The 44,372-nt window shown below is 65.3% G+C and carries 35 protein-coding genes, 1 tRNA gene and 1 pseudogene; 21 read left to right on the top strand and 16 right to left on the bottom strand.

From position 1 onward, the window contains the following. Positions 1-863, top strand: a pseudogene (locus RT662_RS05040) (hypothetical protein); the annotation flags it as partial. Between the two features lie 219 nt (positions 864-1,082). Here RT662_RS05040 and RT662_RS05035 read toward each other — a convergent pair. Further along, positions 1,083-1,158, bottom strand: a tRNA-Thr gene (locus RT662_RS05035). A 135-nt stretch (positions 1,159-1,293) separates the two neighbouring features. Between RT662_RS05035 and RT662_RS05030 the strand changes: the two genes are divergently transcribed. The 6 genes from RT662_RS05030 (at position 1,294) to RT662_RS05005 (ending at position 10,113) form a co-directional block, all read left to right on the top strand. Next, a complete protein-coding gene (locus RT662_RS05030; RefSeq protein WP_313669615.1) occupies positions 1,294-1,962 on the top strand; it encodes a hypothetical protein in 669 nt (222 codons plus the stop codon). Positions 1,963-2,036: 74 nt separating this feature from the next. Continuing rightward, a complete protein-coding gene (locus tag RT662_RS05025; protein ID WP_313669614.1) occupies positions 2,037-6,791 on the top strand; it encodes an NAD-glutamate dehydrogenase in 4,755 nt (1,584 codons plus the stop codon). Positions 6,792-6,889: 98 nt separating this feature from the next. Beyond that, positions 6,890-7,177: an Asp-tRNA(Asn)/Glu-tRNA(Gln) amidotransferase subunit GatC gene (gene gatC / locus RT662_RS05020; RefSeq protein WP_313669613.1), complete on the top strand. Its 288-nt coding sequence runs from the start codon at positions 6,890-6,892 to the stop codon at positions 7,175-7,177. Then, entirely contained in the window at positions 7,174-8,628 is a 1,455-nt protein-coding gene (gene gatA / locus RT662_RS05015; protein WP_313669612.1) for an Asp-tRNA(Asn)/Glu-tRNA(Gln) amidotransferase subunit GatA, read from the top strand. The genes gatC and gatA overlap by 4 nt, the downstream gene beginning before the upstream one ends. A gap of 10 nt (positions 8,629-8,638) precedes the next feature. After that, the gene (locus tag RT662_RS05010) at positions 8,639-9,034 is read left to right on the top strand and encodes a GtrA family protein (protein ID WP_313669611.1); all 396 of its coding nucleotides are present in this window, start codon (positions 8,639-8,641) and stop codon (positions 9,032-9,034) included. A gap of 29 nt (positions 9,035-9,063) precedes the next feature. Continuing rightward, positions 9,064-10,113, top strand: a complete 1,050-nt coding sequence (locus RT662_RS05005) for a glycosyltransferase family 2 protein (RefSeq protein WP_313669610.1) — start codon at positions 9,064-9,066, stop codon at positions 10,111-10,113. Here RT662_RS05005 and RT662_RS05000 read toward each other — a convergent pair. Both RT662_RS05000 and RT662_RS04995 read right to left on the bottom strand, forming a co-directional pair. Then, entirely contained in the window at positions 10,028-10,762 is a 735-nt protein-coding gene (locus RT662_RS05000) for a class I SAM-dependent methyltransferase (RefSeq protein ID WP_313669609.1), read from the bottom strand. The genes RT662_RS05005 and RT662_RS05000 overlap by 86 nt on opposite strands. A 5-nt stretch (positions 10,763-10,767) precedes the next feature. After that, entirely contained in the window at positions 10,768-12,294 is a 1,527-nt protein-coding gene (locus RT662_RS04995; RefSeq protein WP_313669608.1) for a hypothetical protein, read from the bottom strand. A gap of 291 nt (positions 12,295-12,585) precedes the next feature. Here RT662_RS04995 and gatB point away from each other — a divergent pair, with 291 nt between their 5' ends. The 3 genes from gatB to RT662_RS04980 all read left to right on the top strand — a co-directional run bounded on the left by gatB (position 12,586) and on the right by RT662_RS04980 (position 15,879). Next, a complete protein-coding gene (gene gatB, locus RT662_RS04990) occupies positions 12,586-14,094 on the top strand; it encodes an Asp-tRNA(Asn)/Glu-tRNA(Gln) amidotransferase subunit GatB (RefSeq protein ID WP_313669607.1) in 1,509 nt (502 codons plus the stop codon). A gap of 93 nt (positions 14,095-14,187) precedes the next feature. Continuing rightward, on the top strand, positions 14,188-15,144 hold the full coding sequence (locus RT662_RS04985; RefSeq protein WP_313669606.1) for a nuclease-related domain-containing protein: 957 nt from the start codon (positions 14,188-14,190) through the stop codon (positions 15,142-15,144). Between the two features lie 222 nt (positions 15,145-15,366). Beyond that, the gene (locus RT662_RS04980; protein WP_313669605.1) at positions 15,367-15,879 is read left to right on the top strand and encodes a cell wall hydrolase; all 513 of its coding nucleotides are present in this window, start codon (positions 15,367-15,369) and stop codon (positions 15,877-15,879) included. Here the strand turns inward: RT662_RS04980 and RT662_RS04975 are convergent. The 5 genes from RT662_RS04975 to RT662_RS04955 are packed head-to-tail and all read right to left on the bottom strand — an operon-like array spanning position 15,870 to position 21,177. Beyond that, complete coding sequence (locus RT662_RS04975) at positions 15,870-16,187, bottom strand: hypothetical protein (RefSeq protein ID WP_313669604.1); 318 nt, start codon at positions 16,185-16,187, stop codon at positions 15,870-15,872. The two genes, RT662_RS04980 and RT662_RS04975, sit on opposite strands and share 10 nt — an antisense overlap. A 9-nt stretch (positions 16,188-16,196) precedes the next feature. Continuing rightward, entirely contained in the window at positions 16,197-17,609 is a 1,413-nt protein-coding gene (locus RT662_RS04970; RefSeq protein ID WP_313669603.1) for an MBOAT family O-acyltransferase, read from the bottom strand. 1 nt (position 17,610) lies between these two features. Then, positions 17,611-18,930 (bottom strand): SGNH/GDSL hydrolase family protein, encoded by a 1,320-nt coding sequence (locus RT662_RS04965; RefSeq protein ID WP_313669602.1) that lies wholly within the window; start codon positions 18,928-18,930, stop codon positions 17,611-17,613. Next, a complete protein-coding gene (locus tag RT662_RS04960) occupies positions 18,930-20,057 on the bottom strand; it encodes a GDSL-type esterase/lipase family protein (RefSeq protein ID WP_313669601.1) in 1,128 nt (375 codons plus the stop codon). The genes RT662_RS04965 and RT662_RS04960 overlap by 1 nt, the downstream gene beginning before the upstream one ends. Before the next feature lie 46 nt (positions 20,058-20,103). Further along, positions 20,104-21,177 carry an AI-2E family transporter gene (locus RT662_RS04955; RefSeq protein WP_313669600.1) on the bottom strand — a complete coding sequence of 358 codons (1,074 nt, stop codon included), beginning with the start codon at positions 21,175-21,177 and terminating at the stop codon, positions 20,104-20,106. A 296-nt stretch (positions 21,178-21,473) separates the two neighbouring features. Between RT662_RS04955 and RT662_RS04950 the strand changes: the two genes are divergently transcribed. From RT662_RS04950 to RT662_RS04940, 3 genes are all read left to right on the top strand, one after another. Further along, positions 21,474-21,914, top strand: coding sequence for a host attachment family protein (locus RT662_RS04950; protein WP_313669599.1), 441 nt, complete (start codon positions 21,474-21,476; stop codon positions 21,912-21,914). Between the two features lie 45 nt (positions 21,915-21,959). After that, entirely contained in the window at positions 21,960-22,280 is a 321-nt protein-coding gene (locus RT662_RS04945) for an HPF/RaiA family ribosome-associated protein (RefSeq protein ID WP_313669598.1), read from the top strand. Between the two features lie 93 nt (positions 22,281-22,373). Next, entirely contained in the window at positions 22,374-22,622 is a 249-nt protein-coding gene (locus RT662_RS04940; RefSeq protein ID WP_313669597.1) for a hypothetical protein, read from the top strand. Between the two features lie 202 nt (positions 22,623-22,824). Here RT662_RS04940 and RT662_RS04935 read toward each other — a convergent pair whose 3' ends face one another. Then, complete coding sequence (locus RT662_RS04935) at positions 22,825-25,365, bottom strand: DUF2309 domain-containing protein (RefSeq protein WP_313669596.1); 2,541 nt, start codon at positions 25,363-25,365, stop codon at positions 22,825-22,827. 29 nt (positions 25,366-25,394) lie between these two features. Continuing rightward, a complete protein-coding gene (locus RT662_RS04930) occupies positions 25,395-26,978 on the bottom strand; it encodes an NADH-quinone oxidoreductase subunit L (protein ID WP_313669595.1) in 1,584 nt (527 codons plus the stop codon). A gap of 71 nt (positions 26,979-27,049) precedes the next feature. On the opposite strand from RT662_RS04930, the gene RT662_RS04925 reads away from it, so the two are divergent. Then, positions 27,050-27,958, top strand: coding sequence for a LysR family transcriptional regulator (locus RT662_RS04925; RefSeq protein ID WP_313669594.1), 909 nt, complete (start codon positions 27,050-27,052; stop codon positions 27,956-27,958). Here RT662_RS04925 and ccmI read toward each other — a convergent pair. From ccmI to RT662_RS04905, 4 genes are all read right to left on the bottom strand, one after another. Then, on the bottom strand, positions 27,955-29,244 hold the full coding sequence (gene ccmI / locus RT662_RS04920) for a c-type cytochrome biogenesis protein CcmI (protein WP_313669593.1): 1,290 nt from the start codon (positions 29,242-29,244) through the stop codon (positions 27,955-27,957). The two genes, RT662_RS04925 and ccmI, sit on opposite strands and share 4 nt — an antisense overlap. Beyond that, positions 29,216-29,617, bottom strand: coding sequence for a cytochrome c-type biogenesis protein (locus RT662_RS04915; RefSeq protein ID WP_313669592.1), 402 nt, complete (start codon positions 29,615-29,617; stop codon positions 29,216-29,218). Before RT662_RS04915 ends, ccmI begins: the two co-directional genes overlap by 29 nt. Before the next feature lie 116 nt (positions 29,618-29,733). Beyond that, positions 29,734-30,267: a DsbE family thiol:disulfide interchange protein gene (locus RT662_RS04910; RefSeq protein ID WP_313669591.1), complete on the bottom strand. Its 534-nt coding sequence runs from the start codon at positions 30,265-30,267 to the stop codon at positions 29,734-29,736. A gap of 9 nt (positions 30,268-30,276) precedes the next feature. Beyond that, positions 30,277-32,262: a heme lyase CcmF/NrfE family subunit gene (locus RT662_RS04905; RefSeq protein WP_313669590.1), complete on the bottom strand. Its 1,986-nt coding sequence runs from the start codon at positions 32,260-32,262 to the stop codon at positions 30,277-30,279. A 175-nt stretch (positions 32,263-32,437) separates the two neighbouring features. Between RT662_RS04905 and RT662_RS04900 the strand changes: the two genes are divergently transcribed. From RT662_RS04900 to RT662_RS04885, 4 genes are all read left to right on the top strand, one after another. Next, the gene (locus RT662_RS04900) at positions 32,438-34,969 is read left to right on the top strand and encodes a cyclic nucleotide-binding domain-containing protein (RefSeq protein ID WP_313669589.1); all 2,532 of its coding nucleotides are present in this window, start codon (positions 32,438-32,440) and stop codon (positions 34,967-34,969) included. Next, positions 34,969-35,889: a hypothetical protein gene (locus tag RT662_RS04895; protein WP_409530139.1), complete on the top strand. Its 921-nt coding sequence runs from the start codon at positions 34,969-34,971 to the stop codon at positions 35,887-35,889. The genes RT662_RS04900 and RT662_RS04895 overlap by 1 nt, the downstream gene beginning before the upstream one ends. A gap of 13 nt (positions 35,890-35,902) precedes the next feature. Further along, positions 35,903-37,822, top strand: a complete 1,920-nt coding sequence (locus tag RT662_RS04890) for a cytochrome c3 family protein (RefSeq protein ID WP_313669588.1) — start codon at positions 35,903-35,905, stop codon at positions 37,820-37,822. 124 nt (positions 37,823-37,946) lie between these two features. Further along, positions 37,947-38,804 (top strand): phosphodiesterase, encoded by an 858-nt coding sequence (locus RT662_RS04885; protein WP_313669587.1) that lies wholly within the window; start codon positions 37,947-37,949, stop codon positions 38,802-38,804. A gap of 183 nt (positions 38,805-38,987) precedes the next feature. On the opposite strand, the gene dnaN is transcribed toward RT662_RS04885, so the two are convergent. After that, positions 38,988-40,109 carry a DNA polymerase III subunit beta gene (gene dnaN / locus RT662_RS04880; RefSeq protein WP_303783480.1) on the bottom strand — a complete coding sequence of 374 codons (1,122 nt, stop codon included), beginning with the start codon at positions 40,107-40,109 and terminating at the stop codon, positions 38,988-38,990. 100 nt (positions 40,110-40,209) lie between these two features. Between dnaN and RT662_RS04875 the strand changes: the two genes are divergently transcribed. After that, a complete protein-coding gene (locus RT662_RS04875) occupies positions 40,210-40,836 on the top strand; it encodes a histidine phosphatase family protein (protein ID WP_313669586.1) in 627 nt (208 codons plus the stop codon). A gap of 105 nt (positions 40,837-40,941) precedes the next feature. Here RT662_RS04875 and RT662_RS04870 read toward each other — a convergent pair whose 3' ends face one another. Next, on the bottom strand, positions 40,942-41,343 hold the full coding sequence (locus RT662_RS04870) for a hypothetical protein (protein WP_313669585.1): 402 nt from the start codon (positions 41,341-41,343) through the stop codon (positions 40,942-40,944). 218 nt (positions 41,344-41,561) lie between these two features. On the opposite strand from RT662_RS04870, the gene RT662_RS04865 reads away from it, so the two are divergent. Together RT662_RS04865 and RT662_RS04860 are read left to right on the top strand one after the other, a co-directional pair. Then, positions 41,562-42,428, top strand: a complete 867-nt coding sequence (locus tag RT662_RS04865; RefSeq protein ID WP_313669584.1) for a hypothetical protein — start codon at positions 41,562-41,564, stop codon at positions 42,426-42,428. 736 nt (positions 42,429-43,164) lie between these two features. After that, entirely contained in the window at positions 43,165-44,346 is a 1,182-nt protein-coding gene (locus RT662_RS04860; RefSeq protein WP_313669583.1) for an acetyl-CoA C-acyltransferase, read from the top strand. Positions 44,347-44,372 lie beyond the last annotated feature (26 nt).

Raw genomic sequence — 44,372 nt, 5'->3', positions numbered from 1 at the left:
AGGTCTATCCAGGAGAACACGCTGCGCTTATTGACTTGGCATTGTGGCAGCAGGCCCAGTCCATCTTGGAAGGAAACCGGGTCGAGCGGCGGCTCGGCAGCAAGGGCAAAGCCCCCAGCCTGCTCACCAGCATGTTGAGCGACGACCTAGGTCGCCCGATGATGCCGACGTTCACCATTAGGGAGGCACGGCGCTACCGCTATTATGTCACCCGGGATGCAGCGCAAGGGATGCGCGGGGTCGGCGGACGGCTGCGGATGCCGGCTGGTGCGATCGAGGCGCTGGTGACGAGCCAGATCGCGGACTGGCTGGAGGCCGTGACGCCGACCGAGGACATGGATCCATTGGTCGCTGAGCTGACGGTGTCCAGGGCTCATCAGCATGCAGGCATGCTGCGCCACGATAGTCAGCGCGAGCAGCGTATTGTGCTTCTGGAGCTGCAAGCCCGGGTCCGGGTGCATCCAGAACACGTGACGATCACGTTCAAGCCTGCATATTTTCCACAACCGGTCCTGCTGGATGTTCCGGCTAAGCTGGTGGACCGCGGGTCAGACCTGCGACTGGCGATTGGGCCGGACGGTAAGGATGTCCATGCTGCAGTTGACCCTGCCTTGCTCAAGCTGGTGGCGCTTGCCACAGCCGCGCGCCAACATCTGGTCACCGGTAAGCCAGACAGTCTGGTCGACACCTACAGCAAGCAGCATCTGAACCGGCTGGCACGGCTGGGCTACCTGGCACCCGACATCATCACTGCGATCGTGGAAGGCCGTCAGCCGCCCTCGCTCAGCGGTCGCAAGCTGCTGCGCTGTGCGAACCTGCCGAGGGATTGGGCCGAGCAGCGCAGACTACTGGGGTTCGTTTGAGCCCATCGCGGGTGCCAAGCCTGCATCAAATCTGCATCGCATCTGAGGACAGGAAAACCGGGGGTCAGAGAAATCTGGCTCCCGTTGCCGTTCTGCGGGCGGCCAAATGCGTCTCTAGGCCTGGCGTGGGAACACCAGGCTCCACAAGTCGCTGAAAAGCGCGACAATATCCCACTAAGTCCCGATAAATCCCGCAGAATCCCGGGTCGGGGGAGTGGGTGGTGCCGCTTACGTGACTCGAACACGTGACCCCCGCATTACGAATGCGGTGCTCTACCGGCTGAGCTAAAGCGGCATCTCGGTGAGGCGGGCGATCTATCAGCGGGCGGGTGGACTGGCAAGAGGTAAGGCGGCAGGAGACCGGTCGCCTTGGACACGGCAGTAGGGCGCGCGGGCTGAAACCTGGTTCAAAGCGGCCGTTATCCGGGCCATGAGCACTGCAAATCCCGGCCAGATCATCCCGCTGCGTGCCTTGGGCGTGCATGATACTGGTGCTGATCAATCGACCGGGGAACGGCCGGGACCGCTGCGCGAAGATCAGGTGCCACGCAGTGTCGTGGTGGAGCGGCGCCTCACCAACCGGGCGCTGGCGGCCTGGCAAGGCGCGCCCGACAACGGCATCGCGCCGGCGCTGGCGCCCTTCTTCGATCACAGCATCATCGTGCGCGATCCTGCTGGCCGCGCCATCATCGAAGGCGTGGGCGGACCGGTCACCGCGCGCTTTGGCCTGGTCGCCGGGCTGGCGCTGCTGCGCGATCCCGGCCTTTCCGAAGAACTGGTGGCAGCCTGCGAACTGGTGGCGTTGCAGCCGATGCCAATCCCGTTCGAAGCCAGCGTGAACGATCCGATGGGTGCCCAAATGCTGGTGCGCGGCCTGGCGCTGCCGCTGCCTGAAGCCGGCGACCCGGCGGCGCTGGTGCAGATCGTGCTGAGCTGGCGCGAAGTGTTGTCAAAGAGCGCCGCGCGCCGCCTGCGCGCCGAACTGGCCAGCGCCTTTGCCGAGGTGAGGCGGCTGCCGTCCGTGGCGGATCCCTTTCCACGGCGGCCCCGGTGCGGCGCGGCCCTCGATGTGTTCAATCGCACAAAGATTACAGAGTGAGCTTCGAATCACACTTTTCTTTCGCGGCAGTGCGGCGCATAAGCTGCGGCAAAAATGTCGCGGGAGCGATCGACGTGTCTGATACGACCAAGCCCGGCACTGCTGCGGCCATTGCAAATACCTCATTGGCACAGGCGCTAGCGGGGTGCCTGTTTGCCCGCGCCTTGCCCGGCGAGATCGAAGGGTTGGACGAGGCGGCACGCGCAGCCGTGGCCGGTTTCATGGCTGATGCCGCCGCGCAGCGCGCGCCCGATCAGCCGGTGATCCACATCGATCCGCTGGCCGACGATGGCGCCCGTCGCCTACGCCTGGCCATCATCGGCGAGGATCGGCCCTTTCTGGTCGATTCCACCGCTGCCGCCGTCACTGCCGCCGGGGTGGACATCCACCGCCTGCTGCACCCGATCATCGATGTGCGCCGCGATGCCGATGGCACGCTGCTGGAGGTGATCGGTCTCGGCAAGAATGGCGCGCCCCTGCCCGGCCATGCCCGCGAATCCATGATCTACATGGAGATCGAGCAGGTTGGCCCCAAGACGCGCGCTGCGCTGGAAGCCAGCCTGGCCCAGGTGCTGGCCGATGTGCGCGCCGCCGTGATTGATTGGCAGGCGATGCTGGCCCTGCTGCGGGAGCGCATCCGCGCATTGTCTGACAATCCGCCGCCGCTGGCCCCGCACCGCACCGCCGAAGCCATGGCCTTCCTCGAATGGCTGGCGGCCGACAATTTCACGCTGCTGGGCGCCCGCCATTACCGGCTTGAAGGCGATCTGGATGATCCGGCGATGGAGGTGACCAGCGACGGCGGCCTTGGTCTGCTTGCCGATCCGGACTATCCGGTGTGGAGCGGCACACGCGGCCCGGCCGATACGCCGCGCGCCTTCAAGGCCCTGCTGGCCAGCCCGGAACCCTTGCTGATCACCCGCGCCGGTGCCGTGGTGAGCGTGCATCGCCGGGTGAACGGCGATCTGGTTGCAGTAAAGGGCTTTGACCGCCAGGGACGGGTGATATCGGAAACGCGCTTCCTGGGGCTCTACACGTCCGCAGCCCTCAGCACTTCGCCGCGCCAGGTGCCGTTGCTCCGCCGAAAGGTGGGCGAGATCATCGACGCACTGGGCTTTGGCGAGAGCGGCCACAGCGCCAAGGCGCTGGTGCATGTGCTGGAAAGCTTTCCGCGCATGGAATTGTTCGAGGCCAGCCCCGAACAATTGAAGACGATGGCGCTGGGGCTGCTCTCGCTGCTCGACCGGCCGCGGCCCAAGCTGTTTGCCCGGCCCGATCCCTTCGGTCGCTTCGTGTCTGCGCTCGTCTATGTGCCGCGCGATGTTTACACCAGCCGCCTGCGCGAAGCCGCCGGGCAGATGCTGGCCCAGGAGTTGAAGGGCAGCATCGCGCGTTACGAGGTGGAGCTGCGCGAAGAGGGCCTGGCCCGCGTGCATTATGTGGTGGACGTGGCCGACGCCGCCAGCTTCACCGCCGATCAGGCCGCCGCGCTCGATCGCCGTCTTCGCCAGTTGGTGCGCGGCTGGGAGGAAGACCTGGAAGCCGCGCTGGCCGAACTGACCACGCCGACCCGCGCGGCACGGCTGGCGCGCAGCCACGGCCGGGCCTTTTCCGCCAGCTATCGCGCCCAGCACCAGCCGGCCGAAGCCGCTACCGATATCATGGCGCTGGCCACACTTGAAGACGAGGCCGGTCGTGCCGTGCGCATCATGGCCGCGCCGGAACCGGGGCAACTGCGCCTGAAGCTGTATCGCCTTGGCCCGATCATTCCGCTTTCCGAAGCAGTGCCAGTGCTGGAGAATTTCGGCCTGAAGGTGATCGAGGAATACCCGTTCGATCTGGACGATGGCCGGCTGGGCCGTATCAACGATTTCATCTGCGAAGTGCCCGATCCGGCCATCCTTGCCGATCTGCCGGCGCTGACGGCACGGCTGGAGCCGGCGCTGGTCGCCGTGCTGCTCGGCACGCGGGAGAATGACGGGTTCAACGCGTTGATCCCGGGCTGCGGCCTTGAGGCGCGCGATGCCTCGCTGTTGCGGGCCTGGTTCCGCTATCTGCGGCAAACCGGGGTTACCTACGGCGTGATGACTGCGGTTGATGCGCTGAAGCGCTATCCGGATATCACGCGCGATCTCGTGGCGCTGTTCACAGCGCGCTTTGCGCTGGATGTCGCGGATCGCGCCAAGGCGCAGGCCGACGTGCTGGCGCGCATCGATGCCGGCCTGGCCGAAGTGAGCAGCATCGATGATGACCGCATCATCCGCCTGTACCGTTCAGCCATGCTGGCCACGCTGCGGACCAATTTCTTCGTGCCCGGTGGGCCGGAAGCGATGGCTTTCAAGATCGATTCTGCCGCCATGCCCGGCCTGCCCCATCCGATCCCCTATCGCGAAATCTGGGTGTTCTCCCCGCGCGTGGAGGGCATCCACCTGCGCGGCGGGCCGATCGCGCGCGGCGGCCTGCGCTGGTCTGACCGGCGCGACGACTTCCGCACCGAAGTGCTCGGCCTGGTGAAGGCGCAGAAGGTGAAGAACACGGTGATCGTGCCCACCGGTGCCAAGGGCGGCTTCTATCCCAAGCTGTTGCCGTCGGCGTCGAACCGCGATGCGTGGCTGGCCGAAGGCACCGAAGCCTATCGCATCTACATCCGGGCGCTGCTGTCGATCACCGACAATCTGGATGTGGCCGGCACCGTGCTGCCACCCGAAGGCGTCGTGCGTCATGATGGCGATGATCCCTATCTGGTGGTCGCCGCCGACAAGGGCACTGCCACCTTCTCAGACACCGCCAACGCCATTGCTGAAAATCATGGCTTCTGGCTGGGCGATGCCTTCGCTTCGGGCGGCGGCAATGGGTATGACCACAAGGCGATGGCCATCACCGCCAAGGGCGCGTGGATTTCGGTGCAGCGGCATTTCCGCGAAATGGGCATCGACGTGCAGAGCGAGACGGTTCGGGTGGCCGGCGTGGGCGACATGTCGGGCGATGTGTTCGGCAACGGGCTGCTGCTCTCTCCTGCCGTGGCGCTGGTGGCGGCCTTTGATCACCGCCACATCTTCCTTGATCCCACCCCCAATATTCCGGCCGCCTTTGCCGAACGCCAGCGCATGTTCGCGCTGCCGCGATCGAGCTGGGACGATTATGACAAGGCGCTGATTTCAGAAGGCGGCGGCGTGTTCGCCCGCAGCCTGAAATCCATCCCGCTGTCACCGCAGGTGCAGGCCATGCTGGGCGTGAGCGCCGAAGCGATGGCGCCCGGCGAACTGCTCAGCGCCATCCTGAAGATGCAGGTCGATCTGATCTGGTTCGGCGGCATCGGCACCTATGTGAAGGCGTCGAGCGAAAGCCATGCCGACGCCGGCGACCGTGCCAATGATGCCATCCGGGTGGACGCGCGCGACCTGAAGGCGCGGGCCATCGGCGAAGGTGCCAATCTGGGCCTGACGCAAGCGGCGCGCATCGAATTTTCGCGTATCGGTGGCCGCATCAACACCGACTTCATCGACAACAGCGCCGGGGTCGATTGCTCCGACCACGAGGTCAACATCAAGATCGCGCTGAACGGTGAAGTCGCCGCCGGCACGCTGAGCCGGCCCGACCGCGACACGCTGTTGAAGGCGATGACCGACGATGTCGCCGAATTGGTGCTGCGCGACAATCGCCTGCAAACCCAGGCCATCAGCCTGGCCGAAACCGGCGGTGCGGCCGCCGTGCCGGTGTTCCAGCGCCTGATCCAGACCCTGGAGGGCAGGGTTGGCCTTGATCGCAAGGTGGAAGGCCTGCCGGGCGACGATATTCTGGGCCAGCGCGCCATGGCCGGCGAGGGCCTGACCCGGCCGGAACTGGCCGTGGTGATGGCCTATGCCAAGATGGCCGCCTATGATGTGCTGGTGACCAGCGAGGTGGTCGATGATCCGCTGCTGGAAGCCGATCTGATCGCGGCCTTCCCGACCGCCATGCAGGTAAAGCACCGCAATGCCATCCTGGGCCACCGCCTGCGCCGCGAACTGGTGGCGACCAAGTTGGCCAACGAACTCATCAACCGCGCTGGCCTGTCGGCGCCGTTCGAACTGGCCGAGGAACTGGGCGCCGGCATCGCCGATATCGCCCGCGCCTTCATTGCCGCGCGCCAGCTGTTCGGCTTCTCCGGCCTGTGGCAGACCATCGACACGGCCGCCGTGCCGGCCACCGCCGCCAATGCGCTGCACCGTGCCACGCAGGGCGTGTTGCGCGCCCAGATGGCTGATCTGGTGCGATTGGGCGGCGGCCGCAGTGCCACTGCCCTGGTGGCGGCCATCGCGCCCGGCCTGAAGGCGCTCGGCAACAATATCGAGAAACTGGTGAAGGCCGAAGTGCGCGGTCAGCTCGACCGTTCGGCGGCCGAACTGGCGGCAGCGGGCGCCCCGGCTGAACTGGCGCGCACCATCGTCCATGTCGAAGCGCTGGACGGCGCAGTGGGGATTGCCCTGCTGGCGGCCGAACGCCGGCTGGACGTAGCCGCCACCGCCCGTGCCTACACGATGCTGGGCGAAACCGCCGGGCTGGATTGGGCGCGCGGTGCGGCAGCGGCGATGAACCCGTCCGACCCGTGGGAGCGGCTGTTGACCGCGGCGCTGGTGCGCGATTTCGAGCAGATCAGGCTCGATCTACTGCGCCATGTCGTACCGGAAGCCAGCAACCCGGTGCAGGTGCTGGCGCTGTGGCTGGAAGCCCATGCGACGCGGGTGGCACGCATTGCCGCCTCCATCGCCCGTGCCCGCGACAGCGGCACGGTGAGCGCAGCGATGCTGGCACACATCGCTGGGCAGGCGCGCGCAGCATTGACGTGACCATGCGCGCCAACAACGACGCGGCATTGACGTGACAAGCTGTCGGGGAAGCGTTCGCCCCCTTGTTGCAAGTCGCCCCGCCTGCTAGCGGCTGCGGCATGTCTGTGGATAGCCAAACCGTACGCAAGATCGCGCGCCTGGCGCGTATCGCCGTGACTGACGATGAGGTGCCCGGCCTTGTCGAGCAGTTGAACGGCATCCTTGGCTGGGTGGAACAACTGGGCGAGGTTGACACCAAGGGTGTCGAGCCGATGGCCAGCGTCATGCCCGGCAACTTGCGCTGGCGCGACGACGAAGTGACCGACGGCGGCATCCAGGACAAGGTGCTGGCCAATGCGCCGGACGCAGCCAGCGGCTTCTTCGCCGTGCCCAAGGTGATCGAATGAGCACGCTGACCGATCTTTCGCTGGCCGACATGAAGGCTGGCCTTGCCGCCAAGCAGTTCAGCGCCGTTGAACTGGCGCAGGCGCATCTCGATGCGATGGCGGCCAACCGGCATCTGAACGCCTATATCGTCGAAACGCCGGAACTGGCGCTGGCCCAGGCCAAGGCGGTGGACGACGGCGCCCGCAGCGGCCCGCTGGCCGGCATTCCGCTGGGCATCAAGGATCTGTTTGCCGTTGAAGGTGTGCAGACCACGGCAGGCTCCAACATCCTCAAGGGCTTCGTACCGCGCTATGAATCGAGCGTGTCGGCCAATTTGCTGCGCGACGGCGCGGTGTTCCTCGGCAAGCTCAACATGGACGAATTCGCCATGGGCTCGTCGAACGAGACCAGCGCCTATGGCCGCGTCATCAGTCCGTGGAAGGCGAAAGGCAGTGACGCCGAACTGGTCCCCGGGGGTTCGTCGGGCGGTTCGGCAGCAGCCGTTTCAGCCCGGCTGTGCGCCGGCGCGACCGGCACCGATACTGGCGGCTCGATCCGCCAGCCGGCCGCGTTCGTCGGCATTTCCGGCATCAAGCCCACCTACGGCCGCGCCTCGCGCTGGGGTACAATTGCCTTTGCCTCATCGCTCGATCAAGCTGGGCCGATGGCGCGCACGGTCACCGATTGCGCGCTGATGCTCACCTCGATGTGTGGGTTTGATGCCAAGGATTCGACCAGCCTTGATATCGCGGTGCCGGACTGGGCGGCTGGCCTCACTGGCTCCATGAAGGGTAAACGCGTCGGCATTCCGGCGGAATATCGCCTCGATGGCATGGACCCGGAAATCGCCGCTCTGTGGGATCAGGGTATCGCCTGGCTGAAGGCCGAGGGTGCCGAGATCGTTTCCGTTTCGCTGCCGCACACGAAATATGCGCTGCCCACTTATTATATTGTCGCGCCTGCCGAAGCCTCGTCCAATCTCGCGCGTTATGATGGCGTGCGTTACGGAAACCGAATCACCCCGCCCGGCGGCAATGTCCACGACATGTACGCCGCCACCCGCGCCGCAGGCTTCGGCAAGGAAGTGAAGCGGCGCATCATGATTGGCACCTACGTGCTGTCGGCCGGCTTTTACGATGCCTATTATACCCAGGCGCAGAAGGTGCGGGCGCTGATTGCGCGCGATTTCGAACAGGCTTTCGAGAAGTGCGATGTGTTGCTGACGCCGACCGCGCCCAGCCCGGCCTTTGCCTTTGGCGCCAAGGCCGATCCCCTGGCCATGTATCTGAACGATGTCTTCACCGTGCCGGCCAGCCTTGCCGGCTTGCCGGCGATGAGCGTGCCGGCCGGGTTGTCGGCCTCGGGCCTGCCGCTGGGTCTGCAGATCATCGGTCGCCCGCTTGACGAGATGGGCGTGCTCGATGCCGGCCTTGCCATCGAACGGGCGGCGGGCTTCAGCGCCCGCCCGTGATCGCGGCCGGATGAAAGCGCTGGCGACGCGGGCGGGGCTGGCGCAGTTCCTGCGTTTCGGCCTGGTGGGCGTCGCCAACACCGTAACATCCTACATCGTCATCCGCCTGCTGGCCGAACCGCTTGGTGTACCGGCAGCCAGTGCCATCGGCTATGCTGCAGGCGTGGTGCAAAGCTTCGTGCTCAACCGTTTCTGGACCTTCAGCAACACGCGGCCCCGCAAAGATGGGCGCCTGGGCGGAGAGGCACTGCGCTTCATTGCCGTCAATCTGGCCTGCGGTGGCCTGTTCACGTTAGTTAACAGTTTGGCTGAACCACATATCGGATTGTTAGCGGCGACACTGGCCGGGGTTGCAATGGTAACGCCCTTAGGCTTTATCCTTAACAGATTCATCGTGTTTCGTTGACGGTGCAAAGCGTTGGGGGGGATGGGGCGATGGTCGGGTTATCGGTAGTCATCCCCTGCTATAACGAGGAAGCGTGCCTGCCCGAACTGCACCGCCGGGTTGCCGCCGTGGCGCACCAGTGTGTCGGCGATGATCATGAAATCGTGCTGATCAACGACGGCTCGCGCGATCGCACGTGGGCGATCATGCAGGAACTGGCCGCTACCGATCCCAATCTTGTCTGCCTCAATCTGGCGCGCAACCATGGCCACCAGTTGGCGCTCACCGCCGGGCTCGATCTCAGCCGCGGCAAGACTATCCTGGTGATCGACGCCGATCTGCAGGACCCGCCGGAACTGCTGCCCGACATGCTGCAAGCGATGGCGGCGCAGGGCGCCGATGTCGTCTATGGCCTGCGCACCAGCCGCGAGGGCGAAAGCTTCACCAAGAAATTCACCGCCGGTCTGTTCTACCGCATCCTCGATCGGCTCACCGACATCAACATTCCGCTCGACACGGGCGATTTTCGCCTGATGAGCCGGCGCGCGCTGGATGTGCTGATGGCCATGCCGGAACAGGCGCGCTTCGTGCGCGGCATGGTGGCGTGGATCGGTTATCGGCAGGTGCCTTTCCCCTATGCCCGCGCCCAGCGCCTGGCCGGGGTGACGCATTATCCCTTCACCAAGATGCTCAGCCTGGCCTTTGATGCCATCACCGGCTTTTCCACCAAGCCGCTGCGATTTGCCTCCCACGCCGGTCTGTGGCTGGTTGGCCTGCTCGTGCTGGTTGCCATCTACATCCTGGGAAAATGGCTGGCCGGGGGAACGGTCGAAGGCTGGACGTCGCTCAGCCTGTTGATCATCGGCATTGGCGCGGCGCAGATGCTGGTGCTGGGCGTGATCGGCGAATATCTTGGTCGTGTCTATGTGGAGGCCAAGCGCCGGCCGCTGTATATCGTCGCCGAAGTGGTGGGCAGTGACCGGCCGGTGGCGCGGCTCGGGGTCAGCGCCGCCGCTACGCCTGCGGCAGCGACGCCAGCGCCAGCAGCGACAGCCCCGGTGGCATCGGCACCCGGCCAATCAGGTGACGTTCCAGGCTGAAAATCGTCCGGAACAGGGCGTTCACCGGCGCGGCCAGATCGTCATCCTGCCGCCCTTCCCGCCCGCTGATCCGTGATGCCAGCCGCTGCGCCACTGCCAGCGGGAACAACAGGCTGTTGAAGCTGGTGAGCATGCGCAGTTGCAGCCCCGATCCGGCAAAGGCCGCCGCCAGGCTGGCATGATCATAGCGGCGGACATGGTGATTGGCGACGTCGTGGCTGCTCCACATCCACTGGTGCTGCGGCACCGTGACGAGCAGCGAGCCACCCGGCGCCAGCCGGCCGGCGATGGCGGCCAGCGTGGCGCGATCTTCGGGCACATGTTCCAGCACGTCGAGCAGCGCGATCAGATCATAGCGGGACGCCGGCAGCGGCGGCAGATCGGGCAAACGCGCCGGCAGCACCGCCCGGCCCAGCGCACGGGATGCCAAGTCCCGAGCATCATCATCAAGTTCGACAGCGTCCACCGTGCCGAACTGCCCCAGCATGCCAAGATTGTGGCCCGTGCCACAGCCGATTTCCAGCACGCGCGGTGCTGGCGGCAGGGCAACGTGGCGTGCGATCACGTCGGCCAGCACCTGACGCCGCGCCACGTACCACCAGTGCGAACCGGCGTGGGCCGCCATGTGATCATAGATACCGCGTTCCATGGCCTTTACGGCTCCGATGCCAGGCGCAACAGGCGGAACCGACCAGCCTGGGCCACCACGGGATAAGGCGTCGCAGGCAGCGGTCTATCCGCCGCCACCTGGCAGAGCAACACATAGGAATAGCCTGCGCGGGCATAGGCGGCGACCACCAGTTCCGGGCGCTCACGAGACTGCGGGGCGGGCGGGCGCAGCGCCAGCTCATCGCGTGCAGCCCCAAGCCGGCCACGCAGTTCCAACGGCTGGGCGGTGCGAATGGCAAACAGCGGCGTGGCATGGCCGTGGCGCACCAGCAGCAGCGGCGGGTACATCTCGCAACGGTTGGGCATGTCTTCATGGGGGCTGGCGCGCACCGGCAGGCCGGCCACCACCTGCCCCGGTGGCAAAGCCGCCGCCACCGCATCAAAATCGGCAAGATCGGCCGCCGTGCCGTGCCATTGCACGGCCAGCATCAGCAGCCGTGCCGCGACAAGAGTCGCCAGCCCGGGCAGCAGCAGCGCCAGCCGGCCCGGACCCGGCATGATCCCGGCGACCAGCACCAGGGCCAGGAACAGCGGCATGCGATCCGAAACATAGCCGCTGCCAAACAATGCCGGCGGCATCAGCAGCACCAGCACGAGGCCAGCCAGCGCCGGAACCGCCACAAGCGGTGCCAACTGCAAGGCCCGTCGCCGGAAGGCCAGCCCCAGCAGTGCCAGCAACAACAGCAGCCACAGCGCATCGGCCGGATAGGAGGGGCCTTCGGCGACACGGATGATGGTTTCCACCCGCTGCACCGCCAGTTCGGCAAGGCGGTTCATCACCAAGCCCTGGGCGCGCAACCGCGCCAGGCTTTCATCAACATTGCTCACCCCGCCCGCCGCAGTGGCGGTGCGCGATTGCAAAAACAGGATCGCCGGCACCACCGCCAGCAGCGCGCATTGGCCCAGAGCGCTCACCAGGGCTGCGAAACGTCGCGGCCGCTGCAGCCACCAATGGCCCAGTTCAAGGCTGGCAATGAGGATGCCGAACAGCCCGAACGCCAGCGCATGACAGAAGAAAATGGCCAGAGCCAACAGCAAGGCAAATCCCACCCGCCGCACCGGCCTGTCACGCTGTTTCAGCCACCAGGCAGCGGTCAGCAATGCCAGGCCCAGTCCCAGCAGGAAATTGGCAAAGCCCCAGTTGAAGATCCAGCTGTAGAGCAGCGGCAAAGCCAGCAGCAGCGCCGGCCAGCGCACCTGCCCGGTGATGGCGCGGTTCAGTGCCAGGATGCCGGCAAACAGAACGGCAAGGATCAGCACCGTCAGCAGGTGCGGCAGCACCGACAGCGGCATGAACTGCAAAGCCGCCACGGCAATCACATCCAGCCCAATATTGGGCAGGACCGCCCAAGCCGGGGCATAATTGGCGGCAAACAGCGGATTATCCGCCAGGGTGGCCAGCACCTGGAACCGGGCGACATGGTTGTAGAAATCGATGAGCGGCAACACCGGGGTGACAATCAGCGGCAACAGACCCAGCGCCAAAATGAGCCCGGCCGCCGGCCAACGCACCGCGTTGCCCCATCCGGCCGGCGTCGCCGCCAGGGTTGGTGCTGCCCCTGTGATCACTCCACTATCTGTGCCCGGTTGCACAAAAACCCCTGATCGACTGCCTTGCCCGCCCCCTCCGATTGGCAACGCGGTTTTGTTCCACCTGTTCTGCCGCGTCCGACCACGTGTCACAGGCGCATTTCGGCTAAAGCCCGCAAGCGGCTTTGTCCATGCGGATATCGTGCGCATTCGCCATGGATACGCCAAGCTGCGGGCTTGCAAAGCCAGTCGACGCTGGCCATAGCGACAGACATGTCTGAAGCCCCCAACAGCGCCCCCAGTTACATCGTCAAGGGTGCCACCGGCGATTGGGAAATCGTGGTTGGCCTCGAAGTTCATGCTCAGGTGACGGCCAAAGCCAAGCTGTTTTCAGGGGCCAGCACCGAATTTGGCGCCGAACCCAACGCGCAGGTGAGCCTGGTGGATGCGGCAATGCCGGGCATGCTGCCGGTGATCAACGGCGAATGCGTGCGCCAGGCGGTGCGGACGGGTCTCGCCATCGATGCGCAGATCAACAAATGGTCGCGCTTTGACCGCAAGAATTATTTCTACCCCGATCTGCCGCAGGGTTATCAGATCAGCCAGCTCTATCACCCGATCGTGGGCGAAGGCCATCTGGACATCGAACTGGACGACGGCACCAGAAAGCGCATCGGTATCGAGCGCATTCATCTGGAGCAGGACGCCGGCAAATCGGTCCATGATCTGCATCCCAGCATGTCCTACGTCGATCTCAACCGCTGCGGGTGCGCGCTGATGGAGATCGTGTCGCGGCCCGATATCCGCTCGCCAGCCGAAGCCGGCGCCTATGTGGCCGGCTTGCGCCAGTTGCTGCGCTATGTCGGCTCCTGCGATGGCAATATGGACGAAGGCTCGATGCGGGCCGATGTGAACGTGTCGGTGCGCAAGGCCGGTCAGCCCTTTGGTACGCGCACCGAAACCAAGAACGTGAACAGCGTGCGTTTCATCATGCAGGCGGTGGAGCATGAAGCCCGCCGCCAGGTCGATCTGATCGAAGGCGGCGGCACGGTGATACAGGAAACCCGCCTGTTCGATCCCGGCAGCGGCACCACCCGAGCAATGCGCGGCAAGGAAGACGCGCATGATTATCGCTATTTCCCCGATCCCGATCTGTTGCCGCTGGTGTTCGATGATGCATTCGTCGCCGATTGCCGCGCGTCCTTGCCGGAACTGCCGGCCGCCAAGCGCGCCCGTTATGAATCCACGCTGGCCCTGTCGCCCTATCTGGCCGCCGTGCTGTCGGCCGAAAAGGAAACGGCGGACTGGTTCGAAACCGCACTGGCCGCCACAGCCCGCCGCGTGGGCAAGCCCGACACCGAAGTGGCGCTGCGCGTCGCCAATTTCATCTCGACCGATCTGTTCGGCGCCCTGAAGAAGCTGAGCAAGGATATCGGCGACAGCCCGGTCTCCCCGGACGCGCTGGCCGAACTGCTGGCGCTGGCCGCCGATGGCACCTTGTCTGGCCCGCTGATGAAGCAGGTCTTCGAAGCCATGCTGGAAACCGGCGAAGGCGCTACCAGCATCGTTGAATCGCGCGGACTGAAGCAGGTTTCCGACACCGGCGCCATCGATGCCGCCATTAGGGAAGTGATGGACGCCAACCCCGACAAGGTGGCCGAATATCGCAGCGGCAAGGACAAATTGTTCGGCTTCTTCGTCGGCCAGATCATGCGCGCCATGGCCGGCAAGGCCGCGCCTGTCGTCGTCAATGATCGGTTGAAGGCGCTGTTGGACGGATAGAGTCACCTGCGCCAACCAATTGTAAACGAAATCGTGTCTTGATGCACTAATCCGGCAAGTATTGCCCAAGTGATTCGTGTGTCAGGTTGCTCGATGATTCTCAAACCCCGTGAAGATCGCAACACCAGCATTGCCACGCTGGAGCGCTTGATGGCCCACCCGGCCGCCACCCGCCACGATATCGTGCGCCTGCGTGAGCAGATCGATGCGATCATCAAGGGCGACTTAAGCGAAGGCAAGGCCGCCATCGAAATGGAGACCCATTGGGGCCACAGCCCCAATCACGTCATCATTCACGATCTGCGCATCGAGCATGATGGCCTAGTCGCGCAGATTGACCATCTGCTGATCAACCGATTGCTGGATGTGTGGGTGCTGGAAAGCAAGCGGCTGGCCAACGGCATCAAGGTACAGGACAATGGCGAGTGCCTGACGTTTATTGGCCGCTTTCCCAAGGCCATTGATTCCCCGATCGAACAGAACCGCCGCCACGTGACGATGCTGGATCGCCTGTTCGCCAGCGGCGCCATCCCGCTGCCCAAGCGCATGGGGTTTACGCTGAAGCCCAAGCTGCGCAATCTGGTGTTGATCGCCGAAGGCCGCATCACCCGGCCGAAAGCCCCCGTGGCTGGCATCGAAAGCCTGATCCGCACCGATCAACTGTTCGCCCATATCCAACGCATCAACGACAGCGGCAATGCGCTCGATATCGCCAAGTTGATCGGCCAGGACACGCTCATGGCGCTGGGCAAAGCCATGGTCGACATGCATCGACCGATCGAGTTTGATTGGGAGCGCCGGTTCCGATTGAGCGCGCCGCTGGCGGCGCGCACCCCGGAAGCGCCAAAAGTTGTGCAGCTGCACCCGACAGCAGCCGCGACGCCAGCACCATCCACTACTGCGCCTCGCCCGCCAGCGGGACAGTGCGGTGATTGCCAAGCGTCGGTGAGCAGCGGCGTGAAGACCTATTGCCGCAAGAATCCCGACCGATTCAATGGCCGGATTCTGTGCATGAGCTGTCAGTCCAAGGTGACTGCAAAGGCCGGTTGAACCCTTCGACTGGTCGCCTCGATAGCGCAGTTCGTCGCTGATTGCTTGACGAAATATGAACGGCCGCCCTATCGGCTGCTTCGTATCGGGTAAGACTGCGCCGGCGTTTTCGGCAAATCTTGCAGGTCGTGTCTGTCGCGTTGGTGGCTTGGGTTTGTCGCCGCCAACTGCCGCAGGGGCGCAAGTTCGGCAATGAATGTGACCTTTTCACCGCGTCTTCAGATGCAGGCTGCTGCTGCAGCCGTGTTGCTGGCCTCGGGCCTGGCCTTGAGCCATGTCGCTGCCCAGACTCCGGAATCACAGGCTGAAGTTCAGCCTGTTGCCCCCGCCCAGATGGCACTGGTGGCCGCTGAACCGGAACAGCCCAAATTGAATGAGCGCCACGTCAATTGCGTGGCCAAGGTTGTCCTTCACGAAGCGGGCAACCAACCACGCGAGGGCAAGATCGCCGTCGCCCATGTACTGCTCAACCGGGTGAAGAGGGGCTTTGGCGACAATGTCTGCGCCGTGGCAAAGCAGCCCGGCCAGTTCTTCCGCATCGATCGCTATCACCCTGATCGCAGCAGTGACGGTTGGACTGAAGCGGTGGAAGTGGCCCGCGACGTGCTGGCCGGCGAAGTCCGCGACATATCGAAGGGCGCGCTTTATTTCCACGCCAATTGGGCCAGGCCCAACAGCTTTTTCCGCAGCCGCACCAAGGTGGCGCGGCTCGACGATCACGATTTCTATCGTTGATTCTGGTCGCTGATGGCCTGATCAGGCCAACGCGCCGCCTTCACCTTGTCCCACTGCTGTTTCAGCGCGGCGCGAGGGACGTCCAGTCCGCGTGCCGCCGTCTGATCTGCGAGGCCATGGGCGACAGCACTGATGCGGGCCGTTCGGGCACCCGGTTCCAGCCCATCGGCCCATGCACCAAGCGCGTGGGCGTTGAGCATGGCCAGCGTGAAGACAGCGATGCCCACGGCGACCGCCATCTGGCCCAGACCAGAAAAGCCCTGCTCATCCGCTTCGACATCCACCGGTGAATCGAACTGGTCTGCCATGATCGCCCTTCAGAACTGGTAATAGATGAAAGCGGCGACGCCTTCGAAGCGCATCGCGTCGGTGAGCAAGATCGCCAGCCCGACGGCCAACCCCAGCAGCGGCGCCGGCCAAGCCGCCACGCGCCGGCCCAATTCAGGCAGCAGGGTGGGTGGGGTGAAGTGGATAGCCAAGCCGAAGGCGATTAGGCCACACAGCAGCGGACTGGCCAGCGCCACGCCGGGGCGGAAGGCCCAGAGCTGGATGAAATAGGCCAGCGCGCCGTCCAGCGTGTCGGCGCGGAAGAAGATCCAGCCGGCCACCACGATGTGGAAGATGATCAGGATGGCGACGGGCTTGGGCAGCGCAGGGAAACCCTGTGGCCGCCATTCGCGCCACAGCCGCTCGATCGCCAGCACGCCGCCGTGCAGCGCGCCCCAGATCAGGAAGGTCCATTTGGCGCCATGCCAGAAACCGCCGAGCAGCATGGTTACAACCAAGTTGCGGCAGATGAACCACACGCCACCCCGGTTTCCACCCAGGCTGATATAAAGATAGTCGCGCAGCCAGCTCGACAGCGAGATGTGCCAGCGCCGCCAGAACTCCTGCAATGACGTCGAACGATAGGGCTGATCAAAATTGCGCGGGAAGCGGTAGCCGAGCAGCGCCGCCAGCCCCACCGCCATGTCGGAATAGGCCGAAAAATCGCAGTAGATCTGCACGGCATAGCCATAGGCGCCCAGCGCCAGATCAAGGCCGCTGTGAGCCGATGGATCAAAGAAGGTCTTGTCCACCAGGCCCGTGGCGAGTTCGCTGGCCACCACCGTCTTCTTGAACAGGCCCCAGCAGATCAGGATCAGCGCGGTCGCCACCATGCCGCGTGTCAACCGTGGCACCGCCTTGAATTGCGGCACCAGGTGGCTGGCCCGCACGATCGGCCCGGCGACGAGGTGGGGGAAGAAGCTCATCAGCAAGGTGATGTCGAGGAAACTTGCCGGCGCCGTTTGGCGGCGGGCGATGTCGATCAGATAGCTCATGCCCTGGAAGGTGAAGAAGCTGATGCCAACCGGCAGGATGATTTCCAGCACCGGCAGATCGCGACCCCAGCCGGCGCGCACCAGGATCGGCGCCAACTGATCGAAGAAGAAGCCGAAATATTTGAAGAAGCCCAAAATGGCCAGATTGGCCGCCACGCCGATACCCAACCAGGGCTGAGCGCTGCGGCCATCATCCAGCCTCGTCTGAATCGCGTGGGCGCAGCCCCAGTTGATCGCGGCCGAGGCGATGAGCAGCGCCACGAAGCGCCAATCCCAGAAGCCGTAGAATAGCCAACTGGCCAGCAGCAGGATGATCTTGCGCCATTCGTTCGATGCCAGCCCCACCGTCCAGACGAGGAGCAGCACAGGCAGGAAGAACAGGCCGAAATCCAGCGTGGGAAACAGCATCTCAGTGCAGCCCGCCCACCCGCGCCGCATCCAAATCGGCCAGCAGCAGCCGCGCCACTTCCGCACCGCCGGCCGGAGAATAATGGATGAAATCCGGGCCCATCAGTCCGGTCTGCATCCAGCGCACCGCCGAACAGGCTCCCCCCTGCCGCGCCCGCCAATCCCAGAAGGCGATGCCAAGATCAGCCGCCACCCGGCGCTGCACCGCGCTGGCCGCAGCCAGAGCCGGCGGGTTGAACAGCGGCAGCCCGCGCCGCACGGCACGCGGCATCGGGCCGGACAGGGTGACCGGATCGGGCGCCAGCGTGCCGCCTTCGTCGTTCCACAGCGGGATGTCGATCCCGTCCACTGGCAGGCGCCCTGGCGTGGCCTGGATGGCCCGGTTACAATCCTCAGCCGCCGGCGCGCCGCCCACCACATTGTTGCGCAACGCGCTGTTGCGGCTGGCGGCATCGGGCGGACCGAGCAGCAGGATCGGCACCGGCCCGGCCAACCGGCGGATGCGCGCCACCTGTTCCCGGATCTGGCTTTCCAGGCGCGTCGCATCGAAGAAGGGCGCAAAGCCTTCGTTGGTGCCAAAGGCCAGGATGACGAAATCAGCTGGAAGCGCCTGAAATTGCGCCGCAATAGTGGCGTCATCGGCGCGGCCAAGGAATTGCAGCTGCGATCCCGGCACACCCAGATTGGAAAGGATGACGCCGCTTGGCCGTTCCAGCCACCAACCGGTGATGATCGCCTCGCCAGCGACCAGTTCCAGCCGCGCGCTATCGGTGGCTGAGCCCGGCACGATGCGCCGGCACTGCGGGCCATCGCCGGCAAAGGCCAGTTCCTGCGTGTCGGTGCCCAGAGTGAGATTGAGGCGCGGGCCGTCGCTGACCGCAGCGACACATACGCCGAAGGCGGTGAAACTGGCATCAGCCGTCAACGCCAGCGCCGCGCCGGGCGTGCGGCTGCTCACCGTGTAGCCGGTGATACCGCGCGGCGGCCAGGCCTCCGCCGCACCGCTGCCGAACAGGCCGCGCGCGCTCCATGAACCTGACATTGTTACGGAAACTCCGCGAAGGCGCACCCCGGCATGCGGGCGCCCGGCCGGCATCAGGCCGCGCCCGCCATTGCCCAGCCGCGCCTGCAGCGCCTCGCGCAGGGCGCCGGTGATGGCATCGCCCGCCGTGTGCGAATCGCCAACAGCCAGGATGTGCACCGGGCGATCGGTGGGCATCTGGGCCGCCGTGAGCGGCACGCCGGCCAGATGCTCGGCCCCGCACAGCGCCGCCAGGCAAGGCGCAGCAGCCAACGCCAGCGAGGCAAGCAACGCTGCCATCAGGGCCGGGGCGGTTCGGCTGGCGGCGGCGGCGTCTGCTCTGGCGGCGCTGCGGGTTGCGGCGGCAGCAGTTGCATCGGCGCTGAATCGGTGTCCGGAATGGGCGCGGCGGTGTCCGGCGGCTGGCTGGGCGCTGGCGGCGTGCTGACGGCGGCTGGCGGTTCGCTGTCGGCGGCTGCCGGCGCCGGTTCGGGCGGCGCTGGAGCCGGCGGCGGTACCAGATCCGCCGTCACCGGCTTGCCGGCGCGGGCGGCCTGCCCCCAGTCGCGCAGGCGCGTGGCCAGCGCATCGGTCAGCAGGCGATAGCCCTTCATGCTCATGTGGATGCCATCGCCGGCACGCACCAGCCACGGCACCCCATCCTTGCCCGGCAGGTGCGAGGCATAGCGGCCCTGCGCATCCACGGCGGCGGCGCGGGTATCGATGAACGGCACGCCCAGATCGGCCATCAGTCGGGCGTGAAAGCTGTTCAGCCCCTGCACCTGGGCATCATATTTCGGATCGCGCATCATCGGCAGGCCCACCCACACCACGCTGGCACCTTGCGCCTGCAGCGCCTTCACATAACGGGTGATGCGCAGCCCGATCTCCACCTGCCACGCCGGCGACAACAGCGGCGCCACCTTGCCGCCCACGAAAATGCCCTGGGTGTCATTGGCGCCAAAGCTGATCACCGCCACGTCCACCGGGCCTTCGGCCAATTGCGCGGCCAGCTTGTCTTCCAGATTGTCCTGGCGATAACGGGTAAAGCCGGTGGCCTGCTCGGCAAAGCGCAGCACGTGGAAGGCTTCGCGGCGCGGCAACTGGTTGTACAGCGCCACCCACAGGCCATCGCCGAAACTGTCGCCGAACACGCCGATGCGGAACGGCCGTTTCTCGGCGACGGCGCGGGCGAGGCCGGACGGCACATCGGCCTTGGCCGCCACCGCTTGCGGAAGCCCGTCGCCATCCAGCACCTGTGCCGGCGCAGCGACCGCCACCGTCACCGGCGGCCCTTCGGCCATCCAGCCCTGCAACTGCGGCGCAAAGGCCAGGCCAATGGCAATGCCGGCCGCCACGCCGCAAAACAGCACGGCGGTGCGATCGATCAGCAGAAAGGCCGGATTTGGGGAGGCAGGTTCGGACATGATGTGCGCCGGTCTTCACCACGCCCGGCGCGGAGTCGCAAGAGGTTCAGCCCCCGGTGAGCGGCGAAGACCGACCAAGACGCGCCAGGCGCACCTTCAACAGCGCCATGCCAACCACCGTCAGCGGCACCGCCAGCACCACGCCCAAGGGCCCCAGCAAGGTGCCGGCCGCGATCAGGCTGAAAATGGTAAGCACCGGCGGCACATCACCAAAGGTGCTCTGCGCGATCGGCATCACCACATTGCCCTGCAATTGCTGCACCACCACCAACGCGATGATGGTGAAGATGCCGGTATCTGCCCCTTGGCCGAACCCCAGGATAACGGTGGGCGCCGCCACCAGAATCACGCCCAGATAAGGCACGAACTCACACAGCCCGGCCACCAGCCCAATGGCCAGCGGCGACGGCAGGCCCACCAGCCACAGGCCCAGCGAGGTGCCCACCGCCACAAACGCCATGCCGATGGCCTGGCCCTTCAGCCAGGCGGTGAGCGAGGTGCGCACCGCCGCCACGGTTTCGCTGGCACGCACCCGCGATTCCGATGGCAGCATGGCGATCAACCCATCGATATACAGCCGCGGTTGCGCCGCCAGATACAGCGCCGCGACCAGCACGACCGCAAAGCCGGTGATCGCCGATCCGACATTGGCCAGCGTCGCCTGCACGATGCCCACCACCTGTTCCATCTTGGGCGCATAATTGGTCAGCTGGGAAATGAGGTCATCACCAATGGCATAACTGCGCACCCAGCTTTCCACCTGCGCCAGTGCCGCCGGGAAGCGTTCCGAAAGGTGGATGAACTGTTCCACCATCATGGTGCCGAACAACCCGAAAATGGTGGCCAGCGCCGCGAGAGGGATCAAGATCGCCGCCGCAATCGCCAGCGCAAACGGCAGCCGCAGCCGGCGCTGCAACAGCGCGGCAAAATCACTGAGCATCAGGCCAACCAATGCACTGGCAAACAACACCAGCAGCAATTGCTGCAAATGCCAGGCCGCCAGCGCCAGCCCGATGGCGGCCATCACGGCCAACGTGCGCCGGAACCAGCGGCCGCTGTCATCCGGGCTGGGGCCATGGCCGGGGATGTGATGGGGTTCAGTGGCGGGGGGCGTTGTCATGCGGTGCAATCATGGCCGCGCTGGCGGCGGAAAGAAAGAGGGCCTCCGCCCCGGATCAAGTCCGGGGTGACGTGGGCGGGGAACCAGTCCCTGCCCACGTTGGTTCAGGATGAGCGCGCCATGGCGGAAATGGAGTGGATTATCAGATGACTGATATCGGGACTTTTGCCGACGAACCCAGCGCGGTTCATCATTATAACGGTCTGAAGTTCATCCGATCGCGGTGTGTCGTTGGCCGCGATGGAACAATCGGCGGCTCGGCGCGTTTAGCGCGTAGCAAACAATAGAGGGCCGACATGGATATTCCACAAAACGCTCATGTGCTCGTCATGGATGGCGGAAAGCTGCTGTTGTTCAAGAACGACGGTAGCGAGGCGCAGCCTGCACTCAACATCGTCATGCACCTCGTTCAGGACAGTGCAGCCACCCGCGACCAAGGCACCGAGAGGCCCGGGAGGGCTCACGAGAGCGCCGGCACCAGGCGATCCAGCCATGAACAGACCGACTTTCATCAACTGGATGAGATTCGATTTGCCGTCGAAGCCGCCGAAATGCTCAAGCGCGAGGTGCTGGCGCACCACATCGATAGTTTTATCGTCATCGCCGCCCCAAGGACCCTCGGCGAGCTGCGCAAGCATTTTCATACCGAGGTTGAAAGGCGTGTGATCGGAGAAATCTCCAAGGATGTCGCACGGCGCCCAACCGATGAGATCATGGCTGCCATCGCCGCCAGCTGATCCGCGCGATGCCAATCAACGCTTCAGATGAGAGAACCAATTGCAATGCAGATACTGGTCAACACGGACAACACCATCCAGGGCAGCGAAGGGCTTGTCGAACGAATCGAAGCAATCGCAAGCGAGGGATTATCGCGCTTTTCCGACAGGATCACGCGGGTGGAACTGCATTTGTCCGACACCAACGCGGAACGCGCCGGCGTTGACAAGCGTTGCGTCGTTGAGGTCCGACCAAAAGGGCTGGACCCGGTCGTAACGACGGAACAGGCTGATACAGTCGACAAGGCCGTAGCATCCGCGATCCACAAGATGGTCCGCTTGCTCGAAACCACCTTCGGCAAGCTGTCGGCTGGCAGGGATCATTAGCAACCGGCCTCTGCAGCCGGAGCGGCAAAGCGATGCAGGCCAACTGTGCCGCCGTGATCGGGCGCCCGATTGGCGCGCACCGAGGAGAATGACATGACCAAAGCCAAATCGGAAACAGCAGCTGTCGAGGCTCAGCCCGACACCCTGCTTGAACAGACAACGGGCCATCCGGTCGACAGGCCCGGATGCGACTTTGGAGGCTCGACCGGCAAAACCACTGCAGGCCTGGACCTGGGATTGGGGAATGACTCATCTGACGGCCGTGAGCAGCGCGCTCTACCTGGTCGCCGGGTCAAGGCAAAGCTGAGCAAACCAGAATGGAGCGGCCCTCACACCAAATAGGACGGCCTTCCGTGCCGACATAACCGTTCGTAGCGCTCCGGCCCGCTCCCCCGCCTGACCAACCACGGAATTTATCGGAGTTGGGCAGCCAGGTGGGGAGCGGCCAAGTGCCGCGTAAACACATTCGACTCCAGCTGATCGCAAGAAAGGCGCGGCTGCGGCGCTGCGTGGGGCAACACCGCCGTTGGTCAAGCAATGCGGCTCAGACCGCCAGCCACTCACCATCCCTGTGGTACCGGTGCGCCACGCGGCCGGTGTCGTCCATGGCCCACAAGTGCAGCCACTGGTTGTCCACCAGATCCTGCACCATCTTGTGAGCCAGGATGATCTCGCTGATCGCGGCGAGTGGCGCTTCGATGAAGACGTTGAGGCGCAGCGGTTCGTGCATCAGCCGTTCGCCGTCGTGCACGGATTGCCAGGCCAGGCCGGTCTTCAGATCGCCGGCGTTGCCTTCCAGCACGCCCAGCGTGCCGACCACGTTGTGCAGCACCTTGTTGCCGGCGCCCCACACGCGGTTGTTCACGGTGGAGCCGTAATATTGCAGGTTGATCCAGCTGGCGACCACCATTGGCGCGGTCATGATCAGTTTCAGCACGCCAAAGCCTTCATCCTGCTTCCAATCATAATTGTGCAGGAAGCTGCGGCCGCCCAGATCGATGCCGAGTGTGCGTGCCCGAGGCGCGGCGATGAAAGCGCCGTTGCCGGCGAGGCCCCATTCGGGCCGCACCTGCGCCCAATCCCGGCTGCGGCGCAGCACCTGGGCATCGATATCGCCCTGCGGTTCGTCCAGCGCCAGGAAGCGCGCGCGTTCGCGCCGGGCCAGCCTTGATGCGCGATCCAGCCAGCCATCCAGTTCGAACAATTCACCGCGCAGCGCCGCCGGCACGCGATCACGATCAAAGATGTTGATCTGATCGGTGGTGGTATCGTGCAGGGCGCCGAGGAACCATGTGTCGTCCGGGATGGTGATGCCGCGGCCGCGCACGCCGATGCGCACCGCCGGATCATTCAGGATATCGGCGGCAATGCGCGCACTGGCTTCGCCGGTGTGGCCACCGCAGGCGCCGCAATCGAGGCCGGAGGCGTGCGGGTTGTTGGCGGTGGTGCTGCCATGGCCGGCGAGCAGGATCAGGCGGGCGAAATCCCTGGTCAGGCTCATGCCGCGCAGCACGGCTTCGGCCTGGTTCAGCCGCTGCTGTGCCGTCAGGCCGGTCATGCGGCCGCCCACCACCTGGCAATCGAGCCGCGGGCCGAGCTTGCCGATCACCGCGCCGTCCAGCCCGTCGGTGTTGGGATCGGAGACGGTGCGGGTGAGGCCGAGCGCATCACCGACCAGCTTGGGCGCAAAGGCCAGCCCCATGGCTTCGACAAAGCTGAAGCTGGACACGGCGGATTGCTTGAAGCTTTTCCACGCCTTGGTGGCACGGCGGCGCAGCAGGCGCAGGCCCAGCACCTCGATCTCCTCATCAGCCGAGGCACCATTGACCATTTCGGTGATGGTGAAGGCGGGGGTGAGCAGGACCGGGCAATGGGCGCCGCCGGTTTCGCGGCCGATGGGGATATATTCGATCGGATAGCCGAAGAAGCCGGCAAAGCCGATGGTTTCGCTGCCCGGCGCCACCTGTTCCAGCGCGCGGCGATAGACTTCGGAGCGCACGTCGATGCAGAAGGCGGCCTGCAGCGGCTTGCGGCCAGGCGCGCGGGGCAGCTGGAACGGCTGCGGGGCCTGATCTTCGCGGGCCAGCTTGGCCAGCAACTGGCGCTGCCAGGCGTTTTCATAGGCTTCCTGGAACAGCAGATCGACGGCGAGTTCCGGATCAGCCGAGAGCCCGGCATCATCGGGAAGCTCGGCCGCCTGGCGCATTTCGGCAGCCCAGGCAGCCTGGAACGCGGCATCTTTGCGCTGGCAGAACAGGGCATATCCCCAGGCCATGCGGATGGCGAGCAGCTCGACCAGGCGCGTGTCTTGGCGGCCATAGAGGCCATTGTCCCACACCAGATAGCGCACATAGGCCGCCCAGCCGCCGATATCGAACAGCGCGCGGTGGAGATAATCGGCCTGCGCGCGCGGCGGGATGCCGATGGCTTCGACGATCAGGCCGATGGCGGCGACCGGATCGGCGGGCAGATCGGCGATGATACGGCGGAAATCCTTCACGCCCAGCGCTTCGGCATTGCGATCGTGGCGCATGGTTTCGCGCCACGCCGCCCATGGCGACATGTGCCGCACCGGCATCTGCCAGCTGGCCTGGCCTTCATCGAAATAGGCCGCACACCAGCGCGAGATTTCATCGACCATGAAGGCGGTGCGGCTGGCCTGGCGATCGCCGGCGGAAAGCCGGTCCAGCACTTCGGCGATGGTGGCGACCACGGCGGGGCCATTGGCGCGCGCGACCGGATCACGTGCAAGCGCGGCCTTGGCCAGCGCCACATCCGCGGGGATGGCGGCATTGCCCGGCGCGCGGACCAGCGCGGCGGCGATGTGATCGTCGCTGATGATGCCGTCGGCCAGTGCTTCGCGGTAGAAGCTGCGCGGCATCAGCATGTCCACCTTGGCGACGCGGCGCAGGGTGGCGGTGGTGGCGGAAAAGCTCTGGCCGGTGAAGCCCAGGAAGGGGTTCACGGCGACGAAGTGCTTCAACGGCCACAGCGGCGCGATGCGCTGGCAGGCTTCCGCGATGGCGGATTCCAGTGCGGTGGAGGCCGGCGCGAGGATTTCAGGGGCGAGGGTTTCGGTCGTCATGGGGGGACCTTTCGCGAAAAGGGAGGAGCTCAGCGGCGCACTTGGAGCCCGGTGGGCCACCAGCGCAGCACCAGCCGGTTGGCGAGCGCGTTCACGTAAAGCCCGTTGTGGGCGTGGACGTAGAAGGCGCGGACCCATTCCGGCGTTGCGCCGCCCGGCTTGGCCGTGGTGAAGCTGGCCTGGCCGATGGTGAGCAGGGCAAAGCCCGCCACCACCGCGAAGATCGCCGCCAGCGCCACCAGATCGGTGCGGTTCGCTGCTTCCGGCAAGGTGCCAGCCATCAGCGCCGCCATGCCCGATTGCAGGGCAAACCACAGGCCGGCCACCGCAGCGGCAACAACGATGGTGCGGGCGATGACAAAACCGGTGGGCCGCGTATCGATTGACTGGGCGATATAATGGGTGAGGCCCATCAGCAGGATGGCGCCGAGCGCAAACAGGCCGGGTTCGCGGGCCAGTTCGAAGCCCGACAGCGTCCCGACGATGCCGACACCGGCGATAACACCTGCGACCGCCAGGCCAAGCCGCGCCGGGTGCGGCGCACCGCCGGGGCTGGGCGACCAGCTGGCGCGGGCGATATCGACCACGCTGCCCGACGACAGGAAGGCGTGCGCCTTGTAGAGCGAGTGCGCCACGATGTGCAGCAGCGCTGCCGGCCACGCGCCCAAGCCGCATTGCAGCAGCATGAAACCCATCTGCGCGATGGTGGACCAGGCCAGCGCCACCTTGATGGCATTCTGGGTGAGCATCACCACGCTGGCAAACAGCGCCGTGAAGCCGCCGACGATGAGCAGCAGGTCCATGGACGGGGTGGACAGTTGCAGCAACGGCGAGAAGCGCAGGGCCAGGAAGCCGCCGGCGTTGATGATGCCGGCGTGCAGCAGGGCGGAGACCGGCGTGGGGGTTTCCATCACTTCGGTGATCCAACCGTGCAGCGGGAATTGCGCCGATTTCAGCAGGGCGGCCGCCGCGATCAGCACGGCGGCGAGGGTCAGGCTGGCCGGAGTTTCGCCGCTGGCAGTGATGCCCTTCAAGGCCGCAAACACGCCGCTGAACTCCAGCGCACCGGTGACCTCCCAGACCATGCCGATGGCAACGGCAAGGCAAAGATCACCCAGCCGGCTGGCGATGAACTTCTTGCGCGCCGCCAGAACCGCCGCAGGCCGGTCGCCGTAGAAGACGAGGAGTTTGTTGAGGCCCAGCGATGTCGCCACCCAGGCGGCGAGGAACATCGCCATGTTGCCCGACAGGATCAGCAGCAGGACGCTGGCCAGGGTGACGCTGAGCAACCGGGTGAAGCGGGCGTGGCCGGGATCGCCGGCCATGTAGTTGCGCGCGAAATGCACCACGATGCTGCCGACGAAGCTGACCAACAGGAACATCACGGCGGTGAGCGCATCGAACAATATGCCGAAACCGGGCAGCACCGGGGTCGCCAACGGGCCGCCCAGCGCTACCAGCAGCGCCCCGACAGCGGCTGTCGCAAGACTGATCAACGCGCCGCCACGGGCAAGGCCGGCCAGGCGCCTGGGATTGCCGGCAGGCAGCAGCGCCAGCGCCAGCAGCGCCGCAGGCCCGGCCAGCATCAGCCACATCAGGGGGGTTGTCGTCATCCGTGTCGCTCCACAATCAAGGATACGACCGGCCATCTATGCGCTGGCGAAGCCCCCGTAAAATAGATATATTGCGTGTAACTGTTCGTTTTTATGAAAGCCAGATCATGGCGGCGCTCAACTACAACCACCTGCGCTATTTCCATGCGGTGGCGCATGCCGGCAGCCTGACCCGCGCCGCGCAGCAGCTGAACCTGTCGCAATCGGCGCTATCGGTGCAGTTGAAGGCGCTCGAAGCGCAGCTGGGGCATGCGCTGTTCGAACGCGAAGCGCGGCGCATGTCGCTGACGGAGGCCGGGAAAATCGCGCTCGATTACGCCGATACGGTGTTTGCCGCCGGCGATGCGCTGCAATCGACGCTGGCCGGGCGGGTGCGGCTGGATCAACAGGTATTGCGCATCGGCGCCCTGCCCACGCTGTCGCGCAATTTCCAGGCCGAGTTCATCGCGCCGCTGATTGGCCGCCGCGATGTCGAGCTGGTCATGCTCTCCGGCACCATCCGCGACCTGCTGGCGCAACTGGAAGCGCATGAGCTGGACGTGGTGCTGGCCAACCAGCCGCCGCGCGGCGTCGTGGCGCCCGATATCGTTTCGCGCCGTATCGCCCAGCAGCCGGTGGGGCTGGTCGGACCACCCGGCCTGATCCACCGCCCGCTCAATTTCCCGCACGATCTCGCCAAGCTGCCGGTGCTGCTGCCGGCCCGCGGCCTCGATATCCGCACCGCCTTTGATCAGCTGCTGGACCAGGCCGGCATCCAGCCGATCATCCTCGCCGAAGTGGACGACATGGCGATGCTGCGCCTGCTCGCCCGTTCATCCGATGCGCTCACCCTGGTGCCGCCGATCGTGGTGAAGGATGAACTGGCGGCCGGGACACTGGTGGAGATGTTCACCATCCCGGGCCTGACCGAAGAGTTCCACGCCATCACCCAGCGCCGGCGCTTTCCGAATCCGCTGCTGGCGGAACTGCTGGAGGCTTAAAGCCCCATCTCCGCCGCTGCGGCCCTGATGCGGCCCTGCGCCGCCGCATCGCCGGCAAAGGCCGCCAGTGCCTGATCACGGGCGGTCTTGGCTGCGGCCGCGTCACCCAACACTTGCCGGGCGCGCATCAGGCGCAGCCAGCCGCCTTCGTCCTTGGGATTGGCCTTCAACTTTTCGGCAAGGCCTTCAACCATGCCGCGGATCATCTGCTGGCGATCCGCCGGGTTCATCGCCTGCGCGGCCTGCACCTGCTCGCGGCTGGGGCTGGGCATCACGCCAGCAGGTGCTGCGGCATTGGCGGCGGCAGCGGCGGCCACGGGCGGCGGCAGGCCGGGCACGGCGGCATTGCCCACCGGCTTGGTGGCGGCCAGCCGTGCGGCGATGTCGATGCCGGCGGCCTGCGCCGTCTGCTGGATCACGGCGCGCAACTGCGGCAGCCACGGCGCATCGGCGGGCGAATCGGCCACCAGGCGCAGCATGTCTTCGATGGCGCCCTTGCGGTCACCCTGTTCGGCCTTGCGTACGGCAAGGAAATAGCGGGCGCGGGCATCGGCGCCGTCCTGTGCGGCGGCCTTTTCGAAGGCGGCTGCCGCGGCCGGCGTGATCTGGCCGCCGGCTTCCTGCACCAGCGCCTCGCCATAGGCCGATTGATAGCCTTCGCCATCGGGCTTCAGCGCGATGGCGCGGGCATAGGCCTTGGCGGCATCGCCATAGCGGCCGGTCTGGAAATAGCTCCAGCCCAGCATGCGCCAGCCTTCCGGATCATTGGGGTTGGCCTGCATCTTCTGTTCAAGGCCGGCGACCAGCTGGTTCACCTCACCCTGCGCGGCGGCATCCGGTACCGGGGCAGCGGCCGAAGCGGCTGCGGGCGCGCCAGCCGGTGCAGCGGCACCCGCCAGTTCGGGCTGGCCCATGCTGGCATACATTGCGGCACCAGCCACGGCGACCATGGCCGCCAGGCCCAGCGCCAGGCCGGAAAGCGCCTTCTGGCCCATGGTGCTGTCCAGCTCGGCCGGAATATGGCCGGCGGCAAGCAGGCGGCGGCGGATTTCGTTCCTCAGCCCTTCGGCTTCACCGGGCTGAATCGCACCGGCCGCCAGCTGCACATCGATATCGGCCAACTGATCCTTCAGCACGGCGATGGTGGCGGCGCGGGCGTCCACCCTTGCCTCGTGGCGGCGCACCAGCGGGATGGTGAGCCAGGCCGCAGCCAGCGCCGTGAGCGCAGTGAGGATGATCCAGAGTGTCATGATGGTCTCAGTCTTGCGGGCCAGCCAGCTGGTCAAGCTCGGCGCGTTCAGCCTTGGTGAGCGGGGCGGCATCGGACGTTGCGGCAGAACCCGGCTGCGGCTTGCGCCGTTGCCAGAAAATCAGGCCGGTGCCGCCCAGCAACAGGATCGCGAACGGCCCCAGCCACAGCAGCAGCGTATCGCCTTCAATCGGCGGTTTCAGCAGCACGAAATTGCCGTACCGCGCCACGACATAATCGCGCACTTCAGCATCGCTGCTGCCCTTGGCGATCTGTTCGCGCACCAGCAGGCGCAGATCACGGGCCAGCGGCGCGTCACTGTCGTCGATGGACTGGTTCTGGCAGACAACGCAGCGCAGATCCTTGGAAATGGCGCGGGCGCGCGCTTCCTGCGCCGAATCGGGCAGCATTTCATCGGGGAGGACGGCAGCGGCGGGCGACGCAAGCAACAGCCCCGCCACGAGTGCTCGGTACAAAGTTTGGGCGATGGGCCCCGGCGTTCGCCGGGGTGACGAGTTGGGATGGGTCATGCTTCAGCCCGCAATTTCTGCATCAGCGGCCTGATCTGGCCTTCCCAAACTTCCGGGCTGATCGGGCCGATCTGCTTGAAACGGACGCGGCCCTTCTTGTCGACCACGAACGTCTCTGGCGCACCGGTCACGCCCAGATCGATGGCGGTGCGGCCGGGGAAATCACTGCCCATGCCGGAATAGGGATCGCCATAGCGGGCAAGGAAGGCGCGGCTGTCTTCCGGCTTGTCCTTCCAGGCGATGCCATAGACCGGGAAGCCTTCAGCGGCGATGCGTTCCAGCACCGGGTGTTCCTGCGGGCAGGCGGCGCACCAGCTTGCCCACACGTTGAGCAGCCGCGGTTCGCCCTTGAAGCTGGCACTGGCCAGGCCGGGGCCACCCTGCACGATGCCGGGCAGCGCAAACTCTGGCAACGGCCGGTCGATCAACTGGCTCGGCAGTTCCTTGGGGTCCTGCGTGAGGCCAAAGCCCAGGAAGGCCGCGAGCCCGGCAAAGGCGATGACCGGCAGGATGAACAGCAGGCGTTTCATGGTCCGCGCTTATTCCGCCGGAACCATCACGGGCGCAAGGGGGCTGCGCACCTGCGGTGCCCCGATGCGGAAGCGGCGATCGGCCAGGCTGGCCGCACCGCCCATCGCCATGAGGAGCCCACCAAACCAGATCCAGCCCACGAGGGGATGCCAGTAGATGCGCACCACCAGCCCCTGCCCGCGCGCGTCTTGCTGCACATCGCCGATGGCAACATATTGATTGCCCAGCGGCGAGACGCCGATGCCGGCTTCCGTCGTCTGATTGCCCGACACGGTGTAAATCCGGCGTTCGGACACAAGGCCGCGTTCATTGCCGTTCTGGCTGACCGTGAAGCGGGCGCGAAGGGCGCGATAATTGGCGCCGTCCACTTCCTCGGCGCCCAGCATGGTGACGCTGACCGGGCCAGCCGCCGCGGTTTCGCCGGGGCGCATCACCAGGATCTTTTCAGCGGCAAAGCTGGTCATCGCCGCGATGCCGGCGGTGGTGAAACCCAGCCCGGCGTGGGCGAGCACGAGGCCGATGGTCGCCGCCGGCGTGGTGCGCACCAGCCGCCACGAGAAGCCGCCAGCACCCCACCAGCGCCGCACCAGCACCAGCGCAGCGCCCAGCACCAGCCAACCGCCAAGCGCAAGGCCCAACGCGGCCACGACCTGCGCCGCGCCCAGCCACAGAGTTAGCCCGGCAAGCAGCGCCGCGATCGCGGTAACCGGCACCAGCAGTTTCTTGCCCAGCACCGCCAGATCATCGCGCTTCCACGACAGCATCGGCCCGATGGTGACGAGAATGAGCAACGGCGCCACCAGCGGCACGAAGACGAGGTTGTAATAAGGCGGGCCCACCGAGATCTTGTTGGTGGGCGACACGGCTTCCATGATCACCGGATAGAAGGTGCCGAGGAACACCACGGCCGTGAGCGCCATCAGCAGCAGATTGTTGAAGGTGAGCCCCGATTCACGGCTGATGCTGCCGAACATCGCGCCGGACCGCAGCATCGGCGCGCGGGCGGCAAACAGCGCCAGCGCCGTGCCGGTGGCACCGATGATCATGGCGAGGATGAACACGCCGCGTTCGGGATCGACCGCAAAGGCATGCACCGAGGTGAGGATACCGGAGCGGACCAGGAAGGTGCCGATCAGCGACAGCGAGAAGGCGAGGATGGCGAGCAATATGGTCCAGCCGGCGAGGCTGCCGCGCTTTTCAGTGACGATGGCCGAATGCAGCAGCGCCGTGCCGATCAGCCACGGCATGAAGCTGGCGTTTTCCACCGGATCCCAGAACCACCAGCCGCCCCAGCCCAGTTCGTAATAGGCCCAGAAACTGCCCAGCGTGATGCCGATGGTGAGCGGCACCCACGCCGCCAGCACCCATGGCCGCATCCAGCGCGCCCAGGCCGGATCGGCTCTGCCTTCCAGCAGCGCCGCCACGGCAAAGCTGAAGGTGACGGAAAAGCCGACATAACCCAGGTAGAGCAGGGGCGGGTGGAAGACGAGGCCGGGATCCTGCAACAGCGGGTTCAGCTCTGCCCCGTCCAGCGGCACCGGGAACAGGCGGGCGAACGGGTTCGACGTGAACAGGGCGAAGGCGAGGAACGCGACGCTGATCATCGCCTGCACCGACAGGATGCGGGCCTGCAGCGTGACGCGCAGATTGTCGCCGAACTTCGCAATGCCGGCGCCATAGATCGACAGCACAAGCACCCACAGCAGCATGGAGCCTTCGTGATTGCCCCAGGTGGCGGCCAACCGATAGGGCAAGGGCTGCGACAGGGCGCTGTGATTGGCGACCAGTTTGACCGAGAAATCGGCCTGGCCGAACAATGTCATCAGGCAGCCAAAGCTGATGGCGATCAGCAGCGCCTGCAAGGATGCCGCGCTGCGCCCGAACGCCATCAGCGCCGCATCACCGCGGATGGCGCCCAGCATCGGCAGCACGGCCTGGGCAGCCGCCACCAGCAGGGTGAGGATCAGGGCGAAATGGCCGATCTCGGCAAGCATCTGCTATTCATCTCCAGCAAGCGGCGGCGAAGCAACGAATAATCTGGTCAAACTGCAATCTTGCTCTAGCCGATGCGGAACAAGATGCTAGGATTTATCTGGGATCAAACCGCTGCTACACAGATTGCAGCCAGCGGTTTGTATCGAGGGGCTTGAACCGGGGGGCAAGGCCGTTGTGACGACGTATCGCATTGCGATTGTAGGTTCGGGGCCGGGCGGCCTTTCAGCAGCCGCGCATGCCGCGAAGCTGGGGCTGAGCCATATCCTGCTCGAAAAGACCGACCATCTGTCGGACACGATCTACAAATATCAGAAGGGCAAGCATGTGATGGCAACGCCGTCACAGCTGGTGCTGCGCTCCCCGCTGGATTTCGAAGCCGGCAAGCGCGAACTGGTGCTGGGCACCTGGAACGAACAGACAGCGGCCGCCGGCGTGAACGTCAAGCACGGCGCCGAAGTGAAGAGCATCGTTGGCACCGGCGCGCCCATCCCCGGTTCGGTGATGCAGATTGCCACCCGCAACCGCGATGGCACCACCACGACGACCGAACTGCAGCGCAACGCCCCGCCCTACCGGCTGATGCTGACCAATGGCGAAGAGATCATGGCCGACGCCGTGATCATGGCACTCGGCACGCAGGGCAACCCCAATCTGATGGGCTGTCCGGGCGGCAACCTGCCCCATGTTCAATATCAGCTCGATGATCCCACCGAATATACCGACGAACATATCTTCGTGATCGGCGGCGGCGATGCCGGGATCGAAAATGCGCTCGGCCTTTGTGCCGATCCGGCGCAGAACAACACGGTCACGCTGATCAACCGCACCGCCGATTTCCCCACTGCAAAGGATGCCAACGTCAAGGCGCTGATGGCGGCGCGCGATTCGGGGCGCATCAGCATCATGGCCGAATCCAACACCACGGCGGTGGAACCCGGCTTCATCACGGTTGAAACCCGCGACGGCGAAGTGCGGGCGCGCTGCGACCGGATCATCGCCCGCATCGGTTCGGCACCGCCGCGCAGCTTTGTCGAAGGCTGCGGCATCGAATTTGCGTCCAACGACCGGCTGGCCTTCCCCAAGCTTTCCGCCACCTTTGAATCGACCGCGCCCGGCATCTATGTGGTTGGCGCGCTGGCCGGTTATCCGCTGATCAAGCATTGCATGAACCAGGGCCACGACGTGGTGGAGTTCATCAACGGCAATCTGGATCTGAAACCCGCCGACGAACCGATCCTGGAGGCCAAATTTGCTGGCCTGCCGGGCCAGCGCAGCGTGGCCGAATGGCTGGAATATCTGCGGACACGCGTTTCGATCCTGGGCGGCATGAGCAGCCTGCAGATGCGCGAATTCATGCTGGATTCGGCCGTGAAGCGCTATGCGCAAGGCGAGGTGATCTTCGAACGCAATGCGCCCGGTTCATCGCTGTTCGGCATCGCCGATGGCGAGGTGGCCGTGGAGGTGAACCCCAACGATCCGTCCATCACCGTGGCCGTTGGCACCGGCCAGATCTTCGGCGAAGTCGGCCTGATCTCCGGCCGCCGGCGCGGGGCGACCATCCGGGCCGCGCGCGATACCATCGTGGTGGAAATCAGCCGCAACGCCGCGCTCAAACTGATGAGCCAGGTGCCGTCGGCATCGCGCGAGATCACCCGCGTCAACACCGAACGCACCTTGCTGCAGATCTTCAAGTCGGGTCTCGCGCCCGTCGATCTGGTCGACGTGATCGCCGGCGCCAAGGTGGAAACCATCCGCTCCGGGCAGGCCATCATCAAGGAAGGCGAGACCGGCGACGATATCTTCATCATCCGGTCCGGATCGATGGTGGTGGAAAAATCGATCGGCGGCAAACCGGTGTTCCTCTCCTATGTGCCGGCCGGCAGCTATGTTGGCGAAATGGCTGTGATCGACGGCAGTGCGCGCTCCGCCACGGTGCGCGCGGCGGTGAAGAGCGACGTCATCCGGCTCGCCGGTGAACCGTTCCGGGCGCTGCTCGCGGCCAAGCCGCAATTGCTCGACAAGTTGCGCGGCGAGATGGCCAGTCGCACCCAGCTCAACAATTTCATCGAATCCAAGAAGGACAGCTTCTCCGGCGTGGTGGACATGTACACCGGGGTGGCCAATTTCCTGGTCGAACAGGGCGTGGGTGAAGCCACCGACGTGCTGCTGATCGATGAAAAGCTCTGCGTGGGCTGCGACAATTGCGAAAAGGCCTGCGCCGATACGCACGACGGCCTGTCGCGGCTGGATCGCGAAGCCGGGCGCACCTATGCCCATCTGCACGTGCCGACCAGCTGCCGCCACTGCGAACATCCGCACTGCATGGCCGATTGCCCGCCCAACGCCATCCACCGCGGGCCGACCGGCGAAGTCTATATTGATGAAACCTGCATCGGCTGCGGCAATTGCCAGCGCAACTGCCCCTATGGCGTGATCCGCATGGACAAGGTGCCGCCGAAGAAGCCCTGGCTGCTCAGCTGGTTCCTGTTCGGGAGCGGCCCCGGCCCCGGCGAAGCCAGTCACAAATGGGCCAAGAAACATGATCCCGCCTATGCCGAAAAGGCCAAGAAGGCGATCAAGTGCGACATGTGTTCGGGCCAGGAAGGCGGCCCGGCCTGCGTGCGCGCCTGCCCCACCGGCGCTGCAATCCGCGTTTCGCCGGAACAATTCCTCGGTGTCGCCCTGATGAACCGGGAGGACCGCTGATGGCCAGCACCGCCCCTGCCAGCAAGGCCCCCGCCCGCAAGGCGATGACCGGCAAGGCCGTCAACCGCGCGCCGCGCGATACCGCCCACGAAGGCTTTTTGAATCACAAGCGCGGCCGCTGGGCCAAGGTGGCGATCACCCTGAGCGTGGTGGCGCTGGGGGCCTATCTGCTCACCGATCCCGTCCCGCGCCACAATGGCGGCACCTGGCTGGGCTATCTGCTTGGCACCATCGGTGCCGGCATGATCGTGTGGCTGTCGCTGCTGGGCGTGCGCAAGCGCGTGATTGGTTCCAAGCCGTTCAGCCTGAAGGGCTGGACCAGCGCGCATGTCTATCTGGGCCTGTCGCTGATCGTCGTGGGCACGCTGCACACCGGCTTCCAGCTGGGCTGGAACGTCCACACGCTGGCCTGGGCGCTGATGATGATCGTCATCCTTTCCGGGCTGTGGGGCATCAGCCTTTATGCGACGCTGCCCGAACGCCTGTCAGCCAACCGCGGCGAGGTGACCCAATTGCAGATGCTTGAAGCGATCCGCACGCTGGATCGCCAGCTCGATACGGCGGCGCAACCGCTGGACGCCGAAGATGCGGCGCTGGTGCGGATGAGCCTGGAAGAATGCCGCATCGCCGGATCGCTGGGCCAACGCCTGTCCGGCAATTATGCCAAGGATGGCAATATCCGGGCGCTGGCGGCAATCACCGAGAAGGTGATGACCGGCCGGCGCACGGGCCGGGTTGATGATCGCCTGCAGCAGATCGAGTTCCTGCTCGAAAGGAAAGAGGCGGCGCTGGCGCAGGCGCGTCGCCATATCCGCATGAAAACCCAGCTGGAATTGTGGCTGTATGTGCATGTGCCGGTAACGCTGGCGCTGCTGGCGGCCTTGCTGGCGCACATCATTTCCGTGTTCCTGTACTGGTAAGGGGGAGGCGGGCATGAGCTTCATCGTTCGCCAGGTCGCCAAACGCGCCGATGGTGGGGACATCATTCGCACCCGCACGCTGGTGCAGGCTGAATTGACCGTTGGGCGCGGCACCGATTGCGATATCCAGCTGGCCGATCTGGCCGTCATGCTGCGCCACGCCCGGCTGGTCGAGATCAGCCCCGGCAAGGTGAGCTTGGAAGCCACCGGCGGCGTGCCGGTGGAGGTGGGCGGCAAGTTCGTTACCCGTGCCGATATGGCCGTGGCTGAAAATCCCGTTATCGATATCGGCCCGTTCCGGCTGTCGCTGACGCCCGGTGAGGACGGCGCCATTGCCATCACCGCCGAACGCGTGGTGCCAGCGATCGAAGCCGCCGACGCGGCGCAGGAAACCAGCATCTTCTCGCTTTCGGGCGCGATGCCCACCAAGCGCCGCATGGCGTGGATTGGCGGGCTGGCGGTGTTGGTGCTGTTGTTCCTGGTGCCGCTGTTCCACTTCATCGGCGAAGGCGAACCCGCGCTGCCCAAGACCATGGTGGCCGAAGCGGCCCGGCCCGTCACCCCGGGCCAGGCCTTTGGCGATGGCAAACTCAGCGTGCCCACGGCCCGGCCAGCGGCGGCCGGCGGCTTTGCGCCGGATGAGAGTTGGTCGAGCGGCACGCTGTCCAATGCCCATGCCAGCCTGTCCAACAATTGCGGCGCCTGCCACAACAAGGCGTTTGTGAGCGTGACCGACAGCAGCTGCCAGGCCTGCCACACGGCCTCGGCCCTGCCCGATCATGCTGCCCCGGCCCGCATGACCAAGGGTCGCCTGCCCGAATCCGGCGTGATGGGTGCCGCGCACAGCGCCTTCAATCTGCCACAGGGCCGCTGCACCAGCTGCCACAAGGAACATGAAGGCGAAGCGACCGTGATGACGGTTGCGGAAAGCTTCTGCACCGATTGCCACGGCGGTCTGAAATCCCGCCTTGCCGATACGGCGGTGGCCAACGTTCCGGGCTGGGCCAAGCACCCCGATTTCCGCGCCACGCTGGTTTCGTCGCCGTCGCTGGACAAGCCGGTGTTCACCCGCACGGCGCTCGCCGGCGCGCGCGAGAAATCCGGGCTGATCTACCCGCACGACATCCACCAATCCACCACCAACGCCGTGGCCAACATGGCGCAGAAACAGCAATTGCCGCTGGGTGCCGATGGCGCCCTGCCCTGCAGCTATTGCCACAAGGCCGATAGCGACCAGGTGCGCTTCAAGCCCATCGACATGGAAGCCAACTGCGGCGCCTGCCACGATCTGGCCTTTGCCCGCGATGGCGGCACCTTCCGCACGCTGCCGCACGGCAAGCCGGCCCAGGTGGCCGGCATCATCCGCGATTTCACCCTGTCCGAGGCCTTCGCGCCGCGCGCCGGGGTGCAGCGGCTGAGCTTTGACCGCCGCCTGCCCGGCAAACCCGCGGCTCCCCTTTCCGGCGGCAATCCGGCGGCGCGTGCCCAGGCCGCAGTGGTCAGCGTGTTCACCGGCAAGGGCCTGTGCACCGAATGCCATGTCATCACCGATACCGGGGCCGCCGATCTCACCCGGCGCTTTGCCATCGCGCCGGTCAGCATCAACGATCATTATCTGCCGCAAGGCCAGTTCCCGCACGGCAAGCACAAGAGCTATGACGCCAAGACCGGCCAGGCCGCCTGTGTCGCCTGCCACACCGGCGTGGTGAAATCCAAGGCCTCCACCGACGTGAACATCCCCGGCTTTGCCAATTGCCGCGAATGCCACGGCGCCCCGGCCAAGACGATGCTCAGCACCACGGCCAAGGCTGGCGCCAGCTGCGACACCTGTCACGGCTATCACGACGGGGTTGCACCGGCCGGCACGCTGCCCGCTGGCCACATCAAGCCCGCCCGGGTTGCCGCTTCTCGCAGCCGGCAGGCTCCGGCCTGATGCGCGGCGCCACTTGCCATCGCCGCATCGGTGCGTCAGTTTCCCAAGTCGTGCCGTATCTGCCCAGGCAACGGCCATTTGGGGGGCAACCCCAGCGTTGTAAGTGGCCGCAGAGGTGCGCAAGATGCTGATTGCCCAGGTGACTGATATCCACCTCGGTTTCCAGCCGGATGATCCGGCGGAAATGAACCGCAAGCGTTTCGACGAGGTGGTGGAATCGCTGCTGGCGCTCTCGCCGCAGCCCGATCTGCTGCTGGCCACCGGCGATCTCACCGAAAGCGGCAGCATCGCCTCCTATCAGACCCTGAAAACCATCGCCGATCGCCTGCCCTTCCCGGTGCATTTCGCGCTGGGCAATCATGATCTCAGGGCCAATTTTCGCAGCGTCTTTCCCGATGTGCCGGTCTGCAGCACCGGCCATGTGCAATATGCCGTCGTGCACGGCCCGTTGCGCTTTGTGGTGCTCGATACGCTGGAGGAAGGCCATCACGGCGGCGCGCTTTCCGCCGAACAGGCCGCGTGGCTGGATGAAACGCTGCTGGAAGACAATCGACCCACCGTGCTTGTCCTCCATCACCCGCCGATCGAGACAGGCAACGGCTGGATGACAGAGGATCTGGACGCACCCTGGGTGCAGCGCCTGGCCGAAGTGGTGCGCCGTCACCCGCAGATCATCCGCATGATCACCGGCCATCTGCATCGCGCCATCGTTACCGGCTGGCACGGCACCACGCTGGCCGTGTGCCCCTCAGCAGCGCCGCAAGTGGCCATCGATTTCCGCGAGATCGACGGCGAAAATCCCGATGGCCGCGACATGATCGTGGCGGAAATGCCCGGTTTTGCCCTGCATTACTGGACCGGGCGGGACCTGATCACCCATTTCTGCGCCGGCGGCGAACACCCGGTGCTGGCCCGCTACAACGCGCGCATGCAGCCGACGGTGCAGCACATCCTGGCGGAGCGCACCGGCGCGCAGCACTGAGGCGGCCGGCGGCAAAGCCGCCGAGTCCGCTATCAAGGAAGAAAGAGCAGGGAAGAAAGAGCGCGGCGGAGCCGCGCCGTCAGACGACACGAAAAAGGGCGGCCTGCGGGGCCGCCCTTTTCGGTCGCTGGCCGCTCGCTCGGCGAGTCTGCAAACAGCGCCGCTGTTTGCAGCCGCCTCGCTTCACACACGCATCGGCATCAGCACATACAGCGCCTTCGCCTCATCATTCTCACGGATCAGCGTTGGTGCCGAGGCATCGGCCAGATGCACATCCACCAGATCGCTGCCCACCTGGCCGAGGATATCGAGCAGGTAGCGATAGTTGAAGCCCACCTCGATATCGGCGGCGGCATAATCGGCCGGCACTTCTTCCGAAGCCGTGCCATTCTCCGGGCTGGTGACAGACAATGTCACCTTGTCCCGGCCCAGCGCCAGCTTCACCGCGCGGGTCTTTTCGGTGGTGGCGATGGCGGCCACGCGGTCCACGCCTTCGGCCAGCACCTTGGCATCGATCTTCAGCAGCTTGTCGTTCGCCGTCGGGATCACGCGGGTATAATCCGGGAAGGTGCCGTCGATCAGCTTGCTGGTCAGCGTGGAATCCGCCGAGAAGCGGAACCGCACTTTCGCGGGCGACAGGCCGATTTCCACCGGCGCATCCGCCGCCATTTCATCAAGCAGCTTGCGCACTTCGTTCACGCACTTGCGCGGCACGATCACGCCCGGCATGTCGGCCGCGCCGGCCGGCAGGTCCAGCTCGATCCGGGCCAGGCGGTGGCCATCGGTGGCCACACCGCGCAGCTTCGGCGACGGGCCGGTGGTGGCATGCAGATAGATGCCATTCAGATAATAACGGGTTTCCTCGGTGGAGATCGCGAACTTCACCGCGTCGATCAGTTCCTTCAGCTCACCGGCCGAAAGCGTGAAGCGCACCGGCAGATCGGTTTCGGCGATCACCGGGAAATCATCGCGCTTCAACGTCGCCAGGCTGAACCGGCTGCGGCCGGCATTCACGCTCATGCGGTCACCCGAAACGGCGAGTTCAACCTGCGAACCTTCCGGCAACTTGCGCACGATATCGAACAGCGTGTGCGCCGAAACCGTGGTGGCGCCGTTCAGATCGATCGCGGCGGGGATATTTTCCACCACCTGCAGATCAAGATCTGTCGCCATCAACCGCAGGCCATCGGCGCGCGCTTCGATCAGCACGTTGGAAAGGATCGGAATGGTGTTGCGACGTTCCACCACCGACTGGATATGGCCCAGGCACTTCAGCAGGGTTGCGCGCTCAACGGTGGCCTTCATTCTGATCCCTGTAACGAAATGGTGAAGATGGCTGCACTATAGCCACAAACGCGCACGGTGGTAGTGGCGATGTGCGGGGAAATGGGCCTATGAATGGCAGATGGATCTGATTCTCGCCCGCCACGCCGAAACCGTGTTCAACGCCGCCGCCCGCATGCAGGGCCACATGGCGCACACCCCACTCACCCGCAGCGGCATCGCCCAGGCCGAAGCCATGGGCGCCGCCCTGCGCGAAACTCTGGGCGAAGCGCCGGATCGCGATTTCTGGGTCTCCCCCTCCGGCCGCACCCAGCAAACCGCCGCCATCGTGGGCGAGCATCTGGGCGTGCCCTTCTTTGATTGGCGGCAAGACACGCGCCTGCTCGAAATCGACGTCGGCCAATGGGAAGGCCGCTATTACGCCGATATCGTTGCAGAGCTTGGCGAACATATCGTCTGCCCCGATCGCCGCCTGTTCCGCGTGCCGCCCCCCGGCGGCGAATGGTTCCCCGAAATCGCCGCCCGCCTGACCGACTGGCTGGCCGGGCTGGACATGACGCGGCCGCTGCTGGTGATCAGCCACGGCATCACCGCCCGCGTGCTGCGCGGCATCCTGGTGGGCGGGCAGGATTGGCAAGGCGTCCCCGTCGCCGCCGATGCGCCGCAAGGCACCGTGTTCCATATTCGCGATGGCGCGGAGACGATGCTGCACGTGGGCAGCGGCGTGCAGGGCGTGCGGGCGGCCTGAGGGGTTTCAGGCAGGGATAGAGCCTCCGGCGGGCAGGGACGCAGTCCCTGCACCCGTTTGTTTTCGGGCGGCGCTTTGCGGCGGGTTTGGAGTGGAAATCCGATTTTATTCGGAAACAACAATTGTATCGGGCAGGAAGCGTATCTCTGCCTGCGTGTAGCAGTCACTCCATTCAGTCGCTACCATTTGCCCGCAGGTGCAGGCGCGATTGGGGCCATCCATTCCGCTCGATCCGCAACAGCCTTGATCAACGCCAGCGGACGTCCAATTCTCCCTGATCACCATTTCCGGATGCGCTGAAACAGCATTTTCCGGGGAATAAACTTGTGTCCTGGATTGATTGTCGGGCTGCAGAACTGAGACGCTGTCTTCCGGCAGACGGACAAATACACCGGCGGCGACCGGCGAACACCGCTCTGCCACCAGATTATCCCATTCCGATATGTCACCCCATCGACCATCACGCGTAAGAGTTTGGCCACATGCAGCGCACGAAATTCTGATCATCCATCCAAGCTAGCATGAGTTGGGACTGGCTGACAGGCCTGAGCTGTGTTGAAAGCCCGCAGCTTCCTTACCCGCGCGTCTGAAAACAAACGGGTGCAGGGTCTGTGACCCTGCCCGCCGGAGGCTTCCTGCTCCCTTCGACCCGCAGGCTAGGCGCGCCGGCGGATTTGCTGATAGACTGGCGCGCAGGGTCACCCACTTTCTCGGGGGGATGACCCATGCCGATCAATTTCCAGATCGAACGCACTGCCAATAATTTCTTCGCCCGCGCCGATGGGCAGCGGTTCTTCGTTGGCCGGCGCGTGCCCTATGGCGGCAATATCGGGCTGTACAACGTCTTCGGCGGCAGCCCGCTCACGCCCTTGTTCTACACGGCGGCGGATTTTGCCGGCGGCCACGGTTTCTGGGCCGATTTCATCGAGCCGACCGCGATCTGCGAAGGCCGCAGCTTCCTCACGCTGAACAGCTATGATCGCGCCGCCTTCACCTTCGGCTTTGGCCAGTTCGCCGCGCATGTGCCCGATGGCGATTTCGTGAAGATGCTGCGCGCCCTGCTCGCCCGGCCCGAGGCAGACGATTATTTCCCCCACCTCGAACTGGCCGGCGGCCGCATCCACCGCGTCACCGATGCCGGCCTCTCCCCCCTGGAAAGCGCCACCTCCACCGAATCCCTGATGCGCTACCTCAACCCCACCCTGGACGAAGTGGAAGACGCCGAAGTGATCGCCGCCGCCAAGCTGATCCACTGGGCCACCCACCACGCCAGCGCCCGCGACGCCCAGGTGAGCACCATGGTCGCCACCTATCGCAGCTTCATGGCCCGCGCCGACAAGCGCGTGAACATCAACGGCCGCCCCGCCGATCAATGCCTGGTGATCGCTGATATCCTGCACCACGGCCGCGGCGGCAAGATGACCTGGCCCCTCGTCGCCGAAGCCCTGGCCAGCCCCACCCCCCTGGCCAAACTGATCGCCATCGGCGCCCCGCAATGGGACGGGCGCAAGGCGACCCTGAAGAAAGCCATCGCCGCGCGGCCGATATTGGCGGCGAAGCGGTGGAGCCGGGCGGCGGGGGATTTCGTGTGATGGGGTGAAAGGGGAGAACGGAGAGCCTCCGGCGGGCAGGGTCGCAGACCCTGCACCCGTTTGTTTTTGGGTGGCGCTTGATGGCGGGTATGGGGTGGAAACCGGACTTACGGGTCAGCCACCCTTCAGACTTTTTCTGATCCGGTCGTCATTGGCTCGAAATTCTGAGAACAGAGCATCGCACCGTTCGCGGCTTGCGTCGCACCGCATTTCCCGCTTCATGTCGGTGCCTGCTCCCGAGTTGTAAAGGAATACGCAGGTCACCGCAGGGTAAGCAGCATCTGCTTTCGTCGTGACGGTCCACTGCTTTGGCTCGTTTGTCGAGAAATAGGTTTCAAAGCGACTTGAGCCTGACGGCTTCTCAGTTATCGATGGGTCGGCCCTTAGCTTTTGTCTGATGGCGAGCGCATCTGCTCCGCCAATACCGCACACGTTTGATGGGCCAGCTGCCTCTGTGTGGACACCCTCTGGAACTGTTTGAGATGAGACTGGAGAGGCCATCAGCGGCAAGGCTAGAACTGCCGACCAAGATTTTGTCATTACTTTCTCCTACGTCGCATAATGACAGCATTTTTACCGCCCGCAACTGGGGCGTAAGCAGACACCCTCCCATCCAGCACACCCGAAAACAAACGGGTGCAGGGTCTGCGACCCTGCCCGCCGGAGGCCCGCTTTCTCCCTTCCGCCTGTAGCCTCACCCTCGTAAAAGGCGCTCACAGCAACCGGAGCCACCCTCATGTCCGATCCCGTCGTCATCGCCAGTTACGCCCGCACGCCGATGGGGGGATTTCAAGGCGCTCTAAGTGGCCTGAAGGCGACCGAGTTGGGCGCGGCGGCCGTGCAGGCGGCGGTGGCGCGGGCCGGGGTTTCGCCGATGGCGGTGGATCAGATCGTGATGGGGTGTGTGTTGCCGGGTGGGTTGGGCCAGGCGCCGGCGCGGCAGGCGGCGTTGGGGGCCGGGTTACCGTTGCATGTGGAGGCGGTGACCATCAACAAGATGTGTGGCAGCGGCATGCAGGCGATGATCATGGCGAATGATGCGCTCAGCGCAGGCAGTGCCAATGTGATCATTGCGGGCGGCATGGAGAGCATGACCAATGCGCCTTATCTGCTGTTGAAGCATCGCGGCGGCGCGCGGATTGGGCATGATGCCATTAAAGACTCGATGTATCTGGATGGGCTGGAGGATGCCTATGACCCTGGCCGGTTGATGGGCAGTTTCGCCGAGGAGAGCGCCCGCGATTACCAGTTCACGCGGCAAGCGCAGGATGAATTTGCCATCGCCAGCCTGGGCCGCGCGCAGGCGGCGATTGCCAGCGGCGCCTTTGCCGGCGAGATCGTGCCGGTGGCGGTGCCGGGCAAGGGTGGCGAGACGTTGATCGATACGGACGAACAGCCCGGCAAGGCCCGGCCGGACAAGATCCCGACGTTGAAGCCGGCTTTCGCGAAGGATGGCACCATCACGGCGGCCAATGCCTCCTCGATCAGCGATGGCGCCGCCGCGCTGGTGTTGACGCGGGCGAGTGTGGCGGAGCGCCAAGGCTTGAGCGTGAAGGCGCGCATTGTGGCCCACGCCGCGCACGCGCATGAACCGGCCAAGTTCACTACCGCGCCGGTGCCGGCGATCCAGAAGGTGCTGGCCAAGGCGGGCTGGACCGTGGCGGATGTGGACCTGTTTGAAGTGAACGAGGCGTTTGCGGCGGTGGCGATGATCGCCATGCACGATCTGGCCATCCCGCACGAGAAGCTGAACATCCACGGCGGCGCCTGTGCGCTGGGGCACCCGATCGGCGCATCGGGTGCGCGGATTGTGGCGACTCTGCTGGCGGCGCTGGAGCGCACCGGCGGCAAGCGCGGAGTCGCCGCGCTGTGCATCGGCGGCGGCGAAGCGACGGCGATTGCGGTGGAATTGATCTAACGCGGATTCCATCCCCGTTATCCCCG

This window comes from Sandarakinorhabdus sp., from assembly GCF_032115815.1.
In the GTDB taxonomy this organism is placed as follows: domain Bacteria; phylum Pseudomonadota; class Alphaproteobacteria; order Sphingomonadales; family Sphingomonadaceae; genus Sandarakinorhabdus.
The sequence above is the reverse complement of the archived record's forward strand: the minus strand, read 5'-3'. Positions and strand labels throughout refer to the sequence as shown.

What these genes read in the sequence shown, in the direction of transcription:
- RT662_RS05030 (WP_313669615.1), top strand. Translation starts at nt 1,294, where the DNA reads ATGAGCACTGCAAATCCCGGCCAGATCATCCCGCTGCGTGCCTTGGGC.
- gatC (WP_313669613.1), top strand. Translation starts at nt 6,890, where the DNA reads ATGTCTGTGGATAGCCAAACCGTACGCAAGATCGCGCGCCTGGCGCGT.
- gatA (WP_313669612.1), top strand. Translation starts at nt 7,174, where the DNA reads ATGAGCACGCTGACCGATCTTTCGCTGGCCGACATGAAGGCTGGCCTT.
- RT662_RS05010 (WP_313669611.1), top strand. Translation starts at nt 8,639, where the DNA reads ATGAAAGCGCTGGCGACGCGGGCGGGGCTGGCGCAGTTCCTGCGTTTC.
- RT662_RS05005 (WP_313669610.1), top strand. Translation starts at nt 9,064, where the DNA reads ATGGTCGGGTTATCGGTAGTCATCCCCTGCTATAACGAGGAAGCGTGC.
- RT662_RS05000 (WP_313669609.1), bottom strand. Translation starts at nt 10,762, where the DNA reads ATGGAACGCGGTATCTATGATCACATGGCGGCCCACGCCGGTTCGCAC.
- gatB (WP_313669607.1), top strand. Translation starts at nt 12,586, where the DNA reads ATGTCTGAAGCCCCCAACAGCGCCCCCAGTTACATCGTCAAGGGTGCC.
- RT662_RS04985 (WP_313669606.1), top strand. Translation starts at nt 14,188, where the DNA reads ATGATTCTCAAACCCCGTGAAGATCGCAACACCAGCATTGCCACGCTG.
- RT662_RS04980 (WP_313669605.1), top strand. Translation starts at nt 15,367, where the DNA reads ATGCAGGCTGCTGCTGCAGCCGTGTTGCTGGCCTCGGGCCTGGCCTTG.
- RT662_RS04975 (WP_313669604.1), bottom strand. Translation starts at nt 16,187, where the DNA reads ATGGCAGACCAGTTCGATTCACCGGTGGATGTCGAAGCGGATGAGCAG.
- RT662_RS04970 (WP_313669603.1), bottom strand. Translation starts at nt 17,609, where the DNA reads ATGCTGTTTCCCACGCTGGATTTCGGCCTGTTCTTCCTGCCTGTGCTG.
- RT662_RS04965 (WP_313669602.1), bottom strand. Translation starts at nt 18,930, where the DNA reads ATGGCAGCGTTGCTTGCCTCGCTGGCGTTGGCTGCTGCGCCTTGCCTG.
- RT662_RS04960 (WP_313669601.1), bottom strand. Translation starts at nt 20,057, where the DNA reads ATGTCCGAACCTGCCTCCCCAAATCCGGCCTTTCTGCTGATCGATCGC.
- RT662_RS04955 (WP_313669600.1), bottom strand. Translation starts at nt 21,177, where the DNA reads ATGACAACGCCCCCCGCCACTGAACCCCATCACATCCCCGGCCATGGC.
- RT662_RS04950 (WP_313669599.1), top strand. Translation starts at nt 21,474, where the DNA reads ATGGATATTCCACAAAACGCTCATGTGCTCGTCATGGATGGCGGAAAG.
- RT662_RS04945 (WP_313669598.1), top strand. Translation starts at nt 21,960, where the DNA reads ATGCAGATACTGGTCAACACGGACAACACCATCCAGGGCAGCGAAGGG.
- RT662_RS04940 (WP_313669597.1), top strand. Translation starts at nt 22,374, where the DNA reads ATGACCAAAGCCAAATCGGAAACAGCAGCTGTCGAGGCTCAGCCCGAC.
- RT662_RS04935 (WP_313669596.1), bottom strand. Translation starts at nt 25,365, where the DNA reads ATGACGACCGAAACCCTCGCCCCTGAAATCCTCGCGCCGGCCTCCACC.
- RT662_RS04930 (WP_313669595.1), bottom strand. Translation starts at nt 26,978, where the DNA reads ATGACGACAACCCCCCTGATGTGGCTGATGCTGGCCGGGCCTGCGGCG.
- RT662_RS04915 (WP_313669592.1), bottom strand. Translation starts at nt 29,617, where the DNA reads ATGCTGCCCGATTCGGCGCAGGAAGCGCGCGCCCGCGCCATTTCCAAG.
- RT662_RS04910 (WP_313669591.1), bottom strand. Translation starts at nt 30,267, where the DNA reads ATGAAACGCCTGCTGTTCATCCTGCCGGTCATCGCCTTTGCCGGGCTC.
- RT662_RS04905 (WP_313669590.1), bottom strand. Translation starts at nt 32,262, where the DNA reads ATGCTTGCCGAGATCGGCCATTTCGCCCTGATCCTCACCCTGCTGGTG.
- RT662_RS04895 (WP_409530139.1), top strand. Translation starts at nt 34,969, where the DNA reads ATGGCCAGCACCGCCCCTGCCAGCAAGGCCCCCGCCCGCAAGGCGATG.
- RT662_RS04890 (WP_313669588.1), top strand. Translation starts at nt 35,903, where the DNA reads ATGAGCTTCATCGTTCGCCAGGTCGCCAAACGCGCCGATGGTGGGGAC.
- RT662_RS04885 (WP_313669587.1), top strand. Translation starts at nt 37,947, where the DNA reads ATGCTGATTGCCCAGGTGACTGATATCCACCTCGGTTTCCAGCCGGAT.
- dnaN (WP_303783480.1), bottom strand. Translation starts at nt 40,109, where the DNA reads ATGAAGGCCACCGTTGAGCGCGCAACCCTGCTGAAGTGCCTGGGCCAT.
- RT662_RS04875 (WP_313669586.1), top strand. Translation starts at nt 40,210, where the DNA reads ATGGATCTGATTCTCGCCCGCCACGCCGAAACCGTGTTCAACGCCGCC.
- RT662_RS04870 (WP_313669585.1), bottom strand. Translation starts at nt 41,343, where the DNA reads ATGATCAGAATTTCGTGCGCTGCATGTGGCCAAACTCTTACGCGTGAT.
- RT662_RS04865 (WP_313669584.1), top strand. Translation starts at nt 41,562, where the DNA reads ATGCCGATCAATTTCCAGATCGAACGCACTGCCAATAATTTCTTCGCC.
- RT662_RS04860 (WP_313669583.1), top strand. Translation starts at nt 43,165, where the DNA reads ATGTCCGATCCCGTCGTCATCGCCAGTTACGCCCGCACGCCGATGGGG.